This is a genomic window from Rahnella ecdela (genome assembly GCF_019049625.1).
Classification (GTDB): domain Bacteria; phylum Pseudomonadota; class Gammaproteobacteria; order Enterobacterales; family Enterobacteriaceae; genus Rahnella; species Rahnella ecdela.
The window spans coordinates 344401-402071 of the sequence record NZ_JAFMOY010000133.1 but is presented as its reverse complement, the minus strand read 5'-3'; the positions used below and the strand labels follow the sequence as shown (position 1 = coordinate 402071).

Annotated in this window: 49 protein-coding genes and 1 other RNA gene (1 of these 50 running past the window's edge); 35 read left to right on the top strand and 15 right to left on the bottom strand. The window is 53.6% G+C overall.

What is annotated here, in order from left to right; translation table 11 throughout:
* The first annotated feature begins 411 nt into the window (after positions 1 to 411).
* Both speA and J1784_RS25175 read left to right on the top strand, forming a co-directional pair.
* Entirely contained in the window at positions 412 to 2394 is a 1983-nt protein-coding gene (gene speA, locus J1784_RS25180) for a biosynthetic arginine decarboxylase (protein WP_113878236.1), read from the top strand.
* Between the two features lie 267 nt (positions 2395 to 2661).
* On the top strand, positions 2662 to 4134 hold the full coding sequence (locus J1784_RS25175; protein ID WP_217151638.1) for an efflux transporter outer membrane subunit: 1473 nt from the start codon (positions 2662 to 2664) through the stop codon (positions 4132 to 4134).
* A 49-nt stretch (positions 4135 to 4183) separates the two neighbouring features.
* Here the strand turns inward: J1784_RS25175 and loiP (J1784_RS25170) are convergent, their stop codons facing one another.
* Positions 4184 to 4942: a metalloprotease LoiP gene (loiP, locus tag J1784_RS25170; protein WP_217151441.1), complete on the bottom strand. Its 759-nt coding sequence runs from the start codon at positions 4940 to 4942 to the stop codon at positions 4184 to 4186.
* 194 nt (positions 4943 to 5136) lie between these two features.
* Positions 5137 to 5889 carry a metalloprotease LoiP gene (gene loiP / locus J1784_RS25165; RefSeq protein WP_120134044.1) on the bottom strand — a complete coding sequence of 251 codons (753 nt, stop codon included), beginning with the start codon at positions 5887 to 5889 and terminating at the stop codon, positions 5137 to 5139.
* 248 nt (positions 5890 to 6137) lie between these two features.
* Here loiP (J1784_RS25165) and tkt point away from each other — a divergent pair, with 248 nt between their 5' ends.
* The 11 genes from tkt to J1784_RS25110 all read left to right on the top strand — a co-directional run bounded on the left by tkt (position 6138) and on the right by J1784_RS25110 (position 20954).
* Complete coding sequence (gene tkt, locus J1784_RS25160; protein ID WP_217151440.1) at positions 6138 to 8132, top strand: transketolase; 1995 nt, start codon at positions 6138 to 6140, stop codon at positions 8130 to 8132.
* A gap of 498 nt (positions 8133 to 8630) precedes the next feature.
* Entirely contained in the window at positions 8631 to 9647 is a 1017-nt protein-coding gene (epd, locus tag J1784_RS25155; RefSeq protein ID WP_217151439.1) for an erythrose-4-phosphate dehydrogenase, read from the top strand.
* A 72-nt stretch (positions 9648 to 9719) separates the two neighbouring features.
* On the top strand, positions 9720 to 10883 hold the full coding sequence (pgk, locus tag J1784_RS25150; protein ID WP_120506544.1) for a phosphoglycerate kinase: 1164 nt from the start codon (positions 9720 to 9722) through the stop codon (positions 10881 to 10883).
* A gap of 129 nt (positions 10884 to 11012) precedes the next feature.
* Positions 11013 to 12092, top strand: coding sequence for a class II fructose-bisphosphate aldolase (gene fbaA, locus J1784_RS25145; protein WP_056773197.1), 1080 nt, complete (start codon positions 11013 to 11015; stop codon positions 12090 to 12092).
* Positions 12093 to 12225: 133 nt separating this feature from the next.
* On the top strand, positions 12226 to 12606 hold the full coding sequence (locus J1784_RS25140) for a lysozyme inhibitor LprI family protein (protein ID WP_217151438.1): 381 nt from the start codon (positions 12226 to 12228) through the stop codon (positions 12604 to 12606).
* A 24-nt stretch (positions 12607 to 12630) separates the two neighbouring features.
* Positions 12631 to 13713 (top strand): LacI family DNA-binding transcriptional regulator, encoded by a 1083-nt coding sequence (locus J1784_RS25135; RefSeq protein WP_217151437.1) that lies wholly within the window; start codon positions 12631 to 12633, stop codon positions 13711 to 13713.
* Positions 13714 to 13847: 134 nt separating this feature from the next.
* Positions 13848 to 16946: a beta-galactosidase gene (locus tag J1784_RS25130; RefSeq protein WP_217151436.1), complete on the top strand. Its 3099-nt coding sequence runs from the start codon at positions 13848 to 13850 to the stop codon at positions 16944 to 16946.
* A 60-nt stretch (positions 16947 to 17006) separates the two neighbouring features.
* Complete coding sequence (locus J1784_RS25125) at positions 17007 to 18275, top strand: MFS transporter (RefSeq protein WP_217151435.1); 1269 nt, start codon at positions 17007 to 17009, stop codon at positions 18273 to 18275.
* A gap of 134 nt (positions 18276 to 18409) precedes the next feature.
* Entirely contained in the window at positions 18410 to 19297 is an 888-nt protein-coding gene (gene mscS / locus J1784_RS25120) for a small-conductance mechanosensitive channel MscS (RefSeq protein WP_217151434.1), read from the top strand.
* A 195-nt stretch (positions 19298 to 19492) separates the two neighbouring features.
* Positions 19493 to 20110 carry an arginine exporter ArgO gene (argO, locus tag J1784_RS25115; RefSeq protein ID WP_217151433.1) on the top strand — a complete coding sequence of 206 codons (618 nt, stop codon included), beginning with the start codon at positions 19493 to 19495 and terminating at the stop codon, positions 20108 to 20110.
* A 103-nt stretch (positions 20111 to 20213) separates the two neighbouring features.
* Positions 20214 to 20954: an oxidative stress defense protein gene (locus J1784_RS25110; protein WP_217151432.1), complete on the top strand. Its 741-nt coding sequence runs from the start codon at positions 20214 to 20216 to the stop codon at positions 20952 to 20954.
* A gap of 68 nt (positions 20955 to 21022) precedes the next feature.
* Here the strand turns inward: J1784_RS25110 and J1784_RS25105 are convergent, their stop codons facing one another.
* Entirely contained in the window at positions 21023 to 21853 is an 831-nt protein-coding gene (locus tag J1784_RS25105; RefSeq protein WP_217151431.1) for an SDR family oxidoreductase, read from the bottom strand.
* A gap of 106 nt (positions 21854 to 21959) precedes the next feature.
* Here J1784_RS25105 and J1784_RS25100 point away from each other — a divergent pair, with 106 nt between their 5' ends.
* On the top strand, positions 21960 to 22868 hold the full coding sequence (locus J1784_RS25100) for a LysR family transcriptional regulator (protein ID WP_217151430.1): 909 nt from the start codon (positions 21960 to 21962) through the stop codon (positions 22866 to 22868).
* Between the two features lie 27 nt (positions 22869 to 22895).
* Here J1784_RS25100 and J1784_RS25095 read toward each other — a convergent pair whose 3' ends face one another.
* Entirely contained in the window at positions 22896 to 23798 is a 903-nt protein-coding gene (locus J1784_RS25095; RefSeq protein ID WP_013576793.1) for a LysR family transcriptional regulator ArgP, read from the bottom strand.
* Positions 23799 to 24025: 227 nt separating this feature from the next.
* On the opposite strand from J1784_RS25095, the gene rpiA reads away from it, so the two are divergent.
* A complete protein-coding gene (gene rpiA, locus J1784_RS25090; RefSeq protein WP_013576792.1) occupies positions 24026 to 24688 on the top strand; it encodes a ribose-5-phosphate isomerase RpiA in 663 nt (220 codons plus the stop codon).
* A gap of 336 nt (positions 24689 to 25024) precedes the next feature.
* Entirely contained in the window at positions 25025 to 26263 is a 1239-nt protein-coding gene (gene serA / locus J1784_RS25085; RefSeq protein ID WP_217151429.1) for a phosphoglycerate dehydrogenase, read from the top strand.
* A 147-nt stretch (positions 26264 to 26410) separates the two neighbouring features.
* Here serA and ydgU read toward each other — a convergent pair whose 3' ends face one another.
* The 5 genes from ydgU to zapA all read right to left on the bottom strand — a co-directional run bounded on the left by ydgU (position 26411) and on the right by zapA (position 28557).
* On the bottom strand, positions 26411 to 26491 hold the full coding sequence (ydgU, locus tag J1784_RS27015) for a small membrane protein YdgU (RefSeq protein ID WP_476655299.1): 81 nt from the start codon (positions 26489 to 26491) through the stop codon (positions 26411 to 26413).
* A gap of 119 nt (positions 26492 to 26610) precedes the next feature.
* Positions 26611 to 27087 (bottom strand): acid resistance repetitive basic protein Asr, encoded by a 477-nt coding sequence (gene asr, locus J1784_RS25080; protein WP_120506535.1) that lies wholly within the window; start codon positions 27085 to 27087, stop codon positions 26611 to 26613.
* Positions 27088 to 27360: 273 nt separating this feature from the next.
* The gene (locus J1784_RS25075; protein ID WP_217151428.1) at positions 27361 to 27957 is read right to left on the bottom strand and encodes a 5-formyltetrahydrofolate cyclo-ligase; all 597 of its coding nucleotides are present in this window, start codon (positions 27955 to 27957) and stop codon (positions 27361 to 27363) included.
* Positions 27958 to 27996: 39 nt separating this feature from the next.
* A non-coding RNA gene (gene ssrS, locus J1784_RS25070) (6S RNA) lies at positions 27997 to 28180 on the bottom strand.
* Between the two features lie 47 nt (positions 28181 to 28227).
* The gene (gene zapA / locus J1784_RS25065) at positions 28228 to 28557 is read right to left on the bottom strand and encodes a cell division protein ZapA (RefSeq protein WP_112290630.1); all 330 of its coding nucleotides are present in this window, start codon (positions 28555 to 28557) and stop codon (positions 28228 to 28230) included.
* A gap of 253 nt (positions 28558 to 28810) precedes the next feature.
* Between zapA and J1784_RS25060 the strand changes: the two genes are divergently transcribed.
* The 8 genes from J1784_RS25060 to J1784_RS25025 all read left to right on the top strand — a co-directional run bounded on the left by J1784_RS25060 (position 28811) and on the right by J1784_RS25025 (position 39385).
* The gene (locus J1784_RS25060) at positions 28811 to 29383 is read left to right on the top strand and encodes a YecA/YgfB family protein (RefSeq protein WP_217151427.1); all 573 of its coding nucleotides are present in this window, start codon (positions 28811 to 28813) and stop codon (positions 29381 to 29383) included.
* Positions 29384 to 29457: 74 nt separating this feature from the next.
* Entirely contained in the window at positions 29458 to 30774 is a 1317-nt protein-coding gene (pepP, locus tag J1784_RS25055) for a Xaa-Pro aminopeptidase (protein WP_217151426.1), read from the top strand.
* A gap of 1 nt (position 30775) precedes the next feature.
* Positions 30776 to 31954 (top strand): 2-octaprenyl-6-methoxyphenyl hydroxylase, encoded by a 1179-nt coding sequence (ubiH, locus tag J1784_RS25050; RefSeq protein ID WP_217151425.1) that lies wholly within the window; start codon positions 30776 to 30778, stop codon positions 31952 to 31954.
* Between the two features lie 17 nt (positions 31955 to 31971).
* Complete coding sequence (gene ubiI / locus J1784_RS25045) at positions 31972 to 33198, top strand: FAD-dependent 2-octaprenylphenol hydroxylase (RefSeq protein ID WP_217151424.1); 1227 nt, start codon at positions 31972 to 31974, stop codon at positions 33196 to 33198.
* A 321-nt stretch (positions 33199 to 33519) separates the two neighbouring features.
* A complete protein-coding gene (gene gcvT, locus J1784_RS25040; protein WP_217151423.1) occupies positions 33520 to 34617 on the top strand; it encodes a glycine cleavage system aminomethyltransferase GcvT in 1098 nt (365 codons plus the stop codon).
* Positions 34618 to 34678: 61 nt separating this feature from the next.
* Positions 34679 to 35065 carry a glycine cleavage system protein GcvH gene (gene gcvH / locus J1784_RS25035; RefSeq protein ID WP_217151422.1) on the top strand — a complete coding sequence of 129 codons (387 nt, stop codon included), beginning with the start codon at positions 34679 to 34681 and terminating at the stop codon, positions 35063 to 35065.
* Positions 35066 to 35172: 107 nt separating this feature from the next.
* Positions 35173 to 38046, top strand: coding sequence for an aminomethyl-transferring glycine dehydrogenase (gene gcvP, locus J1784_RS25030; protein ID WP_217151421.1), 2874 nt, complete (start codon positions 35173 to 35175; stop codon positions 38044 to 38046).
* Between the two features lie 595 nt (positions 38047 to 38641).
* Positions 38642 to 39385, top strand: coding sequence for an SDR family oxidoreductase (locus J1784_RS25025; protein WP_217151420.1), 744 nt, complete (start codon positions 38642 to 38644; stop codon positions 39383 to 39385).
* A 37-nt stretch (positions 39386 to 39422) separates the two neighbouring features.
* On the opposite strand, the gene J1784_RS25020 is transcribed toward J1784_RS25025, so the two are convergent.
* Genes J1784_RS25020 through J1784_RS25010 form a run of 3 tightly spaced genes read right to left on the bottom strand, consistent with a single transcriptional unit; the run spans position 39423 to position 43448 of the window.
* Entirely contained in the window at positions 39423 to 42017 is a 2595-nt protein-coding gene (locus tag J1784_RS25020; RefSeq protein ID WP_217151419.1) for a glycoside hydrolase family 38 N-terminal domain-containing protein, read from the bottom strand.
* Complete coding sequence (locus tag J1784_RS25015) at positions 42014 to 43141, bottom strand: PTS fructose transporter subunit IIC (RefSeq protein WP_217151418.1); 1128 nt, start codon at positions 43139 to 43141, stop codon at positions 42014 to 42016. The genes J1784_RS25020 and J1784_RS25015 overlap by 4 nt, the downstream gene beginning before the upstream one ends.
* Entirely contained in the window at positions 43134 to 43448 is a 315-nt protein-coding gene (locus J1784_RS25010; RefSeq protein ID WP_217151417.1) for a PTS fructose transporter subunit IIB, read from the bottom strand. The genes J1784_RS25015 and J1784_RS25010 overlap by 8 nt, the downstream gene beginning before the upstream one ends.
* A gap of 843 nt (positions 43449 to 44291) precedes the next feature.
* Between J1784_RS25010 and J1784_RS25005 the strand changes: the two genes are divergently transcribed.
* From J1784_RS25005 to rbsK, 8 genes are read left to right on the top strand one after another with little or no spacing between them, the layout of a single operon-like run.
* A complete protein-coding gene (locus J1784_RS25005) occupies positions 44292 to 45149 on the top strand; it encodes a DeoR/GlpR family DNA-binding transcription regulator (RefSeq protein ID WP_217151416.1) in 858 nt (285 codons plus the stop codon).
* Positions 45150 to 45167: 18 nt separating this feature from the next.
* Positions 45168 to 46154: a substrate-binding domain-containing protein gene (locus J1784_RS25000; RefSeq protein ID WP_238485700.1), complete on the top strand. Its 987-nt coding sequence runs from the start codon at positions 45168 to 45170 to the stop codon at positions 46152 to 46154.
* 2 nt (positions 46155 to 46156) lie between these two features.
* Positions 46157 to 47689: a sugar ABC transporter ATP-binding protein gene (locus J1784_RS24995; RefSeq protein ID WP_217151415.1), complete on the top strand. Its 1533-nt coding sequence runs from the start codon at positions 46157 to 46159 to the stop codon at positions 47687 to 47689.
* The gene (locus J1784_RS24990; protein WP_217151414.1) at positions 47682 to 48671 is read left to right on the top strand and encodes an ABC transporter permease; all 990 of its coding nucleotides are present in this window, start codon (positions 47682 to 47684) and stop codon (positions 48669 to 48671) included. Before J1784_RS24995 ends, J1784_RS24990 begins: the two co-directional genes overlap by 8 nt.
* Before the next feature lie 11 nt (positions 48672 to 48682).
* Complete coding sequence (locus J1784_RS24985; RefSeq protein ID WP_217151413.1) at positions 48683 to 49768, top strand: ABC transporter permease; 1086 nt, start codon at positions 48683 to 48685, stop codon at positions 49766 to 49768.
* Between the two features lie 37 nt (positions 49769 to 49805).
* Complete coding sequence (gene alsE / locus J1784_RS24980) at positions 49806 to 50486, top strand: D-allulose 6-phosphate 3-epimerase (protein WP_013576774.1); 681 nt, start codon at positions 49806 to 49808, stop codon at positions 50484 to 50486.
* Positions 50487 to 50501: 15 nt separating this feature from the next.
* Positions 50502 to 51446: an allose kinase gene (alsK, locus tag J1784_RS24975; RefSeq protein ID WP_217151412.1), complete on the top strand. Its 945-nt coding sequence runs from the start codon at positions 50502 to 50504 to the stop codon at positions 51444 to 51446.
* Entirely contained in the window at positions 51443 to 52375 is a 933-nt protein-coding gene (gene rbsK / locus J1784_RS24970) for a ribokinase (RefSeq protein ID WP_217151411.1), read from the top strand. The genes alsK and rbsK overlap by 4 nt, the downstream gene beginning before the upstream one ends.
* Positions 52376 to 52433: 58 nt before the next feature.
* Here rbsK and J1784_RS24965 read toward each other — a convergent pair whose 3' ends face one another.
* Entirely contained in the window at positions 52434 to 53042 is a 609-nt protein-coding gene (locus J1784_RS24965) for an HD domain-containing protein (RefSeq protein WP_217151410.1), read from the bottom strand.
* Between the two features lie 371 nt (positions 53043 to 53413).
* On the opposite strand from J1784_RS24965, the gene trhA reads away from it, so the two are divergent.
* Complete coding sequence (gene trhA, locus J1784_RS24960; RefSeq protein WP_217151409.1) at positions 53414 to 54064, top strand: PAQR family membrane homeostasis protein TrhA; 651 nt, start codon at positions 53414 to 53416, stop codon at positions 54062 to 54064.
* A 61-nt stretch (positions 54065 to 54125) separates the two neighbouring features.
* Here the strand turns inward: trhA and J1784_RS24955 are convergent, their stop codons facing one another.
* Positions 54126 to 55418, bottom strand: coding sequence for a lysine N(6)-hydroxylase/L-ornithine N(5)-oxygenase family protein (locus J1784_RS24955; RefSeq protein WP_217151408.1), 1293 nt, complete (start codon positions 55416 to 55418; stop codon positions 54126 to 54128).
* Between the two features lie 152 nt (positions 55419 to 55570).
* On the opposite strand from J1784_RS24955, the gene J1784_RS24950 reads away from it, so the two are divergent.
* Positions 55571 to 56452 carry a PhzF family phenazine biosynthesis protein gene (locus J1784_RS24950; protein ID WP_217151407.1) on the top strand — a complete coding sequence of 294 codons (882 nt, stop codon included), beginning with the start codon at positions 55571 to 55573 and terminating at the stop codon, positions 56450 to 56452.
* On the opposite strand, the gene J1784_RS24945 is transcribed toward J1784_RS24950, so the two are convergent.
* Entirely contained in the window at positions 56441 to 57322 is an 882-nt protein-coding gene (locus J1784_RS24945) for a LysR family transcriptional regulator (protein WP_217151406.1), read from the bottom strand. The two genes, J1784_RS24950 and J1784_RS24945, sit on opposite strands and share 12 nt — an antisense overlap.
* 194 nt (positions 57323 to 57516) lie before the next feature.
* Here J1784_RS24945 and J1784_RS24940 point away from each other — a divergent pair, with 194 nt between their 5' ends.
* Positions 57517 to 57671 carry the 5' portion of a M20 family metallopeptidase gene (locus J1784_RS24940; protein ID WP_217151405.1) on the top strand. 1051 nt of this gene lie beyond the right edge of the window, so the window shows 155 of its 1206 coding nt (coding positions 1–155); the start codon lies at positions 57517 to 57519; the stop codon falls past the right edge of the window.

Here is a 57671-nt window from a genome sequence, read left to right as displayed (position 1 = left end):
ACATTTCAACAGCATCCCCTGCAGCCTTCATTGCGTTCTGCAGCACTTCTTTCAGACCTTCAGTCAGAAAAACGTCTGTCATCTCTGCGATGTTTCAGACAGCCTGACTATAGACAGGTCAGTCCCCGACATCGGTACGCTACTCAGTAACTTCCGGGTTGCGTGAACATCGCCATCCCGACATATAACTGATGTAGCCTGCAACCTTCTGGGGCACCCACCCCTGATTTCTCCCGACTCGTCACACGGAGTCTAAAAACGTGTTTTACAATGATATGAGTGGAAAACAGTCCCGTGGCTGTGGCGCGCAGGGTTTTATCCTGTCTGAAAGCCAGCCTTGCGGGTTGTTCTCACCTGTTGTTACTGCGATAGTGGCTGGCCATGTTGTCAGTATAGAAAGAGGATTTACCTATGTCTGATGACATCCAGTCCCACCGTCCGTCACACGCGGGCGATACTGTTTCTTTGCGCTCCATGCAGGAGGTTGCCGTGAACGATCGTGATGCCAGCAAGATGCTGCGCACTTACAACGTTGCCTATTGGGGTAACAACTATTATGACGTCAACGAGCTGGGCCACATCAGTGTCTGCCCGGATCCTGACGTGCCTTCTGCCCGTGTTGATCTGGCACAGCTGGTAAAAGACATGCGTGAGCAGGACGGTCAGCGTCTGCCGGCATTGTTCTGTTTCCCACAAATTTTGCAGCACCGTCTGCGTTCGATTAACGCCGCGTTCAAACGTGCGCGCGAATCGTTCGGCTATGAGGGTGACTATTTCCTGGTTTATCCGATTAAGGTTAACCAGCACCGCCGCGTGATTGAATCGCTGGTTGAATCCGGTGAACCGCTGGGTCTGGAAGCAGGCTCGAAAGCTGAGCTGATGGCCGTTCTGGCGCACGCCGGAATGACCCGTTCCGTTATTGTTTGTAACGGCTACAAAGACCGCGAATACATTCGTCTGGCGCTGATCGGCGAGAAACTCGGTCACAAGGTATATCTGGTTATCGAGAAGATGACTGAGATTAAACTGGTGCTTGAAGAAGCGGAACGTCTGAACGTGATCCCGCGTCTGGGCGTGCGTGCGCGTCTGTCTTCACAGGGTTCCGGCAAATGGCAGTCCAGCGGTGGCGAGAAATCCAAATTCGGTCTGGCGGCTTCTCAGGTTCTGCAACTGGTCGAAATGCTGCGTGAAGCCGGGCGTCTGGAAAGCCTGCAACTGCTGCACTTCCATCTGGGTTCACAGCTGGCGAATATCCGCGATATATCGACCGGCGTGCGTGAGTCAGCGCGTTTCTACGTAGAACTGCACAAGCTGGGCGTCAACATTCAGTGCTTCGACGTTGGCGGCGGTTTGGGCGTGGATTACGAGGGCACCCGTTCGCAGTCTGACTGCTCGGTGAACTACGGCCTGAACGAATACGCCAACAATGTCATTTGGGGTATCGGCGATGCGTGTAATGAACATGGTCTGCCACATCCGACGGTAATCACCGAGTCTGGTCGCGCCGTAACCGCGCACCACACCGTGCTGGTGTCCAACGTGATTGGCGTTGAGCGCAACGAATTTAAAGAGCCGGTCGCGCCTGAAAATGACGCACCGCGTGCGCTGGGCAGCATGTGGGATACCTGGAACGAAATGCACGACCCGGAAAACCGCCGCTCGCTGCGTGAATGGCTGCATGACAGCCAGATGGACTTGCACGATGTCCATTCGCAGTATGCGCACGGTATTCTGGATCTGACTCAGCGCGCCTGGGCAGAAGATATCTACCTGAATATCTGCAACAAAATTCAGGATCAGCTGGATCCGAGCAACCGTGCGCACCGTCCGATCATCGACGAATTGCAGGAACGTATGGCGGACAAACTGTACGTCAACTTCTCGCTGTTCCAGTCAATGCCAGATGCGTGGGGTATCGATCAGCTGTTCCCGGTTCTGCCGCTCGAAGGTCTGGATAAGCCACCGGTAGGTCGTGCGGTTCTGCTCGATATCACCTGTGACTCTGACGGTACTATCGATCACTACATCGACGGTGACGGCGTGGCGACCACCATGCCAATGCCGCCATACGACCCTGAGAATCCGCCAGTGCTGGGCTTCTTTATGGTCGGTGCGTACCAGGAAATCCTCGGTAACATGCATAACCTGTTCGGTGATACGGCGGCGGTTGACGTGTTTGTGTTCCCTGACGGCAGCATCGAAGTGCAGCAGTCGGACGAAGGCGATACCGTAGCCGACATGCTGGAATACGTGCAGCTGGATCCAAACGTGTTGCTGGCCCGCTTCCGTGATCAGGTGAAAGAAACCGATCTGGACGCCGAGCTGCAGGCGCAATTCGTTGAAGAATTTGAATCCGGTTTATACGGTTATACGTATCTGGAAGAAGATGAATAAGCGTAGTGACATTTTATAGATGATTCATCAGCGCCCGATATTATTCGGGCGTTTTTATTTGCATTGTGAATGCAACGCTTATAACTCATATTAAATATTAATTAATACCTCACTAAATTCTATGCATTAAAATAATTTCTCTGCAAATATCTCCCGTCCGCACGCTTTAACAATTTACCTGCGTATTTATCCCGTATCGTTCGCCTCATTATTTCCCTTTCTTCCCTGTCTATTATATTTGTTGAGTGAATAGTTAAATTGAAATCAATTCATGAGTTTTATAAAAATAAAATAATATCGTCATTTATTTTATTGCCTTTATTTCTGTCTGTCGGCGGATGCGCGTGGGTGCATGATGAAAAACCGGCACTGCCTGTCACTGATATTGCAAAATTACGCACACCGGAAGTCCCGGCATCTGCCATGCGCGAATGGCCGGGTTCTGACTGGTGGCTGAATTACCATAATCCGCAATTAAATGCGCTGGTTGAGCAGGCACTGAAAGACTCGCCTTCGATAGCCGTTGTGCAACAGCGTGTCGAACTGGCGAAAGCGAAGATCAAGATGCAGGAGGCCAATGGCGGTCCGCAACTGGATTTCGGTGCGGATGTTGAGCGGCAGAAAATGTCCGCCGAAGGTGTGATGGGTCCGTTTGCGCTGGATGATCCGGCAGCGGGAACCACCGGTCCGTGGTATACCAACGGCACATTCGGTTTACAAGGCAGCTATGAGTTGGATCTGTGGGGCAAAAACCGTGCGGAAATTCAGTCTGCGCTGGGGGTTTCACAGGCGAAACACGCTGAGCTGGCCGAAGCTCATTTACTGGTTTCTTCGGCGGTGGTCGAGTTGTACTGGGACATCCAGACATACATGGCGCTGCATCAGACTTTGCTGGATTTACGTGAGCAGGAAGCCATCATCGCCAAAACGGATCAGCAGCTCTATACGCAGGGAGTTCGTTCTTCTTTCGATGACACCAGTACCAAAATTCGTCTGGCGAAAATTGACGAAAAAATTGATGCTTCAAAAGGTCGCCTGCTATTGTTGCAAACATCCTTGCAGGCGATGCTCGGGCTGAAATCGCCAGCGGTTCATCTGACACCGGTTGCTTTGCCGCCGGTCAGGGAAAGCCTGCCGCCACGACTCGACTATGAATTGCTGGCGCGCCGTCCGGACTTACAGGCTGCGCACTGGTATATCGAATCCTCCCTGAGCGCAGTAGATGCGGCGCACGCTGCATTTTATCCAAGCATCAATCTGATGGGGTTCCTGCAATACGATGCCTTGCATATGAGTGATTTGTTCCGCAGTTCGGCCCAGCAAATGGGCGTCGTCGCCGGGCTCACATTACCGATATTTGACAGCGGCAGGCTCAACGCCAATCTGGATATTGTGCGCACCAGCAGCAATCTGAGCATTGCTTCGTATAACAAGGCAGTCGTCGATGCGGTAACCGACGTGGTGAAAAGTGCCAGTCAGGTACAGACCCTTTCCACTGAAAATGCACATCAGCAAACGGCAGTCGACGGCAGTCAGCATCTGTGGGAACTGACCCGGCAGCGATATGAAGTGGGGATCCTCAGCGGGGCCGATGTCGCCAGAGCGAAATTGCCATTGTTGCAGGAACAGGCGACTCAAATTCAGATGCAGGGCGAATGGATCAGTGCTGATATTCACCTGACCCGGGCGCTGGGGGGCGGTTACCGTGCTGCAGAACCTGATCCCGCTCACCACGGTTGAAATGAAAAGGGGGCATTTAAAAATGCCCCCAGGAGATTACTTCCGCAACTTATTTATTGTCAGCAATACGCTGTTTGATATGGTCTGCGCGTTCCTGAGATGGCGGATGCGAGCTGAACAAACTCTTCTCGCTGCCACCGCTCATTTTCGCCAGTTTCTCAAACGCCGTGACTAAACCTTTGGTAGGTAGCCCGCGTTTTTTCAGCAAGTCATAGGAATAATCGTCAGCGTCAGATTCCTGTTTCTGAGAGAACTGCGCGTTGATCAGGTCCTCACCGAGATCAGCCAGCTGGGTACTGGAAAGTTGTCCTGCAATGCCACCGGCTGCGCCTGCTGCATTGTGCGCGGCAGAAGCGCTGTATGCGACCTGCATGGCTTTTTTGGTGTGACCCAGAGCAACGTGGCCCATTTCATGGCCCAGTACGCCTTCCACTTCATCGTCGGTCATCATGTCCATCAGGCCGCTGTAGACGCGGATACAGCCGTTGGCCATCGCCCAGGCGTTCACGTCGCTGGTGAGATAAACTTTATAATTGGCCGGTGTGCCATTGATGTTATTGCCGAGGTTTTTGGCAATTTTATTCAGTCGTTTCGTATATTTGCTTTTTGTTGAGGCAATCTGTGATTCGCCGTCCATCGCTTTACAGGCTCCGTCCGTCATATTGATGACATCCTGATCCGTCAGCGTGGCCGCTTTGTAAGCATCTGAACCGGATTTCATCATGGCGTCAGTATTTAATGCGCCGTTCTGACAACCGCTTAATAATACCGCCACGCCTAATGCCAGTGAGGTTAAACGAAAATTCATAATCCATCTTCCTTAATAGTTAAATTAAATGCTGAGAAAGAATAACTAATCGGGTTAAGGAAGCGAGGAAAAGCACGACGGGAATGTTATTTTCAGATTTAGTGATGGCTTATTTCTATTAATCAGAAAGTTAGAAAAATAATAGACGTTTGAAGGTAAAAGGGATGCGAAAAATAACGCATCCCGTGAACGAGTTATTTACCGGAAGCTATGCGATCGCGAATATGCTGAGCGCGGGCTTCAGAGGAAGGGTGATCGTCAAACCAGCCTATACTGCTTCCCTGATCAAGTTTCGCCAGTTTCTCAAAACTGGTTGCCAGACCGGTCGGATCGATGCCACGTTTTTTCAGCAAATCAAAAGAATAATCATCGGCTTCAGATTCCTGTTTCTGCGAGAATTGCGCATTGACGTATTTCTCGCCCAGATCAGCCAGCTGTGACTGGGACAGAGTGGCGCTGACTCCGCCGAGTGAAGAAATCGCAGAGCGCGCCGCCGTGGTGCTGTAAGCCACCTGCATGGCTTTGCGGGTGTGGCCCAGCGCGACGTGACCCATTTCATGGCCCAGCACGCCTTCGACCTCGTTGTCGTTCATCATATCCATCAGGCCGCTGTAAACGCGGATACAGCCGTTGGCCATCGCCCAGGCGTTGACGTCTTTAGTCAGATAAACCTTATAGTTGGCGGGCGTACCGTTGATGTTATCGCCCAGAGCGGCGGAAATTTTCTTCAGACGTTGTGCGTATTCGCTGTCGTCGGGAGCAATCTGGGCTTTTTTATCCATTTCTTCACAAGACTGCACGCTCAGCGTTTTAACGTCGGCGTCACTCAGCGTATACGCCTGATAAGCCTGAGCGCCGGATTGCATTAAGGTATCGGTATTGACAGTTGCGCAGCCACTGACCAGCGACGCGGCAAAAAGACTTAACATAACAGGACGAAATTTCATCAGTTCAGATTCCCAGACAAGATAAGCAAAGGTGGAAAAGCAGTCACAAAAAGGCGCTGACTGTAAGAATAGCGTTAAGGTAGGTTTTTCGCAGTACCCGATCTATAGTGTAAGTCCGAAAAAACGCACTGATTTAAAAGCGGATTTTGTGAACTTAATCACGAGAGTGATTAGAGATTGCCGTTTTAATGCCGAGTCTGAGAAAATGACTTTCTTGACTGCTTTTTTAATCCGACCTGGAGTAGAACATGTCCTCTCGTAAAGAGCTTGCGAACGCTATTCGCGCACTTAGTATGGATGCCGTGCAGAAAGCGAATTCCGGCCACCCTGGTGCCCCTATGGGCATGGCAGATATTGCCGAAGTGCTGTGGCGCGATTACCTGAACCATAACCCGACCAACCCGCACTGGGCTGACCGCGACCGCTTCGTGCTGTCAAACGGTCATGGTTCAATGCTGATTTACAGCCTGCTGCACCTCACTGGCTATGAGCTGCCGATGAGCGAATTGGCAAACTTCCGTCAGCTGCATTCCAAAACCCCGGGTCACCCTGAATACGGCTACACTCCAGGCGTTGAAACCACCACGGGTCCGCTGGGGCAGGGTATCGCGAACGCCGTTGGTTTTGCTATTGCAGAACGCACGCTGGCTGCGCAGTTCAACAAACCAGGCCATGACATCGTCGATCACCAGACTTATACATTCCTGGGTGACGGCTGCATGATGGAAGGCATTTCTCACGAAGTGTGTTCTCTGGCCGGTACCATGAAGCTCGGCAAACTGACCGCATTTTATGATGACAACGGTATCTCCATCGACGGCCACGTAGAAGGCTGGTTCACTGATGATACTGCTAAACGTTTCGAAGCTTACGGCTGGCACGTCGTGCGCGGTGTTGATGGTCACAATCCTGACGCCATCAAAGCGGCTATCGAAGAAGCACATAAAGTGACTGATAAGCCATCCCTGCTGATGTGCAAAACCGTGATCGGTTTCGGTTCGCCGAACAAAGCCGGTACTCACGATGTGCATGGCGCGGCACTGGGTGCTGCTGAAGTTGCTGCAACCCGCGAAGCGCTGGGCTGGAAATACGCTGCGTTTGAAATCCCGCAAGATATCTATGTTCAGTGGGATGCAAAAGAAGCGGGTAAAGCGAAAGAAGCTGCATGGAACGACAAGTTCGATGCTTACGCTAAAGCGCATCCTGAACTGGCAAAAGAGTTCAAACGTCGTGTGAACGGCGAGCTGCCAGCGAACTGGGAAACCGAAGCACAGAAATTCATCGAACAGCTGCAGGCTAACCCTGCGAACATCGCCAGCCGTAAAGCGTCCCAGAATGCGCTGGAAGCTTTCGGTAAAGTGTTGCCTGAATTCCTGGGCGGCTCCGCTGACCTGGCACCAAGCAACCTGACCATGTGGTCTGGTTCTAAGTCTATCGGCGACGATCAGGCGGGTAACTACATCCATTACGGCGTGCGTGAATTCGGCATGACGGCGATCACCAACGGTATCGCACTGCACGGCGGCTTCCTGCCGTACTCTGCGACCTTCCTGATGTTCGTGGAATACGCGCGTAATGCTGTGCGTATGGCTGCGTTGATGAAAATCCGCAACGTGTTCGTCTACACTCATGACTCTATCGGTCTGGGCGAAGATGGCCCGACGCACCAGCCTGTTGAGCAAATCGCCAGCCTGCGCGTTACGCCAAACATGAGCACCTGGCGTCCTGCGGATCAGGTTGAATCTGCCGTGGCATGGAAATACGCGATTGAGCGTAATGATGGCCCGGTAACCCTGATCTTCTCCCGTCAAAACCTGACCCAGCAACCACGTACCGCTGAGCAACTGGCAAACGTGGCACGCGGTGGTTATGTGCTGAAAGATTGCGACGGTACGCCGGAAGTGATCCTGATAGCGACCGGTTCTGAAGTGGGTATCACCGTAGAAGCGGCTGATAAACTGGCGGCTGTGGGCACTAAAGTGCGCGTGGTTTCCATGCCTTCAACTGACGCCTTCGATAAACAAGATGCGGCTTACCGTGAATCAGTCTTGCCGAAAGCTGTTTCTGCACGTGTTGCGGTTGAAGCGGGTATCGCGGATTACTGGTTCAAATACGTTGGCCTGAACGGCGCTATCGTCGGTATGCACAGCTTCGGCGAATCTGCTCCGGCAGACCTGTTGTTTAAAGAGTTCGGTTTCACTGTTGATAACGTTGTTGCTCAGGCGCAAGCGTTACTGAAGTAATTCCGTTTTCCAGAAAATTGAAAAGCACCTTCGGGTGCTTTTTTTTCGCCTGCAATTTTCTGCGTTAGGTCTCAGTTTCGCGCTAAATGACGCAGGTCAAACCGTCAGGGTGCGGACTCAGCTAAACTCGCTGCATTATGACGCTGTTTCATTAAGTCAGTTTTTGAGAATAATCACTGTCGAAAAGGTGATGAAAAAGTAAAATCACTGTGAATACACGGAATTGACTGGTGTTTTTTTAAGCGTTTGGCGCGATTAATGCGTCTGCGACTGACGAATTATTCCTTTTATTCATTGTTTGGTTTATTCTCAGCTGAACCGTTTCAGTCGGGCTATTTGAGCTTAACATCGTCACCAGGTTGTTATCGTGCCTGATACTGAAATTTTCTGCCTCACGCATTTGTGCAGACAGATGACGATGGTGATTCACCGTAAACGCACGCTGCATTACTATAGGTGTTACTGATATTGAGTAACAACCGTGTAACAGGGAGATGTATGCCAATACGTATTGCAATTAATGGCTTTGGTCGCATTGGCCGTAGCGTATTGCGCGCGTTATACGAATCCGGGCGTCGGGCGGAAATATCCGTCATTGCCATCAATGAAATTGCCAGCCCTGAAGGCATGGCCCATCTGCTTAAATATGACTCCAGCCACGGTCGCTTCGCATGGGATGTCCGCCAGGAAGGTGAGAACCTTTACGTCGGCGATGACTCCATCCGTTTACTTCATCAGCCTGATGCCAGCCAGTTGCCCTGGGGCGAACTGAGCATTGACGTGGTGCTCGATTGCACCGGCGTTTACGGCAGTCGCGAAGACGGTGAAGCACAGCTTGCGGCCGGAGCCAAAAAAATTCTGTTCGCGCACCCAGGCGGTCATGATCTTGACGCCACGGTGGTTTACGGTGTGAACCACGATCTGCTCGAACGCCAGCACCGCATTGTGTCCAATGCGTCCTGCACCACCAACTGTATTATCCCTGTGATCAAGCTGCTCGACGATGCTTTCGGCATTGAGTCCGGCACCGTAACGACCATCCATTCTTCAATGAATGACCAGCCGGTCATCGATGCGTATCACGCGGATTTACGCCGTACGCGCGCTGCCAGCCAGTCCATTATTCCGGTCGATACTAAACTGGCCGCAGGGATCACGCGCATCATGCCCAAATTCTGCGATCGCTTTGAAGCGATCTCGGTGCGCGTGCCGACAATCAATGTTACAGCCATTGATCTGAGCGTATTTGTCGAGGGTTCTGTGACGGTAGACGAGGTGAACCAGCTGCTGCAAAAGGCCGCAACAGGCGCTTTTCGTGGTATAGTTGACTATACCGAACTACCATTAGTCTCGACAGATTTTAACCACGATCCCCACAGCGCCATCGTAGATGGAACGCAGACGCGGGTAAGTGGAAAGCACCTGATAAAAACACTGGTCTGGTGCGATAACGAGTGGGGTTTTGCCAACCGAATGTTGGATACAACATTGGCAATGTCCGCTAGCGGTTTCTAGTACGGCTGTTCCGGCCTTCTGGCCGAAATTGCCTTCAAGCAACTTTAAAGAGAATCAACGAGAGGATTCACCATGTCTGTTATTAAGATGAGCGATCTGGATTTAGCGGGTAAACGCGTACTGATCCGTGCCGATCTGAACGTGCCAGTTAAAGATGGCAAAGTAACTTCAGATGCACGTATCCGCGCTTCTTTGCCAACCATCGAAATTGCCCTGAAACAAGGCGCACGCGTGATGGTTACCTCGCATCTGGGTCGTCCGACTGAAGGCGAATATAACGAAGAGTTTTCTCTGCTGCCGGTTGTTAACTACCTGAAAGACAAGCTGTCTTCTCCTGTACGTCTGGCTAAAGACTATCTGGATGGCGTTGAAGTTGCCGAAGGCGAGCTGGTTGTTCTGGAAAACGTTCGCTTTAACAAAGGCGAAAAGAAAGACGACGAAGCCCTGTCCAAAAAATACGCTGCCCTGTGTGACATCTATGTGATGGATGCATTCGGTACTGCGCATCGCGCGCAGGCTTCTACTCACGGCGTGGGCAAATTTGCTCCAATCGCTTGTGCAGGTCCGCTGCTGTCTGCAGAACTGGAAGCACTGGGTAAAGCACTGGGTAACCCGGCTCGTCCGATGGTGGCTATCGTTGGCGGTTCTAAAGTTTCTACCAAACTGACCGTTCTGGATTCCCTGTCCAAAATCGCTGACCAGCTGATCGTTGGCGGTGGTATTGCGAACACCTTCGTGGCTGCTCAAGGCAACAACGTCGGTAAATCCCTGTACGAAGCAGACCTGGTCGGTACTGCAAGCAAATTGCTGGAAACCTGCGACATTCCTGTCCCTACAGATGTTCGTGTGGCCACTGAGTTTTCCGAAACTGCAACTGCCACTGTGAAGTCTGTTAAAGACATCAAAGATGACGAACAAATTCTCGACATGGGCGACGAGTCTGCATATCGCCTGGCTGAGATCATTAAAAACGCTAAAACCATTCTGTGGAATGGTCCTGTAGGCGTGTTCGAGTTCCCTAACTTCCGTAAAGGGACTGAGATTGTGGCGCAGGCTATTGCTGACAGCGAAGGTTTCTCTATCGCAGGCGGCGGCGACACTCTTGCAGCTATCGACCTGTTCGGTATCGCTGACAAAATTTCCTATATCTCTACTGGCGGTGGCGCATTCCTGGAATTCGTTGAAGGGAAAGCACTGCCAGCGGTTGTGATGCTGGAAGAGCGTGCTAAGAAGTAATGAACCCTGAGCGGGGAGCCAGCGGCTTCCTGTTCTTCTTTGCCGCGCGAGGGGCTGCACAGTGGAACTCGCGCGACATAGCAAACCGATTCAATCCATCTACGGCCGACGAATACAGGACAAAGAACTATGTCTAAAATTTTTGATTTCGTAAAACCAGGCGTTATCACTGGTGATGATGTACAGAAAGTTTTCGCTATTGCTAAAGAAAACAAATTTGCTCTGCCAGCGGTTAACTGCGTAGGCACCGACTCTATCAATGCCGTTCTCGAAGCTGCTGCGAAAGTCCGTTCACCGGTTATCGTTCAGTTCTCTAACGGTGGCGCTGCGTTCATCGCGGGTAAAGGCCTGAAAACTGACGTGCCACAGGGCGCGGCAATCCTGGGCGCAATCTCTGGCGCGCATCACGTGCACCAGATGGCAGAACATTACGGCGTGCCAGTTATCCTGCACACCGACCACTGCGCGAAAAAACTGCTGCCATGGATCGACGGTCTGTTGGACGCGGGTGAAGCTCACTTCGCCAAAACTGGTAAGCCACTGTTCTCTTCACACATGATCGACCTGTCTGAAGAATCTCTGGAAGAAAACATCGAAATTTGCAGCAAGTACTTAGCTCGCATGGCAAAACTCGACATGACTCTGGAAATCGAACTGGGTTGCACCGGCGGTGAAGAAGATGGCGTAGACAACAGCCATATGGACGCATCTGCACTGTACACTCAGCCACAAGACGTTGATTACGCATACGAAAAACTGAACGCTATCAGCCCGCGTTTCACTATCGCTGCGTCATTCGGTAACGTACACGGTGTTTACAAACCAGGTAACGTTAAACTGACTCCAACGATCCTGCGCGATTCTCAGGAATACGTCTGCAAGAAACACAACCTGCCACACAACAGCCTGAATTTCGTATTCCACGGCGGTTCCGGTTCTACTGCAGCAGAAATCAAAGAATCTGTAGGCTACGGTGTTATCAAAATGAACATCGACACCGATACCCAGTGGGCTAACTGGGACGGTATCCTGCAGTTCTACAAGAAAAACGAAGCTTACCTGCAAGGTCAGTTGGGTAACCCGGAAGGCGCGGACAAACCTAACAAGAAATTCTATGACCCGCGCGTATGGCTGCGTTCTGCTCAGTCTTCCATGGTGACTCGCCTGGAACTGGCATTCAAAGAACTGAACGCAATCGACGTACTGTAATTCTTACGCTTCCGGTGCTTGACCACCGGAATGTGAGGATAATCGTCAAAGGGGCTTCGGCCCCTTTTTTATTGCCCGTTTTATCTTCACAATATCAATTCTGTTAACGGAAACGCCTCTGGCGGAGAAAATTATGCGTCTAGCTTTGTTCGCGTTATTTGCCCTGACACCGTTTGTTCATGCTGCGGAAGTTGATTGTAAAAATGCCACGACGCAGATGGATATGAATATCTGTGCCGGACAGGATTTCAAGCGCAGCGATGCGTTGTTAAATCAGGCCTACAAACAAAAAATGGCGCAACTTACGCCGGAGCAGCAAACCAAATTCAAAGCAGCCCAGCGTAGCTGGATTGCATTTCGTGATAACGACTGCGCCTTTATGTCTTCCGGCGTTGACGGCGGGTCAGTTCAGCCGATGATTTATTCAGGTTGTCTTCAGCAGAAAACCGAGCAGCGCACCAAAGAAATTAATGACATTCTGCACTGCGAAGAAGGCGATTTAAGCTGTCCATAACATGAAGTCTGAAGGTAGAAAGCCATGAAGCCAAAATCTGTCACCCTTGATGATGTTGCGCGCCACGCGGGTGTGTCCTATCAGACCGTCTCGCGCGTACTGAATCAGGCGGCGCACGTGTCGGTCAGAACGCGCAATAAAGTCGAACAGGCGATGGCTGAGCTCAATTACGTGCCGAACCGTGTCGCCCAGCAACTGGCAGGCAAACAAAGCTACACCCTCGGACTGGCGACCACTGAACTGGCGCTGCATGCCCCTTCGCAAATTGCCTCGGCGATGAAAACCCGTGCTAACCAGTTAGGTTTCAACGTCGTGATTTCGATGATTGACAACCTGAGTCTGGCCGCCTGCCGCACAGCGGTGAACGAACTGATGTCGCAGCGTGTGGATGGCGTGCTGATTAACGTGCCGCTGTCGAATGACGATGCGGCTGCCATCGCGCAGCTTTGTGGCAATTTACCGGCGCTGTTTCTGGATGTGGATCCGCAGGCCGACGTTTTTAAAATTCTGTTTGATCCGCACTGCGGCGCACAGCAGGGCGTGGAACATTTGCTGGCGCTCGGGCATCAGCAAATCGCGGTGCTGACCGGCCCGCTGGAATCTATCTCTGCGCGTTTACGATATGAAGGCTGGCTGAGTACGCTGGCAACGCGTGATATTACGCCGTGTGCGATTCAGCACGGCGACTGGAGCGCGGCGTCGGGTTATCAGCAGGCGCTTTTGTTGCTCAGTCAGCCCGTCCGTCCGACGGCCATTCTGGTCGCCAATGATCAGATGGCGCTCGGCGTTTTGCGAGCCGTGCATGAATTTGGGCTGCGTGTGCCGGAGCAAATCTCAGTGATTGGCTACGATGATACCGAAGACAGCGCCTTTTTCTTCCCGCCGCTGACAACCATCAAACAGGATTTCCGCCTGCTCGGTCACGAGAGCATCAACCGGCTTGTCGATCATTTGCATAGGCATGGTGATCATCAGCAGTCCTCGCTGTTACTGCCAACTTCTCTGGTCGAACGCCACACCACCGCCAGACCTGGCGAAGAAAATGTGTCACATGAAACCTTATCTCAGGAACTGATCCGCATCGCGCGTCAGCTCAGCGCGCTTTGATCCTCTTTTAACGATCTCAGGATGCGGAATTTGTGATCCGCGTCCCTTTCCGGCGTCCCTCTGCTTTACTTACTCTCTCCGGTTACGCATGTTTATATTATTGTGAGCGCATAACAATTTACCGGGGAGATATTATGAGTCCATCAGCGGAAGATAAATTATCATCGCTGGCCAACGTTCTGGCCCGCCGTGACTGGGAAAAACCTGCCTCGACGCAGTGCAACAGATTACCTGCGCATCCGCCGTTTAACAGCTGGCGCGAAGCTGAAAATGCCAGAGAAAATCAGCCGTCAGAAAACCTTCGCAGCCTGAACGGCGAGTGGGGGTTCAGTTATTTTAACCGCCCGGAGGCGGTACCGGAGCAATGGTTGCAACAGGATCTGGCCGGTGCAGACCGCGTGCAGGTGCCGTCAAACTGGCAGCTGGCAGGCTATGACGCGCCGATTTATACCAACGTGCAGTATCCGATCCCGGTGAATCCACCGTTTGTACCGCAGGAAAACCCTACCGGTTGTTACTCGCTCACACTTTCTGTGGATAATGACTTGCTGAACAGCGGGCAGACGCGCATCGTGTTTAACGGCGTCAATTCGGCATTCTATCTGTGGTGCAACGGTCAGTGGATTGGTTATTCGCAGGACAGCCGTTTACCGGCGGAATTCGATCTCAGTGATGTGCTGCATGCCGGTGAAAATCGTCTGGCGGTGATGGTGCTGCGCTGGAGCGACGGCAGCTATCTGGAAGATCAGGATATGTGGCGCATGAGCGGCATCTTCCGTGACGTCACCCTTCTGCATAAACCGGCTGATCAAATCACCGACTTGCAGGTGCGCACGCATCTGTTCCACAGCTTCACGCAGGCCGAACTGGAAGTGCAGGTCAGTGCCGCCGTGCCGCAGGAAAACGCTGCTGAATACCAGGTGCGCGTTCAGTTGTGGCAGGGCGATGAGCCGGTCACGGAGCTGCAGCAGGCGCTCGGAAGCGAAATCATTGATGAACGCGGGGCGGCATATGATCGCACCACGCTGCGTCTGCCGGTCAGTCATCCGGCATTATGGAGTGCCGAACAGCCCGCTCTTTACCGCGCGGTGGTTTCCCTGATTTCTCCGCAGGGTCAGCTTATCGAAGCTGAAGCCTGCGACGTCGGTTTCCGTCAGGTGGAAATCAGCAACGGGTTGCTGAAAGTGAACGGCCAGCCGGTGCTGATCCGCGGGACCAACCGTCACGAGCATCATCCTGAAAACGGTCAGGTGATGGATGAAGCGACAATGCGCGGCGACATCGTGCTGATGAAGCAGCACAACTTCAATGCCGTTCGCTGCTCGCATTATCCTAACCATCCGCTGTGGTACAAACTTTGCGATGAATACGGCCTGTATGTGGTCGACGAAGCCAATATCGAAACCCACGGCATGCAACCGATGAACCGCCTGTCGGACGATCCGGTGTGGTTCAATGCCTTTAGTGAACGCGTTACGCGTATGGTCCAGCGCGACCGTAATTATCCCTGCATCATCATCTGGTCGCTGGGCAACGAATCCGGTCATGGTGCGAATCATGACGCGCTGTACCGCTGGATCAAATCCGTCGATCCGACACGTCCGGTGCAATATGAAGGTGGCGGTGCCAACAGCGCGGCGACCGACATTATCTGCCCGATGTACTCCCGCGTTGAGCAGGATCAGCCGTTCCCGGCGGTACCCAAATGGTCGATTAAAAAGTGGATCAGTATGCCGGATGAAACACGCCCGCTGATCCTCTGCGAATACGCCCATGCCATGGGCAACAGCTTCGGCGGCTTTGATAAATACTGGAAAGCGTTCCGTCAGTTCCCGCGTTTACAGGGCGGTTTTGTCTGGGACTGGGTAGATCAAAGTCTGCTGCGCACCGGCGAAGATGGCGAACGTTATATGGCTTACGGTGGTGATTTTGGTGATACGCCTAACGATCGTCAGTTCTGCATGAACGGGCTGGTATTTGCCGACCGCACGCCGCATCCGTCGTTGTTTGAAGCGCAGCGCGCCCAGCAATTCTTCCAGTTCTCGCTGACCGGCACTTCGCCGCTGACGCTGGAAATTCAAAGTGAATACCTGTTCCGTCACAGCGATAACGAGCAGCTGGTCTGGCGAATCGAACGTGACGGTGACGTCATTTCTGAGGGCGAAACGGTGCTCAATATCGCGCCAAACGGCAAACAAACATTGGAACTGGGCGATATCCCTCAGGCAGCCGGAGATTTGTGGCTGAACGTCGCGGTGCATCAGCCGCAGGCGACAGCGTGGTCCGAAGCCGGACATCGCAGCGCCTGGGATCAGTGGCAGTTGCCGCAGCCGCTGAGCCTGCCGGTACCGGAGAAAATCTCCGCTGCTGCGCCGGTTCTGGATCAACAGGGTGACCTGATTTCTGTCGTGCACGGTGCGCAACGCTGGCAGTTCAGTCAGCAGAGCGGGCAGCTGGAACAATGGTTTGATGGCAAAACGCCGCGTCTGCTTTCTGCACTTCGCGATCAGTTTGTGCGTGCGCCGGTGGATAACGATATCGGTGTCAGTGAAGTGACTCGTATTGACCCGAATGCCTGGGTGGAGCGCTGGAAAGCCGCCGGAATGTATCAGCTGGAATCGCGTCTGCTCAATATATCCGCCGATCAGTTGCAGGACGGCGTGGTGATCATTACCACGCACGCGTTTATGGCCGGTGAAGAAACTTGCCTGCTGAGTCACAAAATTTTCCGCATCGATAATCAGGGCGAACTGCATATCAGTGCTGATGTCCGCGTGGCGTCAAACGTACCTTCTCCGGGGCGTATCGGCCTGACCTGTCAGCTGGCGGAAACCGCAGAAAAAGTCAGCTGGCTGGGGTTAGGACCACACGAAAACTATCCGGATCGCCGTCTGGCCGCACAACACGGACGCTGGACTTTGCCACTGGCTGATCTCTATACACCCTACGTTTTCCCGACAGAAAACGGCCTGCGCACAGAGACGCGCGAGCTGGATTATGCCGGATGGAAACTGCGCGGTAATTTCCACTTTGGCCTGAGCCGCTACAGCCTGCAACAGCTGACGGACACCAGCCATCGTCACCTTTTGCGTGAAGAAGAGGGTACCTGGCTGAACATCGACGGCTTCCATATGGGCGTCGGCGGCGATGATTCATGGAGCCCGAGCGTCAGTCCGGACTTCCTGCTGACCGCTGGTCAGTATCATTATTCGTTCACCTGGAAACGTGCCTGACAGCCTGCGCCGCCGGGTTAATCCCCGGCGGTGTAATATTCAGACGTAAGGAAACTGCTTATGTATTACCTGAAAAATACTAACTTTTGGATGTTCGGGCTGTTCTTCTTCTTTTACTTTTTCATCATGGGTGCCTACTTCCCGTTCTTCCCGATCTGGCTGCATGACATCAACCACATCAGTAAAAGCGATACCGGCATTATCTTTGCCAGCATCTCGTTATTCTCGCTGATGTTCCAGCCGGTGTTTGGTTTACTGGCCGATAAACTGGGGCTGAAAAAGCATCTGCTGTGGATCATCACTGGCATGCTGGTTCTGTTCGCGCCGTTCTTTATTTATGTTTTTGGTCCGTTGCTCAAGATAAACATTTATCTCGGATCGGTGGTCGGCGGGATTTACCTCGGACTGATTTACAACGCCGGTGCGCCAGCTATTGAGGCTTACATTGAGAAGGTCAGCCGTCGCAGCAGCTTTGAATTTGGTCGTGCGCGTATGTTTGGTTGTGTCGGCTGGGCGCTGTGCGCGTCGGTGGTCGGCATCATGTTTACCATCAACAACGAATTCGTGTTCTGGCTGGGCTCCGGTTGTGCGGTGATCCTCGCCATTCTGTTGCTGATCGCCAAACCGGAAGTCACCCCGAGCGCCCGCGTCGCCAATGAACTGGGAGCGAACTCCAAACCGTTCAATCTCAAACTGGCGCTGGAGCTGCTGAAAGACAAAAAACTGTGGTTCCTGGCGTTGTACGTGATTGGCGTTTCCTGCACCTATGACGTATTCGACCAGCAGTTTGCTAACTTCTTTACCTCGTTCTTCTCGTCATCTTCAGAGGGGACGCGGGTCTTTGGCTACGTGACCACGATGGGGGAATTGCTTAACGCCTGCATCATGTTCTTCGCGCCGCTGATTGTGAACCGTATTGGGGGCAAGAATGCGCTGCTGCTGGCCGGGATGATTATGTCGGTACGCATCATTGGCTCTTCATTTGCTTCTTCACCGCTGGAAGTGGTGGTGCTGAAAACGCTGCATATGTTTGAAATCCCTTTCCTGATTGTGGGTTGTTTCAAATACATCACATCGGTGTTTGAAGTGCGTTTCTCCGCGACAATTTATCTGGTCACATTCTGCTTCTTCAAGCAGGTGGCGATCATGTTTATGTCCGTCTTCGCCGGGAACATGTATGACCGTATCGGTTTCCACGGCACGTACCTGATCCTTGGTTTAGTGGCACTGACCTTCACCATAATCTCAGTCTTTACGCTGAGCGGTCGCGGACCATTGCAGGCCTTCAAAGCAGCGGAACCGCTGAAAAACAGCCACGCAAATTCTTAATTCATCGGAAGTCTTTCGTGCAGAATTGGCACTTCATCACTTTGTTAGTTAACCTTAAAGCACACTTGCTGCCCGCCTCGTCGGGCAGTTTTGTTTTTTACAGCCCGTCAGGGTGTAATTTTGAGGTACTTTAAATGGATGATTTAAAAGTTGTGGGCAGCATTAATAATGCTGGCAACTGGCTGGTGAGAAACCAGGCGTTACTGCTTCATTATGCTGTGAATATTGTGGCGGCTATTTTCATTCTGATTATCGGTATGATTATCGCCCGTGCCGTCTCCGGTGCCGTAAGCCGGGTCTTAAAAATTCGTGGCATTGATATCACAGTTTCCGATTTCCTTTCCGCTATGGTGCGTTACGCGATTATCGCGTTCACGCTGATTGCAGTTCTGGGGCGAATTGGCGTGCAAACCACGTCCGTGATTGCGGTCATCGGTGCCGCCGGTCTGGCCGTTGGTCTGGCATTACAGGGTTCGCTTTCTAACTTTGCAGCAGGCGTTTTGCTGGTGATCTTCCGTCCGTTCCGCGCCGGTGAGTATGTTGATCTCGGTGGTGTAGCCGGTACGGTCACTCAGGTGCAAATTTTCTCGACCACCCTGCGTACGCCGGACAACAAAATCATTGTGGTACCGAACGGTAAAATCATCGCCGGTAATATCATCAACAACTCCCGCGAACCGACAAGCCGTATCGACCTGACCATCGGCGTGGGCTATGACTCTGACATCGATCTGGTGAAGCAACTTCTGACCGAAATCGTTTCTGCCGATCCGCGTGTATTGAAAGACAAAGACGTCGTGGTTCGTCTGAACGAAATGGCAGCGTCTACCCTGAATTTCATCGTGTACGCATGGACCAACAACGGTGATGCGCAGAACGTGAAATGGGATCTGCTGGAGTCGTTCAAGCGCGCCCTGGATAAAAACAAAATCAATATTGCTTACCCGCAAATGGATGTTCACCTTTATCAGGTGGCGAATTCGGCAGACAACCAGCAGGAAGAACGACGCTCGTTCGAGTAACAGATTCTTGCCGGATTCAGATTTCAGAGGCGCCTGCGGGCGCTTTTTTTATGCCGCAGATTGACGATATGTGTTTATAAGCCAGTCTAATGAGCGATTAGAAATATCCATTTCCTCTTATGCCAGCAAAGCCCTTACACTGCGCGAACTTTCTGTCATCAACTCTTTGTTATCAACTCTCTGAAGGATATCCCCGTGCTGGCTATTTTCCTGCAAGGACTGGCGATGAGCGCCGCAATGATTTTACCGATTGGCCCGCAGAATGCGTTTGTGATGAACCAGGGCATTCGTCGCCAGTATCACCTGATGATTGCCGGATTGTGCGCGCTGAGCGATATCGCACTGATCTGCGGCGGCATCTTTGGTGGCAGTGCGCTGCTGAGCCAATCCCCGACTTTACTGATGCTGGTCAGCTGGGGCGGCGTGGCGTTTTTACTCTGGTATGGCTGGGGCGCGTTTCGCACGGCATTCAGCAAAAATCCCGAACTGGCGCAGGCCGAAGTGGCGAAACAAAGCCGCTGGAAAATTGTCGTCAGTATGCTGGCGGTCACCTGGCTGAACCCGCATGTTTATCTCGATACTTTCGTGGTGCTCGGCAGCCTCGGCGGCAGCCTGAGTCACGATGAGCGGTCGTGGTTTGCGCTCGGCGCGGTCAGTGCTTCTGTCATTTGGTTCTTCGGGCTGGCCATTCTCGCCGCCATGCTGGCTCCGTGGCTGAATACCGGCAAAGTGCAGCGGGTCATCAACTTTATCGTTGGCGCGATTATGTGGGGCATTGCCGTACAACTGGCGCGTCAGACAGGGGTATTTTAAGTTTTGTCACTAATCTTAGTTTCTGTTGTAACGGATTATGCTACGGTTTCGCAGATTGTTTTGACCATCTATTGCCAGATCTTTGATGATTAATGGAGGCACTGTGAAACTGAAAGCATTAGCTGTAGCAGCGATGTTGGGATTAGGGACATTACCTTTGGCGTTGCAGGCGGCGGAATTACCAGCCGGACCGCATGTGGTAACGTCAGGCACGGCGAGCGTGGATGCCACGCCGGATATCGCGACGCTGGCGATTGAAGTCAGCGTTTCGGCGAATGATTCAGCCAGCGCAAAAAAACAGGCTGATGAACGCGTAGCGGCATATTATGCGTTCCTGCAGAAAAACGGCATTGAGAAAAAAGATATCAATGCGGCTAACCTGCGCACTCAGCCGGAATATAACTACCTGAAAGATGGAACTTCACAGCTGAAAGGCTACCGTGCCGTGCGTCAGGTGCAGGTGACGTTACGTCAGCTGGACAAACTCAACGAACTGCTGGATGGCGCACTGAAATCAGGCCTGAATGAAGTGCGTGCAGTAGAACTGGGTGTGGCGAATCCGGATAAATTCCGTGATGAAGCGCGTCAGAAAGCGATTGAAAACGCCACGCAGCAGGCAAAATCTCTGGCCGAAGGTTTCCACACCAAGCTGGGGCCGGTTTACAGCATTCGCTATCACGTAGCCAACTATCAGCCTATGCCGGTGGCGCGGATGTATAAAACTGCCGAAGCCGCAGGGCAGAGCGATGTCGCGCAAACCTACGAGCAGCAGAGCATTCATTTCGACGATCAGGTCGATGTGGTGTTCGAATTGCAGCCGCAGGCTCCGGCACCCGCTCAGTAAAAACGATGCCGTCATAATGAAAAAACCCGCTCCGGCGGGTTTTGTGTTTATGGACATGCGCTTTCCGGCTACGCTTTTTTATCAGCAGAAAACGTGACTTCTTTCTGTGCCTCCAGAACCCTTAATCTTTCCGTCAGTGCCTGACTCACCGATGCATAAGCCGTACTGCCCAACGCCAGACGCAAAGGTGGATTTACTTCATCGGCAGCGGCTATCATCGCCCTGACGGTATTCAGTGCATCACCTTTAATGGCGAAATCACCGGATGCAATCGCACGGCGTACCTCACCGGCGGGCGTAGTTTCATAGCAGGCCATCGGTTCTGCGTGATCCAGCCCTGCGCCAAATTCCGTGCTTGTCGGGCCGGGTTCAATAATCAGGAAGTCGATGCCAAACGGTTTCACTTCCTGTGCCACTGATTCGACAAATCCTTCAATTCCCCATTTGGTCGCATGGTAAAGGCTGAAATTCGGATAGGCGATTTGCCCGCCTTCTGATGAAACCTGCACAATCCTCCCGCCACCTTGTGCGCGCAGGTGCGGTAACACGGCGCGGATAAGCTGGATTGAACCCACCAGATTAGTGGCGATCTGACGGTCGATCTGTCCATCACTCACTTCTTCACCTGCGCCAAACAGACCATAACCTGCATTGCTGACCACCACATCAATACGCCCGGCTTTGGCAAACGCATTGCTGACGGCTGCTCTCATTGCCTGAGTGTCGGTGACGTCGAGCATGATGATATGCAACTGGTCGCCGTAACGTGCCTGCAAATCGCCAAGTGCGCCCGGCTTGCGTAATGTCGCGATCACTTTGTCGCCGCGCAGAAGCAGCTGTTCAGTGATCAAACGGCCAAGGCCCGTTGATGTGCCCGTAATAAACCATGTCTTTGTCATTCTCAAATTCCTCAGTCGCAGGAGTTGCCAGACATTCAGGGTAGGGCAATACTATTGATGCGTTAATATCCAATAAACCGCATGAACAGGTGAAAATTAACCACCAATGAACACGTCATCCTCAAACAAACCGACACTGGCAGAACTCAGAGCTTTTATGGCCATTGCCGAACACGGGAGTTTCCGCCGCGCCGCCGACCTTCTGGGCATGACACGATCTTCGCTCAGCCATGTTATGCGCGGCCTGGAAGATCGCCTTGGCGCTCGTCTTTTGCACCGCACCACGCGCAGTGTGTCGCTGACCGAAACGGGGGAACGCCTGCTGAAACGCATCGATCCGCTGATGAGCGGGCTGGATGCCGCACTGGAAGATGTGGCGGGTGAGCAGGGACGACTGACCGGCGAACTACGCATTAACGGCAGCGAAGGGGCTATCCGCCTGTTGTTGCGAAATTTTGTGCCGGATTTTATGGCGCGCTGTCCCGGTGTCACGCTGGATCTGGTGGCTGAAGGAAAGCTGGTGGATATTGTCGGGCAAGGGTTTGATGCGGGGATCCGCCTGGGAGAAGCCGTACCACGGGACATGATCGCCGTGCGGCTCAGCCCTGATTTGCGATTTCTGGCCGTAGCGTCACCGGATTATCTGTCGACGCATCCGGCTCCTGAAATACCGGATGATCTCACCCGCCATCAGTGCCTGCGTCAGCGCCTGCCCAGCGGAAAACGCTATCGCTGGGAATTTCAAAAACGCGGAGAGGAAGTTGCGGTGGATGTGCCGGGAAATCTGACGCTGGATAATACGCAACTGATGGTTGAGGCCGCGCAGGAAGGGTTGGGGATCGCCTATGTTCCTGAAGATTATGCGCGGGCAGCGCTGAAAGAAGGGCGTTTAATCACGGTGCTGGAAGACTGGTGTCCACCGATCTCCGGTTTATTTCTGTATTTCTCGGGAAACCGGCATGTGCCTGCGGCTTTACGGGCATTGATCGAGATGGTCCGGGAGAAAAACGCTTAATCGTCGCTTTTCACACCGGAATTTTTATCAGTCCTGACGCAATACCTGATGACCGTGGGCGATCAGCGCGTCTGTCACTTTACGCATCATGCGGCTTTCCGGCGCAAAGCGGTGCCAGTAAAGCATACGCCGCTGGAACAGGCCGGGTGTCAGGTCGATCAGTTCGCCGCTTTCCAGCTCTTTCTCAATCTGTAAATGCGGGATCATACAGCAGGTCGTGCCCTGACGAGCCAGTTGCACGAAGGCTTCCGACGAGTTAACGATATGGCATGGCACGCTGCCCGGTGACAAATCGAAATTCTGTTGCAGGAAGGCCTGATGCATATCGTCCAGATGGTCAAACGCCACCGCAGGTGCTTTTAGCAAAGCGGAGCGGGTGACGCCGTTCGGGAAATAGCGATCGGCAAAAGGTTTGGAGCCGACAAATAAATAGTCCAGCGCGCCAAGTTGATCCACCAGACAGCTCGGCAGCGGTTGTGGCTGAATACTCACCGCACCGACCACTTCGCCGCGACGCAGACGTTCCTGCGTGCGCGTTTCATCTTCCACCTGCAAATTCAGACGGATAGGGGAATCAACCAGCACCGATTTCAGCGCCGGTAACAACCATGTCGCCAGACTGTCGGCGTTGACCGCCAGCGAAAGCAGCAATGGCGTATCATTACTTTCATTATTGCTGTCACTGCCAAGCCACTCTTCTTCCAGCAATTCCACCTGATGCAGTAATGCCAGCAATTTCTGGCCCTGCTCGGTCGGGCGGGGCGGCACCGTGCGCACCAGCAAAGGCTGGCCGAACAAATTTTCCAGTTGTTTAATGCGCTGAGAGACGGCCGATTGTGTGATGCAAAGCTTCTGTGCGGCGCGCTCAAAACCGCGCTCGCGGATCACCGCGTCCAGTGCCTGCAGCGTTCTATAGTCCGGGCGTTTCATCGGAGTTCTGTCCCTTAGATTTAATTTTATCCGAACACTATGCCACAGATTGTCAGGATTTGTGGTGAGGAAAATCTTTGAGTTTGCAGCGCAATTGCACTTAATAAGTGTGATCTGGCTGCGGTGATGTTTATCCAAATTGCCGGCACATGCTTTATAATCACCGGCACTATTCGTTCCATCGAAGCATTCACGCCACTTTCGTGTTATCAGACAGAGAAGCCATTATGACGCAGGAAGAATTGAAAAAAGCAGTCGGCTGGGCCGCACTGGATTACGTGACGCCGGGCACCATTGTCGGTGTGGGCACCGGATCCACCGCCGCACATTTCATTGACGCACTGGGTTCCATCAAAGGCCAGATAGAAGGCGCGGTTTCCAGCTCCGACGCCTCTACCGCTAAACTGAAAAGCTTAGGCATCCATGTTTTCGACAGCAATGAAGTGGACTCGCTCGATGTGTACGTCGATGGCGCTGATGAAATCAACGGTTCAATGCAGATGATCAAAGGCGGCGGGGCAGCGCTGACCCGCGAAAAAATCATTGCGGCGATTGCCAAAAAATTCATCTGTATCGTGGATGCTTCCAAGCAGGTTGACGTGCTGGGCAAATTTCCGCTGCCGGTAGAAGTGATCCCGATGGCGCGCTCTTACGTGGCGCGTGAACTGGTGAAACTCGGCGGCTTGCCGGAATACCGTCAGAATGTCCTGACTGACAATGGCAATGTGATCCTGGACGTGCATAATCTGAACATTCTGGATGCCGTCGCGATGGAAAATAAGATCAACAGTATTGCCGGTGTGGTGACTGTCGGCCTGTTTGCCAACCGTGGCGCTGACGTGGCGCTGGTCGGCACTTCTGAAGGCGTTAAAACTGTTAAGCTGAAATAAGCCAGCGATAAGCAGAAGATCTGGCTGCTCTGAGAAAAGCAGCCAGACACACTCCTGTCATAACGCAATGTTATGAAGATGATAATTTTCTGGTTGAATCATCTTTTCTTCAAAAGCCTTAATTTGGTGACTTATGTCACATTCCTTATATTCTCCTCCTGAACGTCTGGCTTCATAAAATCTAACCAGCACGAAATGCTGAAAACTATCAGGCGAGGTGAGCCTTCTGCTACGGGGCAGGCAATCGTTTGTATTGATGATGGCGGATTTTTTGTTATGTTGGCTGTGATAGTCACCTTGCAGTTCGAATTCAGCCAGAAAATATAGGGTCGGGAAATGGCAAAAGTATCACTTGAGAAAGACAAGATTAAATTTTTGTTAGTGGAAGGCGTCCACCAAAGTGCGGTTGATACACTCCGCGCCGCGGGTTACACCAATATTGAATTTCACAAAGGTGCTTTAGACACGCAATCGCTGAAAGAATCGATCCGTGATGCGCACTTTGTTGGACTCCGATCGCGTACTCAGCTGACTGAAGAAGTGTTCCAGGCAGCCGAAAAACTGGTGGCTGTGGGGTGTTTCTGTATCGGGACCAATCAGGTTGATCTGAAAGCGGCGACCCGTCGCGGTATTCCGGTCTTCAACGCGCCGTTCTCCAATACCCGTTCAGTTGCCGAAATGGTGCTGGGTGAAATGCTGCTGATGATGCGTGGCATTCCTGAAGCCAACGCCAAAGCACACCGCGGAGTCTGGAATAAACTGGCCGTCGGCTCATTCGAAGCGCGCGGTAAGCGTCTGGGTATCATCGGTTACGGCCACATCGGTACGCAGCTGGGTATTCTGGCGGAAAGCCTGGGGATGCGCGTCTTCTATTATGACATCGAAAGCAAGCTGCCTTTGGGCAACGCGCAGCCGATTGCTACTCTGGAAGAACTGCTCAGCACCAGCGACGTCGTCACGCTGCACGTGCCGGAAACCCTGAGCACCAAAGACATGATTTCTGAAGTGCAGCTGGCGCAGATGAAGCCGGGTGCTTTGCTGATTAACGCCTCACGCGGTACGGTGATCGACATTCCTGCTCTGTGCAATGCACTGCGCAGCAAGCATCTTTCCGGCGCGGCTATCGACGTCTTCCCGGAAGAACCGGCAACCAACAGCGACCCGTTCAATTCTCCTCTGTGTGAATTCGACAACGTGCTGCTGACGCCACACATCGGTGGTTCGACGATGGAAGCGCAGGAGGGTATCGGTCTGGAAGTCGCGGGTAAACTGGCGAAATACTCTGACAACGGTTCAACGCTTTCTGCTGTTAACTTCCCGGAAGCGTCTCTGCCGGCACATACCGAGAAAGCCAGCCGTCTGCTGCATATCCACGAAAACCGTCCGGGCGTGCTGACCAGCATCAACCAGATTTTCGCGGAACAAGGCATCAATATTGCGGCGCAGTATCTGCAAACCAGCCCTGAAATCGGTTATGTGGTGATTGACGCAGAAACAGATCTCAACACGCTGACTACCGCGCTGCAACTGATGAAGGCCATTCCGGGCACCATCCGCGCGCGCCTGCTTTACTGATCGTATCATTCGTAAATAACAAAGCCGCCGAAAGGCGGTTTTTTTGTTTCTGTAATCAGGGAAATCAAGAATTCGTTTCAGGGAATACGATTGGGAATCAGGGGGATAAAGAATAGCGGGAGGGATATAACGGAATGGTTAACGCATTCAGAAGTAAAAGGAGAGGGCGACCAGACCACAAAGGATCAGTGATGACAGCGTGATTTCAAACTGGTAGCGGCGCAGCATCATCTGTCAGTACCTCGGAATAAAAACCGGAGAAAAAAAATACCCGGCGAACCGGGTGTTAAATTAACAGTCTTGATAAGAGCGAGCAGTGATGCTCACGAAGACTTCTTCGTTACTTCTTATGCTGCCGGAGTTGCTTTTGCAGCCGGAGCAGCTTTCTTAGCATGTTTCACGTGTTTTTTAGCAGCCTGTGCTTTCTGAGCTACCGGAGCAGCTTTCTTAGCATGTTTCACGTGTTTTTTAGCAGCCTGTGCTTTCTGAGCTACCGGAGCAGCTTTCTTAGCGTGTTTCACGTGTTTTTTAGCAGCCTGCGCTTTCTGAGCTACCGGAGCAGCTTTCTTAGCGTGTTTTACGTGTTTTTTAGCAGCCTGAGCTTTCTGAGCTACTGGTGCAGCTTTCTTAGCTGCTTTTTTGTGTTTCTTGGCAGCCTGAGCTTTCTGCACAGGTTTTTTATGTGCTTTATGCTTAGTTGCATGAGCCGGAGCAGCGGTAGTTGCTGTTGCAGCGGGTGCCGGAGTTGCAGTGGTTTCAGCAGCGAAAGCAACTGAAGACAGGCCCATTGCAGCGGCTACAACCAGAGCTAATACTTTTTTCATGTGTAATTCCTTAAGAATTTTTGGTTTATGTGTCCACCCCACTGCGGGGCCGGTGAGAGAATAATAGGCGTGACGAACAGCGCTGTCCGTGAGTGATTGGTATCGGCGTGTAACGGTATGTATAAATGAAGGGATATTTTTTATTTCAGAGGGTTAGATTTAAGTTGGCGTAAAGCATGACAAAAAGACGCCCTACTTAGTTACAACATACTTAAGGCGTTTCCATCATTGCCACCTTATTTGCACTTTACTGCGAGGTTTTATTGTCTGGCATTACCATGCCCATATTTTACCGGGCGTAATCACCTCCGGTAACGGCACATCCCAGTGTTCCACCGGCAAAGCATCGACATGCTGACAATCGTGCGCCAGACCTATCGGATACGCCCCGCCGTCTTTCCAGTGTTCCAGGGTACGGTCATAAAAGCCACCACCCATACCTAAGCGTTGTCCGGCGCTGTCGAATGCCACCAGCGGCGTCAGGATAATGTTCACCTGCGATAAAGGAATAACCTGCGTGACGTCCAGCTGTGGCTCAAGAATTTTGAGGCGATTGCGGACCAACGGTGTTTCGGGCGTATAACGCAGAAAAAGCAGATTACCCGCAGAGAAAGGGTGAAGCACTGGCAGACAAAGCTGTTTGCCTTCGCGCCATAAACGGTCGATCAGCAGGGCAGTATCCAGCTCGCCATCGAAAGACAGAAAGACAGAAATAGTTTTTGCGGATTGAATCTTTGAATGCGTTGCGACACGTTCTGCTGCCTGAAGCGCAAATTGCGATTGCTGCTCGGCGGTCAGATTATTTCTGCGATGGCGTATTTCAGTGCGGATGATTTGTCGGGCTGATGCATACAGAGGTGTGTAAGACATAGATACAAACACCAGAAAGGGATGTACCGAAAAGAAAGGGGAATCTCCGAGATGCCGTCGCAGGCTGTAACCCTTGAACCCATGGTTCAAGGTGAACGTGCTGTCGCAATCTTTAGGCTTCTCGGACGGACCGAGCATGCGCACCGATTACGGATCATCACATTCTGTTGGTACTAATTATCGGCTCAGGGGACGGGCCCGCTGGCGAACATCTCAGAGAAATTTTTTACCGTTTCTGACGACCTGTGACCAGTCAGTCAGCAACGTGTTTTATTCGAAAGGCGCCCCTTCACGTTCAGAGATCCGGCCTTGTTCGAGCAATGCCTGCTCGATGGTTTGTTGCAACATCCGGATACGTTGTTCCATATTGGATGCGTAGTCGCGCGTTTTCAACCTTTCCTGAGCAAGTTCGTGACATACGTTCAATGCCGCGATGAAAACCAGTTGCTCTGTATTGGTGACTCTAGTGCGAACTTTCAGATCTTGCAACCGCTGATTAAGATCATCAGCTGCCAGATTCAGTGCTTCCTGTTGTTCTGGCGGACAATTCACTCGTAAAGAGCGACCAAAAATTTGAATATCTACCGGTTGTGCAGACATGCCACCTTCCTGCTGAATTATTCGTCCGCCCCAACGTGACCACTACGACCTGGCGCAGGATGTTGGAAGCGGGCGCCACTATAACTATCTCAATACCAGGTTACAACCCCATGACCGGCTGACTGCTGCCCGATTGTTCAGGGCGTGCCATTCATGTCTTATACCACCCGATCGCGGGCTGCTAATCTGGTACTACGACAGACCTTGGTGGTAGCATAACACGAACTTAACCAGCCAACGATGGCGAATGCGCATGTCTATTGAGAATACTTACCCTACTTACGATTCGTTGGATCAAAACCTGAAACAACAATCGGTTGCTTTGACCGCAGCAGAAATGCACGGTTTGATCAGTGGCTTGCTGTGCGGTGGCAATCGCGACGGCAGCTGGCTGACGATGGTGCATGATCTGACTAATGAAGGCATGGCCTTCCCGCACACGCTGGCTGATTTGCTCCAGCAACTGCGCAAAGTGACGTCAGACACCCTCGAAGATGACAGCTTCGAGTTTAAAATGCTGATGCCTGACGATGAAAAACACGTCTTTGAGCGTGCTGATGCGCTGGCCGGATGGGTCAACCACTTCCTGCTTGGTCTGGGCATGATGCAACCAAAACTCGCTAAAGTGAAAGGCGAGGTCGGTGAAGCTATCGATGATTTGCGTAGCATCGCGCAACTTGGCTACGACGAAGATGAAGATCAGGAACAACTGGCGCAATCTTTAGAAGAAGTCGTCGAGTACGTTCGCGTTGCGGCGATTCTGTGCTTTGGTGAATTTGGTCACAGCCTCCCGACGGCTGCGGAAAACCACCGTACATTGCATTAATGTTTGATGGCATCAACGGTACATTGCATTAAATAAAGCGATTGCACACATTAAAACGATTTCAGGAGAAGGTGATGACTCAGCAAGAGTACGAGAATCGTCGTCAGGCGCTGTTAGCGAAGATGGCACCGGGAAGCGCTGCGATAATTTTTTCTGCGCCGGAAGCACCACGCAGTGCCGACAGTGAATACCCGTATCGTCAGAGCAGTGATTTCTGGTACTTCACCGGTTTCAACGAGCCGGAAGCAGTGCTGATTTTGGTGAAAAGTGATGAAAATCATAATCACAGCGTGCTGTTCAACCGGGTACGTGATCTCACCGCTGAAATCTGGTTCGGTCGTCGTTTAGGTCAGGAAGCTGCCCCCGCCAAACTTGGTGTGACCAAAGCGCTGCCTTTTGACGACATCAACGACCAGCTTCATCTCCTGCTCAACGGCCTGGACGTGGTGTATCACGCACAGGGCGATTACGCCTATGCCGATGAAATCGTAAACCGTGCAATGGAAAAACTGCGCAAAGGTTTTCGCCAGAACTTCTCTGCTCCGGCTACCGTCACTGACTGGCGTCCGTGGGTGCACGACATGCGTCTGTTCAAATCGGCTGAAGAAATCGCCATCATGCGTCGCGCTGGGCAAATCACCGCGCTGGCCCATACCCGTGCGATGGAAAAATGCCGTCCGGGCATGTTTGAATACCAGCTTGAAGGCGAAATTCATCACGAATTTAACCGCCACGGGGCGCGTTATCCTTCCTACAACACCATTGTGGGCGGTGGTGAAAACGGCTGCATCCTGCATTACACCGAAAACGAATGTGAACTTCGTGACGGAGATTTAGTGCTGATCGACGCCGGTTGTGAATATCAGGGTTACGCCGGTGATATCACCCGTACATTCCCGGTGAACGGCAAATTCAGCAAAGCACAGCGTGAAATCTACGACATCGTGCTGGCGTCAGAATATAAAGCGCTGGAAGTCCTCGCGCCGGGCAGCAGCATCCAGGCCGCGACCGAAGCCGCAGTGCGCGTAATGATTGAAGGTCTGGTGAAACTGGGCGTGATGAAAGGTGACGTTGAAACCCTTTACGCTGAACAGGCGCACCGCCAGTTCTTCATGCACGGTTTGTCTCATTGGCTCGGGCTGGACGTTCATGACGTCGGTCATTATGGCTCGGTTGACCGCAGCCGTACGCTGGAGCCTGGCATGGTGCTGACTGTTGAACCTGGTCTGTATATCGCGCCGGACGCTGACGTACCGGAAGCGTATCGCGGTATCGGTATCCGCATCGAAGACGACATTCTGATAACCGCCACCGGCATTGAAATTCTTACCGGTGATGTGGTGAAAGAAGCCGATGATATTGAAGCGTTAATGGCGGCGGCACAGAAATAATATGAGCATCGTAATTGTTGGCGGCGGAATGACCGGTGCCTCGCTGGCGCTGGCTATTTCTTCGCTGACGAAAGGCACTTTGCCGGTGCATCTGGTGGAAGCCACTGCGCCGGAACATCACGGGCATCCGGGTTTTGATGCCCGTTCGATTGCGCTGGCGCAGGGTACATGCCAACAGTTAGCGCGCGTTGGGATCTGGCCTGCGCTGAAAGCCATCGCCACGCCCATCCGTGATATCCACGTCAGTGACCGCGGTCATGCGGCCTTTGTGAATCTCAATGCCGCCCATTACGGCGTGGAAGCGCTGGGGCAGGTGGTTGAACTGCACGAAGTCGGCAAGCGTCTGTTTACCATGCTGAAAAATGCACCCGGTGTGACGTTGCATTGTCCGGCGAAAGTCACCGATGTCGCGCGCTCGCAGGATTCAGCCAGCGTGACGCTTGATACGGGTGAAACGCTGACTGCACAGCTGCTTGTGGCCGCTGACGGTTCGCATTCTTCGCTGGCAAAAGCCTGCAATATTGGCTGGCAGCGCGAAGATTATGGTCAGATTGCCGTGATCGCCAACGTGGCCACCAGCGAGCCGCACAATGGCCGTGCTTTTGAGCGATTCACAAAACATGGGCCGCTGGCGCTGCTCCCAATGTCCGATGGGCGCAGTTCTCTGGTCTGGTGTCATCCGCGTGAAGCGAAAGAAGAAATCGATAACTGGAGCGAGGCGCAGTTCCTCAGCGAGCTGCAAAAAGCGTTTGGCTGGCGTCTGGGTACGATGAAACAGGCCGGTAAACGTTTCAGTTATCCGCTGCAATTACAGAAAGCCAACAGCCATATCAGCCATCGTCTGGCGCTGGTCGGCAATGCCGCGCAAACGCTGCATCCTATTGCCGGGCAGGGCTTTAACCTCGGTCTGCGCGATGTCATGACGCTGGCGGAAACGCTGGCCAGTACGGCGGCGAAGGGTAACGATGTCGGCAGTTACCGCGTGCTGAGTGAATATCAGCAGCGCCGTCAGCCGGACCAGCAAGCAACTGTCGGCGTGACCGATGGTCTGATCCACCTCTTTGCCAACCGCTGGCTGCCGCTAATGGTCGGACGTAACCTCGGTCTGCTGGCGATGGAAGGCATCACGCCGTTGCGCGATGCTTTCACACGCAGAACCTTAGGTTGGGGCGATCGTTAATCCTTACAGGAACAATTATGCAATCTTTTGATGTGGTTATCGCCGGTGGCGGAATGGTCGGTCTGGCGCTGGCATGCGGTTTACAGGGCAGCGGCCTGCGCGTTGCGGTGCTGGAAAATCAGCAACCGGAACTTGATTCACCGTTACCGAAACAGCCAGGTTTACGGGTTTCTGCTATTAATGCTGCCAGTGAACGTCTGCTGCAATATATCGGCGTCTGGGACAGCATTATTGCTCAGCGTGCGAATGCCTATCAGGGGATGGAAGTCTGGGATCGCGACAGCTTCGGCAAAATCGGGTTCCGTAGCGAAGAATACGGTTTCAGCCATCTGGGGCATATCATCGAAAATCAGGTGATCCACCGCGCCTTGTGGCAACGTGCGGAAAAATCTACCGATATCACGTTGCTTGCACCCGCGACCCTGAAGAATGTGGCATGGGGCGAAAATGAGGCGTTTATTACTCTTAATGACGACCGTCAGCTCACCGCAAGGTTAGTGGTCGGCGCGGACGGCGCGCAGTCATGGCTGCGTCAGCACGCCGACATTCCGCTGACGTTCTGGGATTACCGCCATCATGCACTGGTTGCGACCATCCGCACTGTAGAACCGCACCAGTCTGTTGCACGCCAGGTCTTCCACGGAGAAGGTATTCTGGCGTTTCTGCCCCTGACAGATGCGCATTTATCTTCTATCGTCTGGTCAGTATCGCCGGATGAAGCGCAGCGTCTGAGCGCGCTGGAGCCTGAAGAGTTCAACAAAATCCTCGCCAGCACCTTTGACCTGCGTCTCGGAGTTTGTTCCGTGGAAAGCGAGCGTATGACCTTCCCGCTGACTGGGCGTTATGCCCGTAGTTTTGCCGGACAACGTCTGGCACTGGTTGGCGACGCAGCCCACACCGTGCATCCGCTGGCCGGGCAGGGCGTTAATTTAGGATTCATGGATGCCGCTGAACTGGCGTCTGAAATCAGACGCCTGCAAAAAGAAGGCAAAGATTTCGGCCAGCACATGTATCTGCGCCGCTATGAGCGCCGCCGCAAACATAGCGCCGCGCTGATGCTGGCGGGTATGCAGGGCTTCCGTGAACTGTTTGCCGGTGATAATCCTGCCAGGAAGCTGCTGCGCGATATCGGTCTGACACTGGCAGATTCCCTGCCGGGCGTGAAACCGAAACTGGTCCGTCAGGCGATGGGGCTGAATGATTTACCCGAGTGGTTACAGGACGATTCGCTTCGATTGAAATAATCTAATTTCAGCTCAGTTTTTCCATTACATTTTCTAATCCGGGGCCGGGTTTCTCATTCTGCAAATGGTGAGAAATCCGGCCTTGTCGTTATATAACATCGACACTTTTGGTGTTTATTTATAGATTTTGCGCCATAAACCTCAGTTTGCCAGTCAAAAACTCTGCACAATGCCCCTGTCAAATCACTGACATTCATCCCGCTCTGCATATTTTAACTTATGGTTAGCAGGGAGATTCAGTGGTAAGTTCGAACAAAGGGTATCGTTTGCGCTCCCTGTCATTTTCAACTTTCAGGCAGCCTTTTCGTCATGAGGAATAAGATGGTCAAGCAGACTCAGCTTTATGAACAACATGTTGCGTGCGGCGCGCGTATGGTCGATTTCCACGGCTGGATGATGCCTTTGCATTACGGCTCCCAGCTGGATGAACACCACATTGTGCGTCAGGATGCCGGTATGTTTGACGTCTCGCACATGACCATTGTCGATCTCCACGGTGCCCGTACCCGTGAATTCCTCCGTTACCTGCTGGCGAACGATGTTGCCAAACTTACCGTTTCCGGCAAAGCGCTGTACACCGGCATGCTCAATGCGTCCGGTGGCGTAATTGACGACCTGATCGTTTACTTCCTCAACGAAAACTATTTCCGTCTGGTGGTTAACTCCGCAACCCGCGAGAAAGATCTGGTATGGATATCGCAGCATGCAGAACCGTATGGCATCGAACTGACCGTGCGTGACGATCTGGCGCTGGTGGCCGTTCAGGGGCCGCAGGCAAAAGAAAAAGCAGCAACCCTGTTTACCGCTGAACAAAAACAAGCGGTCGAGGGCATGAAGCCATTCTTCGGCGTGCAGGCGGGCGATCTCTTTATCGCCACCACCGGTTACACCGGCGAAGCGGGTTATGAAATTGCATTGCCGCAAGAACAGGTTGCTGATTTCTGGCAGAAACTGCTGGCAGCAGGTGTGAAACCTGCCGGACTGGGTGCGCGCGACACGCTGCGTCTGGAAGCGGGAATGAATCTCTACGGTCAGGAAATGGACGAGGGTGTTTCACCGCTGGCAGCCAACATGGGGTGGACCATCGCCTGGGCACCTGAAGACCGCAACTTTATTGGCCGTGACGCACTGGAAAGACAGCGCGAGCAGGGCACCGAACAGCTGGTCGGCCTGGTGATGACTGAGAAAGGCGTATTGCGTAACGAACTGCCGGTGCGATTCACCGACAGCGCGGGCAATACGCTGGAAGGCGTGATCACCAGCGGCTCATTCTCTCCGACGCTGGGCTACAGTATTGCTCTGGCACGCGTTCCAGCGGGCATTGGCGAACACGCCATTGTGCAAATCCGTAACCGCGAAATGCCGGTAAAAGTCACCAAACCAGGTTTTGTCCGTAACGGCAAACCACTGGTGCAGTAAAAAATTCGAGATAAAAATTATCCAGTTAACGCTGAATTAGCACTTTTTTGGAGAAAATATAATGAGCAATGTTCCAGCAGATTTGAAATACGCCTCTTCCCACGAGTGGGTACGTTCAGAAGGCAACGGCGTTTACACCGTAGGCATCACCGAACACGCGCAGGAATTATTGGGCGATATGGTTTTCGTTGATCTGCCAGAAGTTGGCCGCGAAGTAGCAGCCGGTGAAGACTGCGCTGTGGCGGAATCCGTTAAAGCGGCTTCCGATATTTACTCTCCAATCAGCGGCGAAATCGTTGCGGTTAATGGCGAACTGGAAGGTTCCCCGGAGCTGGTCAACAGCGAGCCTTACGGCACCGGTTTCCTGTTCCAGATTAAAGCGTCAGACGAAAGCGAACTGGCTAACCTGCTTGATGCAGAAGCCTACGCTGCTTCTGTAGACGAATAAATAACATTGTAAGACCGCCCCGCAACCCGCTTGCGGGGCAGATCCAGACCCGTAGCTTTTGTCAGTATCCCAAGACACCTCCAGCAGATTTCAGGAATGCGTAGCAAATGACTCAGACTCTCAGCCAACTCGAACACAGCGAAGCCTTTATTGGCCGCCATATCGGTCCGTCTTCTCAGCAGCAGCAACAGATGCTGGAAACGGTCGGTGCGGATTCCTTAAACGCGCTGATCCAGCAGATCGTTCCGGTCGATATCCAGTTGCCGGGGCCACCGGCTGTCGGCGATGCCGTGACGGAACATCAGGCTCTGGCTGAGCTGAAAGCCATTGCCAGCCAGAACCAGCGCTATAAATCCTACATCGGTATGGGTTACAGCGCGGTACTGACGCCGCCGGTTATCCTGCGCAACATGCTGGAAAATCCGGGCTGGTACACCGCGTATACGCCGTACCAGCCGGAAGTGTCTCAGGGCCGTCTTGAAGCCCTGCTGAACTTCCAGCAACTGACGTTAGATCTGACTGGTCTGGATCTGGCTTCTGCTTCTTTGCTCGATGAAGCGACTGCCGCCGCCGAAGCGATGGCACTGGCAAAACGCGCCAGCAAACTGAAAGACGCTAACCGCTTCTTCGTGGCTGATGACGTGCATCCGCAAACGCTGGACGTGGTACGTACCCGTGCGGAAACATTCGGTTTTGACATCATCGTCGATAAAGCCGAAAAAGTGCTCGAGCTGGAAGGCGTGTTTGGCGTGCTGTTACAGCAGGTTGGCACTACCGGCGAAGTCCACGACTACACCGCACTGCTGGGCGAACTGAAATCCCGCAAAATTATCACCAGCGTTGCCGCTGACATTATGGCGCTGGTGCTGCTGGCCGCACCGGGCAAACAGGGCGCAGACGTGGTCTTCGGTTCCGCGCAACGCTTTGGTGTGCCGATGGGCTACGGCGGTCCGCACGCGGCCTTCTTCGCCTGTGTAGACGAATTCAAACGCTCCATGCCGGGCCGTATCATCGGGGTTTCCCGTGATGCTGCGGGCAAAACTGCACTCCGTATGGCGATGCAGACCCGAGAGCAACATATCCGCCGCGAAAAAGCCAACTCCAACATTTGTACCTCGCAGGTTTTACTGGCCAACATTGCCAGCCTGTATGCGGTATTCCACGGTCCTGAAGGCCTGAAACGTATTGCGTCTCGCATTCACCGTCTGACCGACATTCTGGCCGCTGGCCTGAAACAGGGCGGTCTGACGCTGCGCCACAACACCTGGTTCGACACGCTGACCGTTGAAGTGAAAGACAAAGCCGCCGTGCTGGAACGCGCGCTGAGCTTTGGTCTGAACCTGCGTACCGACATTCATGGCGCGGTCGGTATCACCCTTGATGAAGCAACCTCCCGTGAAGACGTTCAGGTGTTGTTCGCTGCCCTGCTGGGTGACGACAACGGTCTGGATATCGACAAACTGGACAAAGCAGCATCGACTGACAGCAACTCCATTCCTGCGGCGATGCTGCGTGTGGATCCGATCCTCACCCATCCGGTATTCAACCAATACCACAGCGAAACCGAGATGATGCGTTATATGCACCGTCTGGAGAAAAAGGATCTGGCGCTGAATCAGGCAATGATCCCGCTGGGTTCCTGCACCATGAAACTGAATGCTGCGGCAGAAATGATCCCGATTACGTGGCCGGAATTCGCTGAACTGCACCCGTTCTGCCCGACAGAACAGGCTGGCGGTTATCAGCAGATGATTGGTCAGTTGTCACAATGGCTCGTTCAGCTGACCGGTTACGACGCGGTGTGTATGCAGCCAAACTCCGGCGCGCAGGGCGAATATGCCGGTCTGCTGGCGATTCGTCGTTACCACGAAAGCCGTAACGAAAGCAGCCGTCATATCTGTCTGATCCCAAGTTCAGCGCACGGCACTAACCCGGCATCTGCGCAGATGGCGAGCATGACTGTTGTGGTGGTCGCGTGTGACAAACAGGGCAACATCGACCTGAGTGACCTGCGCGAGAAAGCCGCGAAAGCGGGCGACGAACTGTCTTGTATCATGGTGACGTATCCGTCAACGCACGGCGTTTACGAAGAAACCATCCGTGAAGTTTGCCAAATTGTGCATCAGTACGGCGGTCAGGTTTACCTCGACGGTGCGAACATGAACGCACAGGTCGGCATCACAACGCCGGGTTATATTGGTGCGGACGTATCGCACCTCAACCTGCATAAAACCTTCTGTATCCCGCACGGCGGCGGCGGTCCTGGCATGGGTCCTATCGGCGTGAAATCCCATCTGGCTCCGTTTGTTCCGGGTCACAGCGTGGTGCAGATCGACGGCGTACTGACGCAAAATGGCGCGGTTTCTGCGGCACCGTTCGGCAGCGCTTCCATCCTGCCAATCAGCTGGATGTACATCCGCATGATGGGCGCGGAAGGTTTGAAACAAGCCAGCCAGGTTGCAATCCTGAATGCAAACTACATCGCGACACGTCTGAAAGATGCCTATCCGGTGCTCTATACCGGTCGCGACGGTCGTGTGGCGCACGAATGTATTCTGGATATTCGTCCGCTGAAAGAAACTACCGGTATCAGCGAAATGGATATCGCCAAACGTCTGATCGACTACGGATTCCACGCCCCGACCATGTCATTCCCGGTGGCGGGTACGCTGATGGTTGAGCCAACCGAATCAGAAAGCAAAGTGGAACTGGATCGCTTTATTGATGCGCTGCTGGCAATCCGCAGTGAAATCGCTCGCGTAGCGAAAGGCGAATGGCCGCTGGAAGATAACCCGCTGGTGAATGCACCCCACGTGCAGAACGAGCTGGTCAGCGACTGGAACCATCCGTACACCCGCGAAGTAGCGGTATTCCCGGCCGGTTACGATAATAAATACTGGCCGACCGTGAAACGTCTGGATGATGTGTACGGGGACAGAAATCTGTTCTGTTCTTGCGTACCGATGTCAGATTACGAGTAAGACTCCTTTGAGCTGAGGCCGCAGCGAGTGGCGGCTTTTTGCTAACGTCAAAATCAAGGTCGTGGGCGCCGGCCCACACCGGGTTAAGGGGCGTAAACGCGCCCCTTAACAATCCTGCATTTTTCACTCCGCGCTGTCGCATTCACGATGGACATGCTCGGTTAAAATAGTGAGTGGCGCAAATCCAGGTGCTTCGCACTACCTTCTCTCGGTCTTCAAGCCATAGGTCTTGAAGCCGCTCCGTTCAGCTGAATTTTGATCACGCCAATGCACTTTTCTAAAAGATAAAAGATAATCTTCCTTTGAATTCAAGATCGTGGGGGCGATTCAGAAATCTTGCCGAACGGAGCGGCCTGAAGACCTGAGGCTTCAGGACCGAGAGAGGGAACCGCGCAGCGGCAAGATTTCCAGCCTGTCACGGTGATACCTGAAACATATTATCTAGCGATAGCGCGCAGTGAAAGAGCCTGGGATTCTCAAGGGTGGTGGCGATAAGCCACCCTTGAGGCCAGTGTGGGTGGCAACCCACGACCCTGATCTTGCAGTTGAATTTTCCTCTTCTACACTCTCCTTACTTTTACGAAAGGAGTCCTCAATGAAAATTGCTCTCGTCACCGGCGCCAGTCGCGGTATCGGCCGTGCAACGGCTGTCCTCCTTGCCCGGCAGGGTTATGCCGTCGGTGTTAATTACCTCAATAACGAAACCGCAGCGCGATCCGTCATCGATGAAATCCATCAGGCCGGTGGTAAAGCGATCGCGCTCAAAGCCGATATTTCCGATGAAGCGCAGGTTGTCGCGATGTTCAAACAGTTAAGCGCTGAGCTCGGGCCGGTCACCGCGCTGGTGAATAACGCCGGGATTTTGTTCCAGCAGACGACCATCGAAAATCTCTCTGCCGAACGTATCAACAAAGTACTGTCCACCAACGTAACGGGTTATTTCCTGTGCTGCCGCGAGGCGGTGAAAATCATGTCGCACCGGCATGGCGGAAAGGGTGGAGCGATTGTGAATGTGTCTTCGGCGGCTGCCCGTCTGGGTGCGCCGGGTGAATATGTGGATTACGCAGCGTCTAAGGGTGCAGTGGATACCCTGACCACCGGTCTGGCGCTGGAAGTGGCGGCGTACGGTATTCGGGTTAACTGCGTGCGTCCGGGTCTTATCTACACCGAAATGCATGCCAGCGGTGGTGAGCCGGGGCGTGTGGATCGCGTGAAAGCCAATCTGCCGATGCAGCGCGGCGGACAGCCGGAAGAAGTGGCAGAGGCCATTTCCTGGCTGCTGTCAGATTCCGCCTCCTACGCGACCGGTAGCTTTATCGAGCTGGCGGGCGGCAGGTAAATACAGAACGGGGAGCGATCCCCGTCCTTTACCTCTTTCATTTTTCCATCAAAAATGTCACCGGCGCACCAGCGGCAGTAACCTCACCGAAACATTCTCCGTTCAGCGCTTCTTCTGCCAGATTGGACGGCACCACTCCTGTTGCTGAATTCACTTTCCCCGTTTTCATCGGTTGTGCCGTCGGGTTCCACCCGCGTATCACCCAGTGATCGCCACGTTGCGACTTTTTCAGCGTGCTGAAATGCAGCGGCGTGTCCCAGCTCAGTAAACTGTAATCTGCCGGGAATTCTCTCCCGTGCGGATTAAGCCGGAAGCGCGACCAGCCGGTGGCGAGATACGCCAGCATTGGTGTTTTCCATTCTTCTACCCTTCGCCAGAAAGCCGCATCAGGCGCGCCGGTCAGCGGCATTACAGCCAGTGAACAATGATGAATGCCAGCGATTTGCGATTCTGGCGAAGGCAGTACCATGCCCGATGCGCGTCCCGGCCGGTAAGGCATATTGGCGCGACCCAGCCAGCCGACGCTGCGCAACAGGGTGATCGCCAGTACGTCGTTTTGCTCCTCAGGAATTTCATACTCGCGCAGCCCTTCGGTCACCGCACACAGTCCGCGTTGTTCATCGTGCATCATCACCAGACTTTGCATCGGATACAGCGCAGCGGGGGCTTCGCTCCAGTTTTCTTCCTGCCAGATTTTCATCGAGGCAGGGTAATTGTCGCGCTGAATAAGCCCGAATGGCTGGTCGGCGAAATGCACCTGACTGGCCGCGCCGGTCGGCATCAGTACCTGCAAACGATGATCTCGAGTATGATTATCCACGCGGATATCCACGCTCAGCGCCGGTGAGTTGTGCGCCAGCGTCAGGGTTATCGTGACATCCAGTTCAGCGTCGGTCAGCCGCTGCTGGCGCGAATTCAGATCCTGCGGAACCGGCAACCGGTAGCGCAATTCCATGCGATTAAACAGGCTGCCGCCGCCGGTATGGCATTCGAGCAAATGGCCGTCGCCGGTAATTTTCCAGTCTTCCTCCGGCGGCGAATAATTATAGTTATCGCCCGCATCTCCGCCGTCCACCAGTTGCAGCAGATGGGGATAATGCTGGCCGCTGCGTTTGTCGGTCAGCGTCAGCACGCCGTGCGCATCAGCGCGCAGATGCAGAAAATGATTCTCCAGCTGATGCGGACTGACTGAGTGCGGAAGATGTTTTGCGGCTTCACCGGGCTTAAACCACAGCGTGGTGTAGCCGCATGCCGGGACATTTTTCACTTCCACCTGCAACTCGCATTTACGGAACCAGGTGGTTTCTGTGCTGTTCGACAGCTCCTGCACCACCGTCGACATATCCTGCGGCTGCTCGCTGACCAGTTGCCAGTGACAGTCATTGCCTTCGCTGTCGCACAGGCGGAAATCACGTTCGGGCGTCATTACCGTCAGTGTCACTGCGCCGCTGCGGATCCGCGGCAGACTGTTAAACAGCACAATTTTTGTGCCGTCCTGCGTCGCGGTGATCCCTTCGCTGAGTTTCTGGAAGTTAAGATCCAGCAGCTGTTCCGCCATTTCCAGGCCGGAAAGCAGACGGTTTTTCACCATCGCATTCACGCGATCTGAATTACAGCCGCCGATGCTGTCATGGGCGTGAGATTTCATCGCTTCGCGCCAGATAGTGTCCACCGCGGTTTGCGGATACGGCAGGCCAAGCGCCGCATTGACCGTCAGCAGCGGCTCAAGATACTGGCTGACCGTTTTCTCCAGTTTCGCATTCAGTTTTTTGATGTCGGTGCGGGTCGAGAAGATGCCGCGATGGATACGCATATATTTCGGGCTGAGCAGCTCGCCGCGATAATCCGGCAGCTTTTCGCGCTGTGTTTCCAGCGCCGCAAAAAAGTCACTGAAACTGCTGTTCACATAGCGAAATTCACCCTGCTGCTGATTCAGTACCTGCAACATTTCCGGCACCTGATATTCAAACGGCGACTGGTCATTGCCGTTGGGCAACAAAATTTGATCGGTGGCCGCAAACTGCGCTTGTTTATGGCTGGCTTTCAGCACGACAGGCAATGCTTTTTGCTCGTCCGCAGGTAACCATTTGGCGCACCCATAACCCCAGGGCAGCACCGCCGTGGTGACTTTACTGCCATCGTCGCTGTGCCAGATAAACTCGGTTCTGGCGACGTCATGCTCGCTCCAGCCACGCCACAACACCGCGTGGCGGATTGCGAACTGATTCAGAAACATCGGCAGCTGTGCGCTCTGGCCGAAGGAATCCGGCACATAACCCACCGCCATGGGCGCGCCGTATTTGCGTGCGCCTTCAATCCCCAGCAGCAGATTACGGGCGATGGATTCCGCGCCCACCACCAGAAAATCGGTCTGCGTATACCACGGGCCGATGAGTATCCGCCCGGCGCGGATAAGTGTGGTGAGACGCGCAAGATTTTCCGGAGCGACCTCCAGATAATCGTCAAGGATCACCGTCTGCGCATCGAGCACGAACGGCGGTAATTGCGCATCGGCTTCCAGCCGGTTTAACAGATCATCCATAAAATAATACAGTACGGCTTTGGAATCATTTTCGGTGAAATACCATTCGCGATCCCAGTGTGTATGCTGAATCAGATGGACGGTTTTCATTGGCGATTCACCTTAAATTTGGGTGCAGCAGAGGCGGCAGGTTTACTCACGGTTTCGGTATCGCCATGGCGGAATACCAGCAAGGACCCGAAGGCGACCACCGCAGAACCGGCGGCAATCGACAGCACGTAAACCGGCCAGCCATCTACCGCCAGCCAGCCGTAGAAACCGGAAATTGGCGCATGATTCACCGCGCCCAGCCCGACCGCCATTGCCGCACCGAGCGCGGAGCCCACCACGTTAATCACTATAATTTTGGGATTCGACAGCGCGAAAGGAATCGCCCCTTCGGACACGCCAATCAGTCCCATCAGCGTCGAGGCTTTGCCCGCCTCGCGCAGGGATTCGGGGAAACGTTTTTTCCACAGTAATGTCGCGACGCCTAAGCCAATGGGCGGAATGATGATCGCCACCTGCGCCGCAGTATTCGGGTCATAAATGCCGGAAGCCAGCAGCGCCATCGCCGTGGTAACCGCCGCTTTGTTAACCGGACCGCCCAGATCAAACCCGACCATGCCACCGATCACTGCCGCCAGCAGGATTTTATTGGTGCCGGACATCGTCATCAGCCAGGCTTCCATACCGCGATTGAGCGCGGCCAGCGGCGTGCCGACCACAAACGCCATGATGATGCAGGTCAGCAACGTGCCGCCTACCGGCAAAATAAAAATGGGTCCGGCGGAGGCCAGCGCACGCGGCAATTTAATAAAGCGCACCATCCAGCGCACGATATACCCCGCAACAAAACCCGCCACCAGCGCGCCGATAAATCCGGTGCCGAGATTGCTGGCCAGCAGCCCGCCAATCATACCGGGCGCAATCCCCGGTTTATTAGCCAGCGCGAAACTGATGTATCCGGCGACAATCGGCAGCATCAGCGAAAGCGCCAGCCCGCCGAAACCGTCAAACTGATGCAACAGTTTCACAATCTGACTGGCGGCCTGCGCGTGGCTGTTGTCCCAGATATTGTCGATGCCGTACATCGATGCGCCGATACGCGCGATGCCCATGATCACCGCACCGGCGATCACGAACGGCAGCATGTAAGAAACCCCGGTCATGATGGCGTTTTTCACATCCGTGCCGACGTGTCCGCCACCGCCTTCTGCCCTGAATTTAGCCATTTGCCACCTCCTGTTCGATCGCTTCAAAAACTGCATCGCCATGTTTGATCGGATCACTCACACTGCATTCGAGCGTGATCATGCCGTCGAAACGTTCTTTATTATTGATAGCGACATCGGCGGCAAGAATAACGCCGTCGGCACGCGCCAGATCTTCATCGGTAATGACATTTTCAGCCCCAAGACTTCCCTGAGTTTCGACTTTAATTTCGTGTCCGCGTTTTTTTCCCAGTACTTCAAGCGATTCTGCGGCCATATAAGTATGGGCGACACCGGTCGGGCAGGCAGCAATACAAACGAAATACATAATGAATACCTCGGGTTTGGCGTGATTTCAGACATAAAAAAAGCACAACGGCGAAATTGCGCGTTGTGCCTTTACGGAAAACAACAGAAATAAAATCAGACTCGGTGGCCGGAGCGCCACTCAGACGATGACAGCAACGTAACTGGCTGACTAAATGCGATAAATTACAGAACGCCAGAAGCTGGCGTAACTGAACCACCAGCCGGACGCTGACTGAAATAGCCTTAGGATCCGCATGGGAAATAAACGGCGGCTTTTTGACTTCCTTAAACAGAGAATTTCCTGCGCAGCACCAGAGCTGTTTCCACTGGTCGCTGAAATCGGCTGAATTAATTTGGGTGCTTTCTTCTGTGGTTGCACTCAGATTATCGACGGAGTTAAAACAGCAGCATCCCAATATAAACGCTTTTATTCCGCAGACTGGTGTCAGCAGAATCAGTAACAGGCGTTTTATACCGGAAGATAAAAACATAAGCGCTCCGCAAAAAGTGAACCTGTAGTAAACAGGAATCGGAAAATAAGCGCTGTGATGTTCTGCACAAACCCTGTTCGCTTTCTTCAAACGGTCAATCCCACGCAAACGGTCATTAACGGTCAGCGGAAGGCGCGAGGAATTGTGACCGTTTGCAAATCTGTTGCTGTCTTGTTGCAATGCAAATGACGATTTAATGCCGTTCACGCCACAGATCCAAACTTTAACATTTCATCTTTTCTCAGCTTTTCGTGACAACTATCACAGGACGATTGTCGCAAAAAATGCGCACAGTCGCCTTTGAGGCACTGCGCATTCCGCAAACATCCGGCTGCGTATCCTATTTGACATCGGGAAAGAGGAATCACCACATGCTGCCAGTAGAGCGACATCGTTATATCACCGAAATTCTCAGCCAGCGCGGACGCATTCTGGTGCAGGAAGTGGCGCAGTTATGCCGCATCTCGCTGGAAACGGCGCGGCGGGATCTGGCGCTGCTGGAAAAGCGCGGCGTGTTGCTACGCAGCCACGGCGGCGCGGTGTTTATGGAGCATTCGGCGGCGGAAAAAACCTACGTGCCGTCGCAGATTGAACAGGGTGAATCCTTTCGGGATCGCAGTAATCAGTCGCCGGACAGCAAAACGCGCATCGCCAAACGGGCATTGCAGCTGATCAACCCCGGCGATTGTTTGCTGCTCGACAGCAGTTCCAGCAGCTGGTTTCTGGCGCGCCAGTTGCCCGATATCCAGCTGGTGGTGCTGACCAACTCGGTACACATCATTCAGACGCTGGCGGTGAAAGCCAACGTGCGGGTGATCGGGCTGGGCGGTGAGTACTCGGCAAAATACGAAGATTTTGTCGGCGTGCTGGCCGAACAAATGCTGAAAGAATTCGTCATCAACAAACTGTTTTTCTCCTGCCACGGTATCAGCCACGAAGGCGGTATCCGGGAAAGTAACGAGCATCATGCGCGGCTGAAACAGCAAATGCTGCTTTCCTCCGAGCACAAAATTTTGCTGGCTGACTCCAGCAAATTCGGCCGCCGCTCTTTTGCGCGGATCTGCCACTACCGGGAAATCGACACACTGATAACAGACCATCTGGAGGATGAAGAATTCCGCCAGGAACTGGCCTGGAGCAACGTTAACGTGATTGAAGTTTCTCCGCCACCCCTACAGAAAAAAACTAAAAACAGTCGCAACGGCCCGTTAGCTGCGGCAAATAACTGACCTACCAGGAGAGTAAACATGATCAAGAAATCCGTTCTTGCCTGCCTGTTCGCCACAGCCATGTTGTCCCTGTCTGCGCACGCCGCCGACAAAATCCGCATGGGCGTGGTCGTGAAAGTGGGCGGTAACGCCTGGTTCAATGCGATGGAAGCCGGGATTAAAAGCGAAGCGGCCAAACGCGGGATCGACGCGTGGCAGGTCGGGCCGACCAGCGCGGATCCGGCGTTGCAGGTGCGTGCGATTGAAGATCTGATCGCTCAGAAAGTGGATGTGATCGGCGTGGTGCCAAACGACGCCCGCGTGCTGGAGCCGGTACTCAAACGCGCTCACGATGCCGGGATCAAAGTCATCGTGCATGAATCGCCAGATCAGAAATATGCCGACTGGGATTTTGAAATGGTCGATGCCACGCAGCACGGTATTAATCACATGGTCGCGCTGGCGCAGTGCATGAAAGAGAAGGGCGATTACGCGGTATACGTCGGCAGTCTGACCGTACCTTTGCATCAGAAATGGGCCGATGCCGCCATCAATTATCAGAAAGAACACTATCCGAATATGCATCTGGTCGGCGACAAATTTGGCGTGGGTGAATCACTCGATGACAGCATCCGTACCACCAACGACCTGATGTCCAAAGACGCCAACCTGAAAGGCATTCTGGCGATCGGTTCTCAGGGCCCGATTGGCGCAGGCCGCGCGGTGCTTAACCGTGGCAAAACTGACGACATCTGCGTGTTCGGGCCATTCAGTCCGGGTCAGGGCGCAAGTCTGGTGAAAGCCGGTGCGATCAAAGGCGGCTTTATCTGGAATCCGATGGTCGCCGGTGAAGTCTTTGTGCGCATCGCCGAGAAGCTGGAAAAAGGCGAGAAAATCACTGACGGCATGACCATTGAAGGCATGGGCAAAGTGAAAGTCGACGAGGCAACGCGCACCATTCTGGGCAATGAAACCGAAAGCCTGGATAAAGCCAACCTGCCGAAACTGGTCAAAATGGGGCTGTAATCATGGCAATCTCCGAGATCATTCAAACAGACAACGCGCCGCTGATCGATGTGCAAAACCTGTCAGTGACGTTTGGCGGACAGCGTGCGCTCAACGACATTTCCCTGCGGCTGATGCAGGGCGAAGTTCACTGCCTGGCGGGCACCAACGGCTGCGGGAAAAGTACGTTGATCAAAGTGATCTCGGGGGTTTATCAGCCGGATAACGGTTGCCAGATCACGCTCAGTTCGCCGTCCGGCGGCAGCCAGAGTTTCAGCAAATTGTCACCGGATCAGGCGCGGCAGTTTGGCGTGCAGGTGATTTATCAGGACCTGTCGCTGTTCCCGAACCTCAGCGTGTTCGAGAACATTGCCTTCGACCACAACTTGCAAGGGCTGATGGGCTGGTACCGTCCGTCCCGTCTGCGGGAAACCGCGCAGCGCATTCTGACAGAACTGAATTACACGCTGGATCTCGACAGCAAAGTGTCCACGCTGCCGATAGCCCAGCGTCAGCAGGTGGCGATTTGCCGTGCGCTGGTGGCCGATGCGCGCTTAGTCATTATGGATGAGCCGACTGCCTCGCTGACCCGCACCGAAGTGAATCAGCTGCTGCGCACCGTGCATTATCTGAAAAGCAAAGGCATCAGCGTGGTGTTCGTCAGCCATCGTCTCGATGAAGTGCTGGAGATTTCCGACAGCGTGACGGTTATCCGTGACGGTAAAAAAGTCGGCACCTTCCCGGCATCTGAAGTCAGCAGTGAACGCCTGACCGAGCTGATGACTGGCCTGAAACTCGATTACCGCCTGAAAGCCGCCAACATGAATGACGAACGCATCATGCTGGAAACCGACAAACTCAGCCGCGCAGGCCAGTATCACGACGTCAGCTTCAAACTGCACGCCGGAGAAGTGCTCGGTTTATGCGGGCTGCTTGGCAGCGGTCGCACCGAGCTGGCGCTCAGCCTGTTTGGCATGACCAAACCGGACAGCGGCAAAATCTACCTCGACAGCAAACCGGTGCGTTTTCGCAGTCATGAAGACGCGATCAAATCCGGCGTCGGTTACGTCTCGGAAGATCGCCTGACGCTGGGTCTTATCCAGCAACAATCGGTCGGTGATAACACCGTGCTGGCGATCATGGATCAGCTGCGCAGCCGTTTTCATCTGATCGACGAATACCGCAAAAACAAGATTATCCAGCAGTGGATCGAAAAACTCGGCGTCAAAGTTGCCAGTCCCGAACAGGCGATCTCCACGCTTTCCGGTGGCAATCAGCAAAAGATCGTGCTCGCGAAATGGGTACTGACGCAGCCGAAAATCCTGATCCTCGATTCGCCAACGGTCGGCGTCGATGTCGGCGCAAAAGCCAGTATTTATCAGCTGATCCATCAGCTGGCGGAAGAGGGGATTTCTATTCTGCTGATTTCCGACGAAGTGCCGGAAGTCTATTTCAACTGCGACCGCGTGCTGCATTTCAGCGAAGGCACGGTGGTTGGCGAATATCTGCCGGGCGCGATCACCCAGCAACAACTTGCGGAGGCGGTCAATGCTTAAGCTCAGCCGGTTACGCCCGTCCAGCAACGAAGGCTATTTAGCCTGGGTATTGCTGGTGGTTATCGTCACTTTTTCCTTACTCACCAACCAGTTTCTGACCTTGCAGAACCTGCTGGATCTGACCGAAAGCTACGCCGTCAGCGGCATTTTCGCTCTCGGCCTGTTTGTGGTGCTGGTCACCGGCGGTATCGATATTTCGTTCGCCGCCGTGGCGTCTGTCGTGCAGTACATCATCGCCACGCTGGCGATCCACTATGGCCTGAGCAGCCCGACCGGCAGCATTTTACTGGCGGTCGCCATCGGTACCGTGCTCGGGATGATCAACGCCATTCTGATCTACTGCCTGCGCATTGTGTCGATCATCGTCACCATCAGTATGCAGTCGCTGCTGTTCGGCATGCTGATGTGGCTGACCAACGGCACCAGTTTGTACGACCTGCCGGACTGGCTGACCACGCCAATCCGCGTGCTGCCGTTCAGCGCAGGTGAGCAACATTATCAGATTGGTTTGCCGGTAGTCGTGATGCTGGCGGTCGCCGGACTGAGCTGGATCCTGCTCAACAAAACCCATCTCGGACGCCAGCTGTTTGCCGTCGGCGGTGATCAGGAATCCGCGCGCCGTATCGGTATACGCGTCGGATTACTGCATCTGTTTGCTTACGGATATCTCGGCGCAATGGCGGCGATTGGCGGGCTGGTACAGGTGTATCGCGTCGGTGAAGTGGTGCCGAATGCGCTGGTCGGCGGCGAGCTGGATGTACTGGCCGCAGCCGTCCTCGGTGGAGCCAGCCTCAACGGCGGCAAAGGCAGTGTGGTCGGTACACTGATGGGCGTGTTCCTGATTGGTGTGCTGAAAAACGGCCTCAACCTGATCGGCGTTTCCAGCTACTTCATGAATATTGTCATCGGCGTGGTGATCGTCGCGGCCATCACCGTCACCCATTATAAGAAACGCAAAGAAACCGAAGTCGGCTTCGCCTGAGGAAAACCGCTATGTTCGCAAAAAGCAGAAATGTGAGTCTTAAAGCGAAGCCCGATGCGCGGCCTCGCCTGAAAATCGGCAACCTGAAAATAGACAATACGACACTGGGATTATCACTGTTATTGCTGGTGGTGATCATCGGTTTCAGCCTGGCGATGCCGGGGCGGTTCTTCAGTGACGCCACCTTTATGAGCGTTGCCTTCCAGCTGCCGGAACTCGGTTTACTGACGCTGGCGATGTTTATCCCGATCCTCAGCGGCGGCCTGAATCTGTGCATTATCGCCACTGCTAACCTGACCAGTTTACTGATGGCGTGGGTGTTTCTGACCTGGCTGCCGCCGGATGCCAGCATGGCAATGCAGGCGGTGTGGCTGACGCTGGCGCTGGTTGGCGCAATGATTCTGGCGCTGGTGATTGGCATGCTGACCGGTGCGCTGGTGGCGTATGTCGGCGCGCATCCGATTCTGGTGACACTGGCGACTATGACCATGGTGAATGGCGTCGGCATCTACCTGTCACGCGGTGCGGCGTTAAGCGGAATGCCGGATATCGTGCGCTTTATCGGCGCTGAAACTTTGGTCGGCGTGCCGGTTCCGCTGATTATCTTCCTGCTGACTGCGGCGCTGATTGCCGTGTTTTTAGAACGCACCCGCCTCGGCAAATACATCTACATGAGCGGCAGCAACATCAACGCCACCCATTTCAGCGGCGTAAATACCCACCGCGTGCTGATGGCCATCTACGTGATTTCCAGCATGTTATGCGTGATTGCCGGGCTGATTATGATGGCGCGCTTCAACTCGGCGCGCATGGGCTACGGCGATTCGTATCTGCTGCTGACGGTGCTGGCCATTATTCTCGGCGGCACGGATCCCAACGGCGGCTTCGGCAAAGTCGCCGGCGTCGTGCTCTCGCTGATTGTCCTGCAGGTGATTTCCACCGGCCTGAATCTGATGAACGTCAGCCCGCATTTCAGTCTGGCGATGTGGGGCGCGGTACTGATTGTGGTGCTGGCGCTGAAATTTTTCCGCAGCCGTTATCTGCAAAAAAGGGCGGGGCGAATGAGCGCTGCCAAAGCGCGGGCGGCTCAACCTTAAACACCTTTTAAAATTGCCTCTGACTTAGGAAAACATCATGGAATACAAAATTTCTCCGTCGCTGATGTGCATGAGCCTGATCGACATTAAACAGCAACTCGAGGTGCTGAACCGCCGCGCCGACATGCTGCACATCGACATCATGGACGGCCATTACGTCAAAAACATCACGCTGTCCCCATTCTTTATCGAACAGATCCGCCCGCATACGCCGCTGGTTCTGGACGTGCATATGATGGTGGAAAACCCGGCTGACTTTATCGAGCCGATAGCCCTTGCCGGTGCCGATTTTATTTGCCCGCACGCCGAAACCATCAACCGTGACGCGTTCCGCATCATCAACCAGATCCGCTCGCTGGGTAAAAAAGTCGGCGTGGTGCTCAACCCTGCAACGCCGGTGGAGTACATCCAGCACTACATTCACCTGCTGGATAAAATCACCGTAATGACTGTCGATCCGGGCTATGCCGGTCAGCCGTTCATCCCTGAAATGCTCGGGAAAATCGCGCAACTGCGGGATCTCAAACAGCAAAAAGGTTACCGCTATCTGATCGAAATCGACGGATCCTGCAACCTGCGTACCTATCAGGATCTGATGGGTGCAGGCGCGGAAGTGCTGATCGTCGGCAGTTCCGGCCTGTTCACGCTGGACAACGATCTGGATGTTGCCTGGGACAAAATGCTCGATCAGATGCGTCAGGCGCGTCACGCAGCCTGAGGGCAGGAGAGCCGTATGCCGCACTTTCTTGGAGTCGATGTCGGGGGCACCAATACCCGTTTAATGCTGATGGACAGCCAGCAAAATTTTCGCGGCTACCACAAAACCCCGACCCAAAGCTGGGCGGGGCAGAATGACCCGATACAGGGGCTGGAAAACCTGATCACGGCGTATTTGCAGGAGCAGGATCCGCATCATCAGGTGGCGCAGGTGATGCTCGGTCTGCCGGGCGTATTGTCCCGCGACCGGCAAACCGTGTTATCGCTGCCGTTTATCTCCGCGCTGGATAACCAGCCGGTGGCGGCGCTTCTTTCAGCGCGGTTACAACTGCCGGTGGCGATGGACAAAGACGTTAACCATCTGATGTGGTGGGATTTAACACAGCACAGTGCGCTGCCGGATGTCGCTGTCGGGTTGTATCTCGGCACCGGCCTTGGCAACAGTTTGTGGATCAACGGGGATTTTTACCACGGCGCGCACGGCGGTGCTGGCGAGCTGGGGCACATTCCGCTGGCGGGGAATCCGCTACTCTGTCCGTGCGGCAAAACCGGCTGCGTCGAGACGCTGACCTCCGGCAACTGGCTGACCGGCTGGGCGCGGCAACATGCGCCGCAAACGCCGTTCGCTGACCTGTTTGTGCGTCATGCCGGGCATGTGGATTTAACCGAATTCGTGGCACGACTGGCGCGCACCGTCGCCAGTGAAATGAACATTCTGGATCCCGAATATTTAGTGCTGGGCGGCGGTGTGCTGGCGATGGAAAACTTCCCGCTGGCCGAACTCGAACAGCAGTTACGCAGCCATTTACGCAGTCCGTATCCGGCGAACGATCTCACCATTCATTTCAGCGCCGTCACCGACGAGACCGGTTGCCGGGGCGCGTGTTTAGCCGCACAGCGCGTTTTTCCGACGCAGCCCGCTCTGGCCGCCGGAACATTTTCCTTCAGGAGAGAGGCATGAACAAAGGCAAGGTATGCGTATTTGGTTCTTTCAACCTCGATATCGTCGCAGGCATGGCGCGTTTCCCTAAACCGGGAGAATCCCTGATTGCCCGTAACAGCATGATGGGCGCGGGCGGCAAGGGCGCGAACCAGGCGGTGGCTGCGCTGCGCGCCGGTGCGCGGGTGCATTACATCGGCAAAGTAGGGCGCGATGATTTCGGCATGTTTGCCCGCCGCCACCTCGACAGCGCCGGTTTCGATGCTGTCACACTGTTTTCCACCAGCGAATGCCCGACCGGCAATGCCCTGATTTATGTCGCCGGAGCCGATGCCGAAAACATGATTGCGGTCGATCCGGGCGCAAACCTGACGGTCACCGATGAAGAAGTTGAACAGTGCCGTCCGGCGGTCGCCGCCGCCGATATCCTGCTGACCCAGCTCGAAAACAATCTGTCCGCAATTGAAAAACTGATCGGCATCGCGAAGGATAACGGCACTTACATTATCCTCAACCCCGCGCCGTTCCAGCCGGTTTCCGACCATCTGCTGGCGCAGGTGGATTTACTGACGCCAAACGCCACGGAATGCACGTTGCTTACCGGTATCGAAGTCTGCGATATTCCCTCCGCCGGACGCGCTGCCCATGCGCTGCACGCCAAAGGGATCCAGGCGCTGATCATCACCTTAGGTACGCAGGGCGCGCTGCTTTCGGTGAACGGCGAAACGCAGATTATCCATGCCTGTCCGGCCACGCCGGTTGATACCACAGGCGCAGGGGACGCCTTCAACGGCGCGCTGGCCTCACAACTCGCCGCCGGAGCCACCCTTCCCGAAGCCGCACAGTTCGCCTCCGCTTATGCGTCCGTCTGTGTGGAACGCGCAGGTGCTGCGGCATCGATGCCGACATACGAAGAAGCACGGGAAAGGATGGGGGTTGTGGTGGTTTGATTCGGCTCTGCTTTGCTCCTCTCCTTCGCAGGGGGAGGAGCAAAACCAGAAGCTAAGATTACTTCAGCCAGCCCTGCTGATGGGCGTTATCCAGATGGGTGCGAATGTGCAGCCACAGTTCAGGATGGATATCGGCGATAAAGGCATTGCGCGCTAACACCTGCTCCAGACGGATATTGTTTTCTACCCAGCTCTGACCCTGATTATTCAGGTTCATGACCATCGGCATTACGCGGTCGATCACCAGCGCAAAACGCGCTTCCGGGGTTTCGCCCGCTTCGTATTCATTCCATAAATCAAGAAACTGTGTGCTCAGCGGCGCAGGCAGCAGGCCGAACAAACGGTTTGCGGCAATGATTTCCTGATCGTGAACCGCCGCGCGGGCAGCGAGATCGTAAACCAGCACATCACCGGCGTCTATTTCGACGATGTCGTGGATAAGCGCCATCCGGATGACTTTATTAATATCCACACCCTGGGGCGCAAAGGGTGCCAGAGACATCGCCGCCACGGCGAAATGCCAGCTATGTTCCGCAGAGTTTTCCTGACGCTCAGTGCCTAACACTTTGGTGCGACGTTGCACGCTTTTCAGCTTGTCGATTTCCATCAGGAACTGAAAAACTTCGGTCATTGCCCCGAAATTCAGCGGGGGAGTTGCTGCAGACATAGTCACACCTTAGTCATATTGACGGCATTAATAACGGCGTTATCAGAGATTTCCGGTACACCTTAATCGCTTGATGACAAAAAATCATGTTTTTGGATGCGGAAATTCCCGCTGTCATCAGAATGTTACATGGGTAAATTATAAACAAGGTGAATGAATTGAAGGGATTCCGGACAGCGTCATAATGAAATGATGATCCGGCTAAGAGACTGTTACATCGGGAAATACTCATTTTAAGCTTACAGGTGTACACTGGAATGGTTCTCAGCTACTCTGCTTGCGGTATGATTTATAATCAGCAGGAATAAACGGCTGAAGACTGCAATATTTTGTGTATTTTCATAAATTTTTGCCTCGAGGGTTCTCAACGTATGGGTAAGTTGTCTCCATCACCACAGGGATATCCGTGGGCTGAAGAAATTGCCAACAGCCTGAGTCACGGCGTGGGTCTGGTTTTCGGGATTGTCGGACTGGTGTTGTTACTGGTTCAGGCGGTAGGCGATAACGCCAGCGCTATGGCGATCACCAGCTACAGTTTGTACGGCGGCAGTATGATTTTGCTGTTTCTGGCCTCCACGTTGTATCACGCGATACCGCATCAGAAAGCCAAATACTGGCTGAAAAAATTTGACCACTGCGCGATTTATCTGCTGATCGCCGGGACCTACACGCCGTTCCTGCTGGTCGGGCTTAACTCCCCGCTGGCGAAAGGACTGATGGCGGTGATCTGGGGGCTGGCGCTGTTCGGCGTGATTTTTAAACTGGCGTTTGCACACCGTTTTGAGGTGCTTTCGCTGGTGACATATCTGACGATGGGCTGGCTGTCACTGATAGTGATTTACCAGCTGGCGACCAAACTTTCGCTGGGCGGCGTGATATTGCTGGCGCTGGGCGGCGTGGTGTACACACTGGGCGTCATTTTCTACGCCTCGAAACGTTTTCGTTTTGGTCACGCTATCTGGCATGGATTCGTGCTCGGCGGCAGTGCCTGTCACTTTTTAGCCATCTATTTTTACGTCTGATGTGTTAAGTGAACGTCAGTAAAAGAAAAGCGGAGCCTGATGCTCCGCTTTTTTATTCGCGCTATTTCTTACTCACATCGTTTGACCACCATTGCACCAGCGAAGGCACCGGCCGCAAATCGTAATGCGCTTCGCCCAGCAGATGATTGAGGATTTTCGCCGAGCGCCATGCCGTCAGGGTCAGTTGTCCTTCGGCGCTGCCGTGACTGTGAATACCGGCATTCACCGCGTAAATGCGGTTCTGCTGCGGACCATCCCAGCGCAGGTTGAAGTTCGGCTGAAGCGGCAAATGCTGCTCACGATCATAAGGAATACGGTCCAGCAGCGGTTCGAGATAATCCGGTAAACCCGGGCGATAGCCGGTCGCCAGGATCACGATATCGGCGCTGAACTGTTCCTCACATTTTTCCAGCCCGTGTTTTGCCTGCAAACTGAAATCACCCGCGGCGTTACGCACGATATGATCGAGCGCGCGGTGCGGCAGTAAACGCACATTTCGCGGCTGATGCAGGACGTCGAAACGGTGATAAAGCTGCTTATAAATATCTTCCAGCGTGTGATAACTGATGCCGTCTGACGGTAATTTTTGCGTTTCGATTTCCTGCTCGCGCACGTCTTCAGGCAGCGTATAAAAGTAATTCACATACTCCGGCGTGAAATATTCATTGGTGAAAATGGATTCATCCAGCGGCTGAAAATTCGGGCGTCGCGATATCCAGCTCAGTTCGGCGAACTCGCCCCAGTGGCCGCTCAGCGCGTTGAGAATAATGTCGGCGCCGCTTTGTCCGCCACCGACGATTGCCACGCGTTTACCGGTGAAATCCGGCTCGCGCAGTTCAATCTCGGCGGCATGAAAACAGTTTTCGCCCAGCGCCGCCCGCGCCGGTTTGGGGATCCACGGCGCATGGCCGGTGCCAAGACAAATATTGCGCGCACGGTGCTCGCCTTTTTCACTCTGCACGATAAATTCCTGCCGCTTGTCATCGAAATCGATGCGCCCGACCGGCTCGGAAAAATGCAGATCAGGAATGCGGTCGCACGCCCAGCGCAGATAATCTGAAAACTCGTCGCGGCTGATGATCAGCTGTTCCGTCGCCAGAAAGCGGTAAATTTTCTTCTGTTCCACCAGATAATTGATGAAGGAAAACTCGCTGCGCGGGGCGACAGTGGTCACCAGATCCTGCAACACATAGGTTTGCATGGTGGCCGTCGGCAGCAGCATACCGGGGTGCCAGCTGAATTCCGGATTGGCATCGAAGAAGGCGGCGTCGAGTTTTCCGCTATCTTTTGCCATAGCGGCGAGGCTTAAGTTAAAGGGACCGATACCAATACCTATCAAATCCTTCGCGGACATCTTTCTGTTCCTTATGTTTTTAGGATATTTTGGAAACTCTGTTAAGCATAGGCCAGCCGCCAGCCGCTGACATATTTCTCGATAACTTATCGAAATATTCCTAAACTCAGTCACTTCGCTATTTCTTACTCAATGATTAAAAAGGATTTGCTATGACCCGCCTGCGCCGTTTTAAACAAGTTGATGTGTTCACCGCTGAGCCGCTGAAGGGCAACGCACTGGCCGTGATACTTGATGCTGAAGGGCTGACAGACGCCGAGATGTTTGCGATGGCCCGCTGGACTAATCTTGCGGAAACGGCGTTTGTGCTCAAACCGACTTCACCGCAAGCGGATTATCGTGTGCGGATTTTTACCACTGATAAGGAGCTGCCGTTCGCCGGACACCCGACGCTGGGCACCGCGTACGCGCTGTTGCAAAGCGGGTTGCAGCCGAAAAATCCGGGCTATCTGATTCAGGAATGTGGTGTCGGGCTGGTGCAGGTGAAACAGCTGACAGAAGGCGGACAGGCATTTTCTGCGCCATCTGCGGCGCAGACGCCACTTGATAGTCAGCACCTTGAACTGCTAACCACGGCGTTACGAGGCGGAAAAATTCAGGCGGATGTCACACCGGTCGAAGTCGATATGGGGATTATCTGGCTGGTGGTGCGGATGGAAAGCGCGCAGGAGTGCCTGAATATCACCCCCGATGCGGCAGCAGTCAGTCAGTTACAGAAACAGCTGGGGATTAACGGCATCGCGGTTTACGGTCTGCACGATAAAAATGGTCCGGCAGATTATGAAGTGCGGGCGATTATCGATGAGGAGGGTGTGCTGAAAGAAGATCCCGTCACCGGCAGCGCCAATGCCTGTCTTGCGCGGGTGCTGAAAGCGGCGAATTTCCCGGACGGCGCACAGATGGCACAAACTTACCGCGTGCGTCAGGGGACTAAACTCCAGCGCGATGGCCGCGTGACCGTGACGTTTGTCGATGGCGAGCCCTGGGTAGGCGGCGATACCTGTACGCTCATCGACGGCACGTTAGATCTCTGAGAAGCGTGATACCGGCGTTTGTTGCGCCGTCTGTAAAAGATGACTGAACGCCTGCATATACGGCGTGGCGTTCAGGTTATGGCGGTGCAGCAGCCAGGTGCGGTTTTTTACCGTCGTGCCGTCCACGTTAATAGGGCGGCGGAAAAAATGTTCCGGCAGCGGTAAATACGTAGCGACAATCGCGTATCCCAGCCCGTGTTCCACCATCGCCATACACACTTCCAGTTTATCGACTTCCATCGTGATATTCGGCGCATGTGAAAAGTTAGCATTCCACCAGCGCTCAATCAGTTGCGTGACATGCGCGCCGTGATGAATTTTTATTTGCGGCATATGCGGCAGCAGGGCGAAATCAAAATCCTGACTGTTAACCAGCACATAGTCGTCTTCCTCAATAAGATGTTTGGCTTCCTTCCAGTTAAAATCATCCTTCACCAGCGCCATATCAATTTCACCGCGCAGCAGTTTCTGAATGATTTCCTCACTAAAACCGCTCATCAGATTTACGCGGATCCCCGGATGTGTCTGCCGGAACTGGCTGAGTAACGGCGGCAGGCGATACGCGGCATAGTTGCTCGACACGCCCAGCGAAATTTCTCCCTGCTGTTCCTGATCCAGACTGTGCAGATTGAGTTTCAGCTGCTGCAAATCATTGAGTACAGTCACCGCGTGCTGCGCCAGATATTCACCCTGCGCGCTGAAAGTCAGCCCTTTTTGCCCGTCTTCAAACAACCGGATCGCCAGCTTGCGTTCAATCTGACGTAAACGGTAGCTGAGTGCGGGCTGCGAGGTATAAAGCTGCTCCGCCGCACGGGTAATGTTTTTATGCTGATATACCGCCCGCAGTATCAGCCAGTCTTTCTCGTTCATCGTTTTCCGCCGTCCGTAAATTCACTCAGCCATAAAATAATTTTTGCGTAAAAAGCGCAACAGATAAAAAGGCTCAATTTGACCGAAAACGCCAAAAGCCCTATTTCTGTTAGTTATAGAGACAAGTTATCGCAACGCCACAATCCATTCATCCGAAAATAATTTTTGGTTTTGCACCATCGCAGGGAATAAATATGTCGGATTGCACTACATCAGTTCATGACCACAACCCACACAAAGATCAGATTATCGCTGCCGTGGATTCACTCGCGCCGCAGGTCACCGCGCTGGCGCTGAATATTCATGCCAATCCGGAACTGAGTTTTGAGGAAGTAAATTCTGCGGCGGC

Coding starts and splice junctions, on each gene's coding strand:
- J1784_RS25000 (WP_238485700.1), top strand. CDS start 45,168: ATGATCAAGAAATCCGTTCTTGCCTGCCTGTTCGCCACAGCCATGTTG.
- asr (WP_120506535.1), bottom strand. CDS start 27,087: ATGAAAAAAGTATTAGCTCTGGTTGTAGCCGCTGCAATGGGCCTGTCT.
- J1784_RS25140 (WP_217151438.1), top strand. CDS start 12,226: ATGCGTCTAGCTTTGTTCGCGTTATTTGCCCTGACACCGTTTGTTCAT.
- J1784_RS24950 (WP_217151407.1), top strand. CDS start 55,571: ATGACCCGCCTGCGCCGTTTTAAACAAGTTGATGTGTTCACCGCTGAG.
- zapA (WP_112290630.1), bottom strand. CDS start 28,557: ATGTCTGCACAACCGGTAGATATTCAAATTTTTGGTCGCTCTTTACGA.
- loiP (WP_120134044.1), bottom strand. CDS start 5,889: ATGAAATTTCGTCCTGTTATGTTAAGTCTTTTTGCCGCGTCGCTGGTC.
- speA (WP_113878236.1), top strand. CDS start 412: ATGTCTGATGACATCCAGTCCCACCGTCCGTCACACGCGGGCGATACT.
- J1784_RS25005 (WP_217151416.1), top strand. CDS start 44,292: ATGCTGCCAGTAGAGCGACATCGTTATATCACCGAAATTCTCAGCCAG.
- fbaA (WP_056773197.1), top strand. CDS start 11,013: ATGTCTAAAATTTTTGATTTCGTAAAACCAGGCGTTATCACTGGTGAT.
- epd (WP_217151439.1), top strand. CDS start 8,631: ATGCCAATACGTATTGCAATTAATGGCTTTGGTCGCATTGGCCGTAGC.
- rpiA (WP_013576792.1), top strand. CDS start 24,026: ATGACGCAGGAAGAATTGAAAAAAGCAGTCGGCTGGGCCGCACTGGAT.
- J1784_RS24990 (WP_217151414.1), top strand. CDS start 47,682: ATGCTTAAGCTCAGCCGGTTACGCCCGTCCAGCAACGAAGGCTATTTA.
- J1784_RS25010 (WP_217151417.1), bottom strand. CDS start 43,448: ATGTATTTCGTTTGTATTGCTGCCTGCCCGACCGGTGTCGCCCATACT.
- J1784_RS25100 (WP_217151430.1), top strand. CDS start 21,960: ATGAACACGTCATCCTCAAACAAACCGACACTGGCAGAACTCAGAGCT.
- trhA (WP_217151409.1), top strand. CDS start 53,414: ATGGGTAAGTTGTCTCCATCACCACAGGGATATCCGTGGGCTGAAGAA.
- loiP (WP_217151441.1), bottom strand. CDS start 4,942: ATGAATTTTCGTTTAACCTCACTGGCATTAGGCGTGGCGGTATTATTA.
- J1784_RS25135 (WP_217151437.1), top strand. CDS start 12,631: ATGAAGCCAAAATCTGTCACCCTTGATGATGTTGCGCGCCACGCGGGT.
- J1784_RS25075 (WP_217151428.1), bottom strand. CDS start 27,957: ATGTCTTACACACCTCTGTATGCATCAGCCCGACAAATCATCCGCACT.
- ubiI (WP_217151424.1), top strand. CDS start 31,972: ATGCAATCTTTTGATGTGGTTATCGCCGGTGGCGGAATGGTCGGTCTG.
- mscS (WP_217151434.1), top strand. CDS start 18,410: ATGGATGATTTAAAAGTTGTGGGCAGCATTAATAATGCTGGCAACTGG.
- J1784_RS25105 (WP_217151431.1), bottom strand. CDS start 21,853: ATGACAAAGACATGGTTTATTACGGGCACATCAACGGGCCTTGGCCGT.
- J1784_RS25015 (WP_217151418.1), bottom strand. CDS start 43,141: ATGGCTAAATTCAGGGCAGAAGGCGGTGGCGGACACGTCGGCACGGAT.
- gcvP (WP_217151421.1), top strand. CDS start 35,173: ATGACTCAGACTCTCAGCCAACTCGAACACAGCGAAGCCTTTATTGGC.
- serA (WP_217151429.1), top strand. CDS start 25,025: ATGGCAAAAGTATCACTTGAGAAAGACAAGATTAAATTTTTGTTAGTG.
- J1784_RS24985 (WP_217151413.1), top strand. CDS start 48,683: ATGTTCGCAAAAAGCAGAAATGTGAGTCTTAAAGCGAAGCCCGATGCG.
- alsE (WP_013576774.1), top strand. CDS start 49,806: ATGGAATACAAAATTTCTCCGTCGCTGATGTGCATGAGCCTGATCGAC.
- J1784_RS25060 (WP_217151427.1), top strand. CDS start 28,811: ATGTCTATTGAGAATACTTACCCTACTTACGATTCGTTGGATCAAAAC.
- J1784_RS24995 (WP_217151415.1), top strand. CDS start 46,157: ATGGCAATCTCCGAGATCATTCAAACAGACAACGCGCCGCTGATCGAT.
- J1784_RS25020 (WP_217151419.1), bottom strand. CDS start 42,017: ATGAAAACCGTCCATCTGATTCAGCATACACACTGGGATCGCGAATGG.
- gcvT (WP_217151423.1), top strand. CDS start 33,520: ATGGTCAAGCAGACTCAGCTTTATGAACAACATGTTGCGTGCGGCGCG.
- tkt (WP_217151440.1), top strand. CDS start 6,138: ATGTCCTCTCGTAAAGAGCTTGCGAACGCTATTCGCGCACTTAGTATG.
- ydgU (WP_476655299.1), bottom strand. CDS start 26,491: ATGCTGCGCCGCTACCAGTTTGAAATCACGCTGTCATCACTGATCCTT.
- J1784_RS25130 (WP_217151436.1), top strand. CDS start 13,848: ATGAGTCCATCAGCGGAAGATAAATTATCATCGCTGGCCAACGTTCTG.
- J1784_RS25095 (WP_013576793.1), bottom strand. CDS start 23,798: ATGAAACGCCCGGACTATAGAACGCTGCAGGCACTGGACGCGGTGATC.
- J1784_RS24955 (WP_217151408.1), bottom strand. CDS start 55,418: ATGTCCGCGAAGGATTTGATAGGTATTGGTATCGGTCCCTTTAACTTA.
- rbsK (WP_217151411.1), top strand. CDS start 51,443: ATGAACAAAGGCAAGGTATGCGTATTTGGTTCTTTCAACCTCGATATC.
- J1784_RS25025 (WP_217151420.1), top strand. CDS start 38,642: ATGAAAATTGCTCTCGTCACCGGCGCCAGTCGCGGTATCGGCCGTGCA.
- J1784_RS24945 (WP_217151406.1), bottom strand. CDS start 57,322: ATGAACGAGAAAGACTGGCTGATACTGCGGGCGGTATATCAGCATAAA.
- pgk (WP_120506544.1), top strand. CDS start 9,720: ATGTCTGTTATTAAGATGAGCGATCTGGATTTAGCGGGTAAACGCGTA.
- pepP (WP_217151426.1), top strand. CDS start 29,458: ATGACTCAGCAAGAGTACGAGAATCGTCGTCAGGCGCTGTTAGCGAAG.
- gcvH (WP_217151422.1), top strand. CDS start 34,679: ATGAGCAATGTTCCAGCAGATTTGAAATACGCCTCTTCCCACGAGTGG.
- J1784_RS24965 (WP_217151410.1), bottom strand. CDS start 53,042: ATGTCTGCAGCAACTCCCCCGCTGAATTTCGGGGCAATGACCGAAGTT.
- ubiH (WP_217151425.1), top strand. CDS start 30,776: ATGAGCATCGTAATTGTTGGCGGCGGAATGACCGGTGCCTCGCTGGCG.
- J1784_RS25125 (WP_217151435.1), top strand. CDS start 17,007: ATGTATTACCTGAAAAATACTAACTTTTGGATGTTCGGGCTGTTCTTC.
- alsK (WP_217151412.1), top strand. CDS start 50,502: ATGCCGCACTTTCTTGGAGTCGATGTCGGGGGCACCAATACCCGTTTA.